Source organism: Nocardia vinacea NBRC 16497, from assembly GCF_000308835.1.
Classification (GTDB): Bacteria; Actinomycetota; Actinomycetes; order Mycobacteriales; family Mycobacteriaceae; genus Nocardia; species Nocardia vinacea.
In genome coordinates, this window is record NZ_BAGN01000180.1 from 1 (window position 1) to 57,671 (window position 57,671).

The window sequence follows — 57,671 nt, forward strand, 5'->3', positions numbered from 1 at the left end:
CGCATGTCCACAGCTCTCGCGCCTCCCCGGCCACCGTTGCCCGGCCACCGCTGATCCGGTGGCTCGCCGTCGTCGCGGTAATGCTCGGCATCTTCTCGATCGTGACCACCGAGATTCTGCCGATCGGCCTGCTGACCTCGATCGGAGCCGATTTCACGATCTCCGACGGCTTGGCGGGGCTGATGATGACCCTGCCCGGCCTGCTGGCCGCGATCGCCGCGCCCCTGGTGACCGTCGCCGCCGCGCGGATCGATCGCCGACTGTTGCTGTGCGGATGCACGTTATTGCTGGTGTTCGCCAATGCGGTGGCCGCGCTCGCACCGGAGTTCTGGGTGGTGCTGGCCGCCCGCGTGCTGATCGGGATCACCATCGGCGGTTACTGGTCGATCGCGGCCGGACTGGCCGGCCGATTGGTGCCCCCGGAGTCGGTGCACCGGGCGACCGCGGTGATCTTCTCCTCCGTTCCGCTCGGCTCGGTGCTCGGCGTGCCCGCGGGCACCTTCGTCGGCGATGTCGCGGGCTGGCGGGCAGCGTTCGTGGTCTTGGGCCTGCTGTCCGCCGTGGTGCTGGTATTGCTCGCGGTCGCACTGCCCGCGCTGCCCGCCGAGCAGGCCCTTCGCCTGACCACGCTGCGCATCGGTCTGCGCGGTACTGGCATCCGAATCGCTTTGCTGGCAACGTTTTTCGTGGTGATCGCGCAGTTCGGCACCTACACCTACGTCACGCCGTTCCTGGAGCAGGTCACCGAGGTGAGTGCGGGCACGATCACGCTGTTGCTGCTGATCTACGGTGTGGCGGGCATTGCCGGGAACTTCCTCGGCGGCACCCTGCTCGGCCGTCCCCGTCTCGCGCTCGGCTTCGCGGCGAGTGCGATCGCGACCGCGATGCTGCTGCTGCCGTCGCTGGGGCGCTGGGAGTTAGGTGCGATCGCGCTGCTCATCGTGTGGGGTATCGGATACGGCGGTGTGCCGGTGGTGCTGCAGACCTGGTTCGCCGACGCGCTGCCCGATGCGCCCGAGGTGGCATCGGTGCTGTTCACCGCCTCGTTCCAGGCGACCTTCTGTGTCGGTGCGCTGGTCGGCGGAGTGATCGTGGATCGGACGTCGCCCGGGACGGTGCTGCTCTGCGGCGGTGCGACCGTACTGCTCGTATTGCTCATTACCTCCGGAGTAATCGACGCGCGCCGGGTGCGTCGGGCAGGCTGACTTCATGATCGATGAGGTGGGCACCAAGCTCTTTCACCAGTCCATGCCGTTCACCGAGCGCCTCGGAGTCGAGGTGCTCGAACACGGCACCGAATTGGTGCGCAGTCGGATCGCCTGGGACGAATCGCTGTGCACGCTGGGCGGAGTGCTGCACGGCGGGGTGCTGATGTCGCTGGCCGATGGGACCGCCGCGGTGTGCGCGTTCCTGAATCTGCCCGAGGGCAAGCAGGGCACGACGACCGTCGAATCCAAGACGAATTTCCTGCGGGCCGTGCGTTCCGGCTATGCGACCGCGACGGCGCGACCGCTGCACGCGGGACGGTCGTTCATCGTGGTGGAGACCGAAATCCGTGACGACGCGGACAAGCTGGTCGCCAAGGTGACCCAGACCCAAGCCGTCCTCTGATCCCTCACTTCACCAATGTGAACTGCATGACATCGATGTGCCCGCTGCGGAAGTACCGGGCACATCCGGTGAGGTATTTCAAATATCTGGCGTAGACCTCCTCCGAGGCGATCCGCACCGCCTCGTTGTGATGGTCCGCCAGCGCGTGCGCCCACTGATCCAGCGTGCGTGCGTAATGCAGGCGCAGCGGCTGGATCCGTTCGGTGCCGAATCCGGCCTGCCCGGCCAGGCGGGTGACCTCGGCGGGCTGGGGCAGCTGCCCGCCGGGGAAGATCTCGCGCTTGATGAAGATGTGGAAAAGCGCGGCCTCCCTGGTCACCGGAATATTCATGCGACGCAGGTCGTTGAGAGAGTGGCCGATGATCGTATGCAGCAGCATCCGCCCATCGGGCGGGAGCATGCGGTAGCAGCGCTCGAAAAATGCCGGGTACCGCTCGCGGCGGAAATGTTCGAACGCACCGATGCTGACGATCCGGTCCACACCCCCGTCGAACTCCTCCCAGCCCTGCAACTGAATCTCGACGCCCGCCACACCGCGCCGATCGATCTCCGAGCGGACGTGCTCGTACTGATTGCGGCTCAAGGTGAGGCCGACGGCCTTCACGCCGTAACGCTCGACCGCACGGAACATCGTTGCGCCCCAACCGCATCCGATATCGAGCAGGGTCATCCCGGGCCGCAGATCCAGTTTGCCGAGCGCGAGATCGATCTTGGCGAGTTGGGCCTGTTCGAGGGTCATATCGTCGCGCTCGAAGTAGGCGCAACTGTAGGTCATCGACGGGTCGAGGAATAGCCGGTAGAAATCGTCGGAGACGTCGTAGTGCGATTGGACTTGCTGGTAGAACGGTTCGAGTTCAGCCATTGCAGCTCCTGCCTTCGGTCGGTCCTGGCCGGATATGGACTGATACGAGACACGCCGCCGAGCCGTTCGCACGAGCGGCTACCGATATGAAAACGTGGCCTGCTCCGTTCGCTGTGACCGAGCTGTGACCATTGCACGACAGCCGTTGGACGATGTATCCTCGGGCCTGTCCTTGTGGATGTTGGTATCTCGGCCGATCAGAGCCGAACTCCCGCAAGATCTCTCAACTTCCCGACCACGATGGTGGTCCACCTCGCTCCCGGAGCCCACAGGGATATTCACCGCAGCGAGCCCAATCGCCGCTGCCTCACACGGCCGTTCGCCGTACCCCATGCAAAGGAAAAACCATGAAAGACAACACATTTCCCGTATCACAAGACGGGGACGCGGCGGCCGAGACCGCTCAGCACCCCGTACGATCCGTCAGCGGCATCCTCGATATCGCCGACAACCGCGCCGCCACCCTCCGGGTCGACGGCTACCTCCCCGGCCCGCGTGACGCGCACGTGCCGCCCCGATTCATCCGCGAATTCGGTTTGCGCCGTGGTGATTTCATTATCGGCACCGCCGAACCCGGACGCAGCGGCAAGCTCGACCCGCTGGTCCGCATCGAATCGGTCAATGGACAGGATACCAACCGTGTCGCTACCCGACCCAACTTCGAGAGCCTCGTCCCCATCTACCCCAACCAGCGGCTGCGCCTCGAGACCGAACCGCATGCCATGACCACTCGGGTCACCGATCTGGTCATGCCCATCGGCAAGGGGCAGCGCGCACTCGTCGTCGCACCGCCCAAGGCAGGCAAAACCTCTGTGCTGCAAGCGATCGCGCACGGTATCGCGAAGAACCACCCGGAGTGCGAACTGATGCTCGTACTGGTCGGCGAGCGTCCCGAGGAGGTTACCGATCTGGCCAGGTCGGTACCCGCCGACATCGCCGCCGCCACCTTCGACCAAACCCCACGCGAGCAGATCGCATTGGCCGAACTCGCCATCGAACGTGCCAAACGCCTGGCCGAAATGGGCCGGGATGTCGTCGTACTGCTCGACTCGCTGACCCGTCTCGCCCGTGCGTACAACAACGCCGCCCCGTCCTCCGGGCGGGTACTCTCCGGTGGCGTCGATGCCGCCGCGCTCGCGCCGCCGAAGAAATTCCTCGGCGCCGCACGCAATTTCGAGAACGGCGGCTCGCTCACCATTATCGCCACCGCCCTGGTGGAGACCGGTTCGCTGGCCGACACCGTAATCTTCGAGGAGTACAAGGGCACCGGCAACGCCGAGCTGAAACTGGACCGCGCGACGGCGAGCCGCCGGATCTTCCCTGCCGTCGATATCGCGCAGTCCAGCACTCGCAAGGACGAATTGCTGCTCACCCCGGCCGAATTGGCGGCCACCCAGCTGTTGCGCCGCACCCTCGCCGCGGTGGACGGTCAGCAGTCCACCGACCTGCTGCTGGAGGGCCTGCGCCAGGCTCCGACCAATGCGGAATTCCTGGCTCAAATCGGCGCCAAGCGGCACTGATCCGCTTGACACGTCTCCATTAAGGCTCCTTTAAGGCCCTGTCAAGCTCTCCGAGGAATATTTATTACAGCCCGATCGGGCCTGTCTTCGGAGGGGGAGACAGGGCCGGTCGGGCTCTCGTCGTATTCGGTTCGGGCTCAGCCCAATTCGGTGGTGAACAGCTCGGCGGTGCGCCGCCACGAATCCTGGGCGGCGGCTTCGTCGTACGGTTCCCGGCCGGGGAAGAAGAAGGCGTGCTTCGCGCCCGGGTAGACCACCGATTCGTGCCGCACACCGGCCTGATTCAAGGCCGCCTCGACTTGTTCGCGTTGTTCGGCATCGATGACGTGATCGAGTTCGGCGAAGAACAGCAGCAGCCGCACATCACCCTTGGCAATGGTTTCGGTCGCGGCCAGCAGCGGCTCCGGCCTGCTCAGCGCGGTGCCCGCCGTGGTCAGCCAGCCGGGGTAGAAAATGGCCGCGGCATCCAGGTCCAATCGGGTGGCTGCGAAGTAGGCCAGATGGCCGCCGAGGCTGAAGCCGAGCACACCGGTCTTATCGGTGGCACCGCCGTGCTCGCGGGCATAGGCGATGGCGGCCCGGAAGTCGGCCTCGACACCGTCGCGGGTGAGCTCACCGAGCAGACCGAAGGCACGCGTCCGGTTCTCATCGGTCTCGGCCAGACCCGCAGCCGTCTCCGGACCCGAGCGGTGATAGACGTTCACCACGAAAGCCACATAGCCGAGCTCGGCGACCCGATCGACGATCCGCCGCGCATCCTCGGTGAGTCCCCACAACTCGGCGCCGACCAAGACGGCCGGAAATGTGCTGTCGCCCTCCGGGCGCGCCAGATAGCCGGTCAGCGATGAGCCGTCCACATCGAGGTCGAACTGCCGAGAAACGATCTTGTAGGTCATGGAAAACAGCCTATGGCCGTACGTGGTGTGCGGCACCTGGTGCAAACTTCAACGCACCGCCGTCTTCGGCCAGACGTGGGCGAGGCCAAGCAGGTGCCGGAGTTCGGCATCGAAATCGTGCGCGGTCATGGGCAGTCGTGGACCGGATCCGGACCGCGGACCTCGTGCCCGTTGGAGGATACCGGCGCGGACGCCCACGCTATTGCGCTGTGACGACCGCAGGTCATGCCAGAGCAACTGCCACGTGTCGGTGTCGAAATCGTGGGCTATTCGCGGTAAGGCCGGTGCACGCACCGGTCTGTCTTCGGCGGAGCTGCAGTGGACGCTCGGGGGGTATACAACAGTACTGGCATACCGAATTCGGTATGCCAGCAGCATGTTTCGCGGATCAGCCGAGCAGGACGAGTGCGGCCGCGCCGAGGAAGATGAACTGCACCACGGTGCGCAGCGGCAGCGGCATGGTCTTGATGCCGATATCCGCCCGTGCCGCACGGATATTCGCCGGGAACATCACGATCAGCAGCAGGATCAGGCCCGCGGCAGCCAGTTTGGCGACGGGCGGGATCAAAAGACCTATTGCGCCGCCGATTTCGAGCAAGCCGGTGAAGGTCACCCAGCCCGCCGGATTGGGCAGCCGCGGCGGCACCATGGCGATCAGTGCGCCGCGCTTGGGCTCGACGAAGTGCGCGCTCGAGGTGAGGGCGAACATCGCGGCCAGTCCGAGTGCGGCGGCGTGCGGCCAGGAGTCGAGCCAACCGAGGTTGCCGAGCCAGCCGATGAACCGAGCGAGTCCGGCGATGACGATGAGTACAACCAGCGGTGCCATCAGAGTCTCCTGTGGGGTCGAGCACCAATCTTGACAGTGGCTAGATTAGGCCTGAGCGGGAAACTTGTCAATGACTAGATTTTGGGCGACCATCGAGACATGGCGAAGAGCGGCTATCACCACGGCGATCTGCGGGCCACCATCCTGGCCGCGGCCGCCGATCAGATCGCGACCGACGGTGTCGACGCGGTATCCCTGCGCGGGCTGGCCCGCCGGGCCGATGTCTCGCACGCGGCCCCCGCGCACCACTTCGGTGATCGCGCGGGACTATTGACCGCACTTGCCATCGAAGGTTTCGACCTGCTCGCCGAGCAGTTGGCCGCGGCCGGACCGGAATTCCGCGAGGTCGCGGTCGCCTACACGCGCTTCGCCCGCGAACATCCCGGCCATTTCGATGTGATGTTCCGGCGCGAACTCCTGCACGCCGACGACGAGCGCCTGGTCGCCGCCCGCACCGCGGCGGGTGCGGCGCTGCGCTCCGGAGTCTCGGTCATGCAGCCCGACAACACCGTTGAGCAGCAACAAGCCACCCGCCTCGCCGCCTGGTCGCTGGTCCACGGCTTCGCGGCCCTATGGCGCGAAGGGGCACTACAGGATTCGACGCTCGGTGACAGCTCCGATCCGGAGACCCTGGCCCGCCGGATGGTCGCCACCGTCCACTTCGAATGACCACGGCCCGTTTGCCTTTGGCCGTAAATTCTCTGGCATGGATATCCACGCCTACCCCACCGAGGCGAGCACCCCGGTAGATCTCGCCGAGGCACAACGCCTTGCCGACCACTACCTGTCCACCGATGACGGCATCAGTAACCTGCTCACCGAATTCGACGCGGGGTTCACCGTCGTCGCCATCTTCCCGCCCCCACCGGGAATCGACCCGCACAAACCCCCACTACCCCCGACCATCGGCGGTTCGGTCTGCGTCATCGACAAACCCACCGGCGCCATCTCCTACTGGCCCACCTACCCCACCCCCGTGATCGCCGAACAGTACACGCAGGCAATGCAATCCGGCCGCCTGATCATCGAGGATGGTTGGCCGGAAGACGACTGAGGTGTACCCCGAGCCGGGTCGGGTACCGCACTTCTCCGAAGACCCGACGATCGAGCGGTTTGTCCCGCGGATCGCGGTGACCGGAAGCTCGCTCGGCTTCAGTGGGATTCGGCTGGGGAGGACACGGCCGCGGGCTAGGTGAGGTGGGTGGTGATAGTGGTGTGGTCGGCTTCGGTGGCTGGAAGTTGTAGGACCAGAAGGAGATCTGGGTTTTCTACCAGGCGGAGTTGGAATAGTTCGAGGTTCATGGGGCCTGCTTCGGGGTGGTCGATCGCGATGGTGGCGGCACGGAAGTCCTGGACCGGATATTCCGACCACCAGGTGCGGAATTCGGGGCTGACTTCGGTCAGGGCGGCGACGATGGCGGTGAGGCGGGGGTCGTCGGGGCGGCGGCCGACGAGGGCGCGGAATTGGCTCAGGACTGCGCGGGCCGCTGGTTCCCAGTTGCGCATGGCGGCGCGGTTCCCCTTGTGGGTGAACATCATCCAGAGCATGTTGCGGCGGTCCGGGTCGAGTTCGGCGGGGTCGACGCGCAGGCGGGTGTAGGCCTGGTTCCAGACCACGAAATCGAAGTGGCCGTCGTGGATTACCGCGGGGCTGGGCATCATCGAATCGACCAGACGTTGAAGACGGGACATGGCCGCGCCGGGCTGGGCCGCGGCGACCGGATCGGCGAGACCGGCCAGGCGACGCAGGTGGCGGTGTTGTCCGGCATCGAGTCGCAACACCCTGGCCAGCGCGTCGACCACCTGCGGGCTCGCCGCGATCTTGCGCCCCTGCTCGAGCCAGGTGTACCAAGTGAGACTTACCCCGGCCAACTCAGCAACCTCTTCGCGACGCAGGCCCGGGGTGCGCCGCCGCCCCGGGATCAGATCCCCAGGCAGACCGACATCGGTGGGCTGCAACCGGGAGCGGTGCGCCTTGAGAAAGTCGGCGAGTTCGGCGCGATGCTTGTCGGTCATCGAGATCCCTTGTGGGTTGTACGTTTGCCGAGTTGGACACTCGGAGTGTCCAACCGACATCTCACCCCCGCCACCCGAGCCAATTCTCGCGGCGCAGGCCAGGCGACTCGGCACACTCTCCACCCTGGTCGCTGAGCTCGGTCCAGCCTTGTCACCGAACTCGGCAGCCGCGCCCCACTCCTGGAGCCTTGCGCCGCAGATGCCTGCCGAAGTCGCGTCGCTGGATGTGCGGAGAATCCAGTCGATCCCGCGAAATCTGTTGTGCCGCAGGCGTGATGACGGGCGGTGCGCTAACGCGCGCCGCCCGAGGTGGGGAACCGAACCGCTGCCGCGAGCACCCCCATGCACTCTCGCCTAGTCAGTGCCCGGCGGTGAGGGTGTCTCCGTACAGCTTGGACACATGAAGCCTGATCACCAGTCGCTTGTCCTCGACCATGTTCGCCAGGAAAGTCGCTTCGTCCTCGGGGTTGTCGAATTCGGGGAACATCGAGAGCATTTCGCGGCCGGTGGCATCTCCGGGAGTAGTGCTGACGGGGGAGATTTCGGCCGCGCCCTCGGCGACCGCGAAAGTGAGCTGGTCAGCGCTGCTCACATAGAGCGCGGCACGCGGATCCCGGGTGAGCTGGCGTACTTTGACGCGATCGGCTGTCGAACCGATCGAGATCATGCGTGTGGCCGAATCCCATCTGTAGGCAACCGTCGACAGATGCGGGTGCCCGTCACGCTTGATCGTACCCAGCGCCCCCAGCCGATTAGCGCCGAGAAAACGCTCCAACCTCTCTGCGGAGAGTCGTGTCGGCGGCGCTCCGCGGCCTGGCTCGTACGAGGTTTCATGGTTGTCGGTCACGGGCTGTCCTCCGCTGTCATGGTGCACTATTTGTAACTAAGTGCATGATCTGTCACCAGCACGTTCAGCGGAAGGAGGCACTTTCATGTCCCAGGGGCACATTGATGTTCCAGCGCAGGTGGAGGCAATCGGTGTTGGCGAAGCTGAGGGCTCATCCATCGACAAGGCGTGTTCGGTGCTGGAAGTGCTCAACCGGATCAGCGGCAAATGGGCTATCGGCGTCTTACTGCTGACCACGCAGCGTCCGATGCGCTTCACGCATCTCGAGCGCGAAATCAAGGGTGTCAGTCGCCGAATGTTGACGCTGACCCTCCGCAACCTCGAGCGCGACGGTCTATTGGTCCGGACGGTCTATCCAACAGTGCCGCCCAGGACCGAATACGAAGCGACACCGATGGCCCGAGAGCTCTATGAGACGCTGCTGGTGTTGACGGGCTGGGCCGATCGTCACCGACACGAGATCGATTCGGCGCGTCGGGTTTACGACGAGCAGTCGACATCCCGGGCAACGTCAACAGGATCACCATGATCAAACGCCGGATGTTGACAGCATCAAACCTGCACTCCGCCAACGAATCCCACCTGACTCCGCATGTGGGTAGCAGTATCGGTAACAGGACCGCGCCGCCGCCCGTCTCTAGCGTCGAGTGCAACAGGAGATCGAGAAACGATCACCCAGCACAAGGAGTTTGGCATGACGGGCAGAAAAGGACCGGTTCTCGTGATCGGCGCGACCGGACAGCAAGGCCGAGCGACCATGGCGCAGCTACTCGAACGCGGTTGGGAAGTACACGCATTCGTGCGCGATCTGGAGTCCCCCGCGGCGCACGCATTGCGCGGAAGCGGTGCCAATCTCATCGAAGGCGATCTCGACGACATCGCGTCGGTGCGGGCGGCCATGGACGGCGCCTACGGCGCCTTCCTGATGCTGACCATGATGACCGGCGCGCACATCACCGCCGAGGGTATTGCGGCCGAAGAGCGGCGGGGCAAGGCGGTGGCCGAGATCGCCGCGGCGTCTGGCATCGAGCATTTGGTGTACAGCTCACTGAAGGGTGCGGGCGCGAATTCAGGGGTCGAGTACTACGCGGCCAAGGAAGCGATCGAGGCGCACATCGAATCGCTGGACCTTCCGGCCACGGTATTGCGTCCGGTCTTCTTCATGGACAATTTCAACTCGTACAACCGCCCGGTGCTCGACGCGGACGGGCTCGTATTGAATCTCGCTGTGCGAGCGGATATTCCGGTATCACTGATCTCGGTTCACGATATCGGCGGCTTCGCCGCCATCGCCTTCGACCGGCCCGCGGACTTCCTCGGCCGCACGGTCCCCATCGCAGGCGACCGGCTGACTCCGCCCCAGATCGCCGAAACCTTCGGCCGCACAGCAGGATTACCCGCCCGCAGCTTCCAGGTGCCGATCGAACAGGTCCGCGCATTCGACGAGCAGGTGGCGAAGATGTTCAGCTACTTCAACGAGCGGCCCGACGAACCGCTGGATCTCGCGGCGCTGCGGGCGGAGCATCCGAAGCTGATGGACCTGGCAACCTGGCTGCGCGAAACAAACTGGAAGCCCTGAAATCCACCGCGCGCATCGCGCCCGTGCCCCACTATCGACCGAGAATGTATTGGTGGCGGCAAACATCGCCCCTCCACCATCACATTCTCGTCCGATGCTTTCGATAGTTATCCGCCGACCGTTCAGTCATCCGCGACCCGCGCTGCGGGCCTATGAGATGTCGGCCAGGTCGAGAACGGAGTTGGGGTAGGTGATGCCATCAGGGATGGGGGCGTCGGCCTGGTTCATCAGAAGGTCGCATTTGCGGCGGGCGATGACCCACGATCCGTTCTGCTGAATCAATCGGTCACGGTAGAGCGTTCGTGACCGATTGATGAGTTTCGGTCGATCGCGCATCGTCCACTCGACGAATCCGTAACAGGTCCCCCAGATACCGTCGGCGTCCGCACCGACGACGTGATTGGTCATCGTGTGCTGGATCCAGGTGCAGTCGTCGTGGAACGGCACGAAGAACTCCAACCAGTGGTCGATCCCCGAGAACGGCATGCCCGGGTACTCCGCAACGACGTCGGGGGTGAACAGCGCCCGAAAGAGATCCCAGTCGCGCGTGTCGATCGCACGCGCGTATCCGTTCTGCAATCGCATCGCTTCGATCGCGATATCGGCCAGCTCGCTGCTCGTCATCTCAGCCTCTCCTGGTGCTCCGCTTGTTCCAGCGAGCAAACAGTATACCCATTTTTACTCTTTGGAGACTATTCAGCAGTTTGCGGACTTCAGCCAAGCCAGCGAACACTGCACGCCCCGGAACGGACCGGATCCGCCCTCGCGCTGGATGTCCGAGTGGTCGCCCGAACAAGATCAGGTGGAATCCATGGCGGCATCGCCCGAGACACCCCCGCCCCCAGTTCCACCTGATCTTGTTTCCTACCCCCGCCATATCATTACACTCTTATTGATAAGATTACGGTCCGAGATAGAGACGTTCACACGGAAGCCTCGGGTAGCCGCTGGTGTCGCAGAGGTCGACGGTGACGGCGTCGATGTAATGCTGTGTCTGGTGCTCGCGTACGAAGATCAGCGCTGCGGCGAGGCAGGCGGCGAAGTCGAATCGGGCACCGTGCAGGAATACACTCAGATGCACATCGGGCTCTTCTGGGAGCGGAGATATGTGCTCGCTCATGGGTTCTCGTTGTCGACAACGCTGACCGGCACGATATCGATTGCGTCCTCTTCGTCGCTGCGGTCGTAGTCCGCGCACCAACCGTCTTCATCTACCTCGATGATCCCGTCGGCGGTGTGGCGGAGTATGACGCTGTCGACCGGGGCGAGTGCCAACTTCTCTGGCGTGTGTTCGTGGAAGACCGCGAGCAACGCGGCAACCGACGGCGCGATCTCGGTCCTACGTTGCCGTTCAACCTCACTCATGGCGCACAACTCCGATACCGCGGGCCTCGAAGTCGGCACGGTCGTCGACGACCCGCACACCGGCCCACGGGCACGGCTGCGGATTCGGCATGACCGGCGAATGGTCATCGAGGCGGCCGTCGACAAGAGGGACCATGCCCGCGCACAGCTGTGATGGACATGCCACCGACACCAACTCCCCCGTCTTGCGGCTGAACATTCCGATCCCGCACATGGACAGCTTTATCCATGGGCCACAAGCACATTCAGGCATGCGCCGCCCTCCGTTGGATAGGCTGACCGGCACAAGCGCGGATCGCGTCGATCACGACGAGACCGGAAGGCCGGAATGTGCATCGAGGCGGCTCGACCCAGCGCCGGAACTCGACACATTGATCTGTTGGCGAGGGAAGCGCGACGGTTCCTCCGGTCCGTACCACGGAGACATTGAGCCGGAACATCTCCGCGAACAAGCGCACGTCATCGGGTATGTCCGGTCTGATGAGAAAGCTCCAGCGACCCGAGCGCGGATGCGACAGAATCGGACCGATATCCGAATCACGCTGCTGCATATGGAATTTGACCGCTTGTCCGAGATGCGCGGGCATGATCAGCGCCCAGACATGCTCGGCTTTCATAATGATTCGGCCGAGGTGGGGTGGGTCGATCGTCGCGGGCAGATCACACACCCGCCGATAGAAGTGACAGCGGGAAACGGGGGTATCACCAAAAGCTTTGTGGTCCATCGCTTTTAGACCTCGGCTTGGTTGAAGTGGCTTGGGTACGCCCGGCCCCTTGAAACCCTGGGGAGTAGGAAGTTCTCTCCGGGCGCGTATTCAGGACACCACTCGACGCGCCGAAGCTCTACGGTCCAGAGGGAACTTTCCAACGAAAACCAGCAAAGTTCCACATTGGCTGTCAGTCTGGTTCCAAACACAACCGGATTCTTGGAGGGGCAAGACAGATGGCTACAGGTTCGACGCTGCCGAGGCGTTTGCTTGGGCGCGAGCTTCATGATCTGCGGGAGAACGCTGGTATCACCATGGACGTGGCCAAAGCGGCCATCTCCGTTGGCAAGCAAACGATTTGGCGGATGGAGACCGGGCAACCCGTGCGCCTGCGACTCATCGATATCGAAAGGCTGTGCCAGGTCTACGGGGCAACCGAGGAGAAGACCCAAGTGCTGCTCGGACTGACCGAGGAAGCGCAGGGCAAAGGATGGTGGCACGCCTACGGCGATGCCATCCCGAAGCACTTCGATCTCTTCGTCGGACTCGAACAGGCGGCTAATCGGCTGACCACGTATCAGTCAGCTCTGATCCCTGGTCTCTTGCAAACACCCGAATATCGCCGTGCGGTGCTCTGGACGGAGTTCCCCAACGTCGAAACAGCGGAGATCGAGCGGCGGGTGGAGCTGTGGTCCCGGCGGCAAGCTCGGATCACAGATGATGAGAATCCAATCAAGTTGGATGTCATCGTGGACGAGTTGCCGTTGCGTAGACCGATTGGGGGACCTGCGGTAATGGCGGCTCAACTCCAGCATCTTGCCGAAGTCAGCCGGTTGGACAATGTGTCGGTTCGAGTCGTTCCAGCTTCAGTGGGCACGCACATGGGGCTGCTGATCGGTACGTTCGTCCTGCTCGAATTCCCGAAACATCCGACAGCCCACCTCACTGAACCGCCGATCGTGTACGTCCAGGGGTATACCGGTGCGCTGTATCTCGAGAAACCCGAGGAAGTACAGCAGTACCGAGACGCATACACTCGGCTACAGCGTTCGGCATTGGATGAGGCCGCCAGCCGACGCCTCATTCTCGAGATTGCAGAGGAGTTGACCCGGTGAGTATTGATCTATCGGGGGCACGGTGGTTCAAGAGCAGTCGCAGCAGCGGCAGTCAGGACTGTGTAGAGGTCGCCTTTCTCGATGGCAATGTCGTCGGGGTCCGGGACTCCAAGAATCCAGCTGGCCCAGCACTGGTCTTCACTCCTGCTGAGTGGGACGCATTCACTGCTGGTGTGAACAACGGCGAGTTCGATCGTGGGCGTTGACCTTTCCGGGGCGAAGTGGTTCAAGAGTAGCCACAGTGGCGGGGGCCAGGATTGCGTAGAGGTGGCACATCTGGACAGGGGCATGGTCGGCGTACGGGACTCCAAGAACCCGACTGGTCCCGCGCTGGTGTTCACTCCTGGCGAGTGGGAGGCACTCACCGCTGGCGTCAACGATGGCGAGTTCGATCGGCCCTAGCCGCTATGCTCGATAACATGAAGGCCCTCTAACCGAACTCCCGGTCGAGGGCCTTCTTGCTGTCTGCATGAGTGAAATCGGCTGCACGCGTGGCGATATCGAGGACGCCGCGTAGCCACGGGGTGTAGGAGTCGGGTGCCGCGGAGATATCTTCGAGCAACTCGGCGGGGTCGGCCCAGAGGCATTCGGAGACCTCGGGCGGATCGGGGCGGGGCAGGTCGTCGGATGTGACGCCGATCAGCACGTGGTCCCATTCGTGCTCCACCTGATTGCCGCGTGGGTCGGCGGCGCGGTAGCGGTAGATGCCCACCTCGGTCAACTCCGTGACCGCTAGGTTCAACTCCTCCATCAGCCGGATCGATGCCGCTGCCAGCACGTCCTGGTCCGGGGGCGGGATGGCCGCAGCAAGTATTCGAAAGTCGTTGCGGAAAGCGGGTTTTGACTGCGGCGCGACGTTGCAGCAAGATCCGTCCGGACGCGTCGTACAGCAATACCGAGAAGGCGCGGTGCAGTTGACCGGGCGCGCGGTGTGCCTCGGCCACGGAACGTGCTCCGATTGCGCGGCCGTGCTCATCGACCAGTTCGACGAGCAGAGTCTCACGATCGGTGCGAATCTCTGTGGTCATAATGATCGTGGCTCCATGGTCGCTCACCGTAGGCAGAACACGGCGGCCGCGGGCACGACGGCCGCCCAGGCAACGAGCGCGACCATGTATACGAACAGTTTCGCCTGCGATCGGACGAGCGGCATGGCATCGTCCAGCGGCTTGCCCCAGGTGCCGAGCTGGGTCCGGCCCAGGTAGCCGATAACGATCGACACGCCAACGGCATACACGATCAATGTCCAGGTGAATCCCGCCATGGCGACGACGGATCCGGCCACGAGTGCGGCGCCGACGGTGACCCGCGTCATCGACTCGAACAGCGAGACGCGCAGACCGAGCGCGACCACCGAGGTGCGGAATCCGTGCTCGGTGTCTTCCGGAATGTCTTCGGCGGTGTTCGCGACGAAAACTCCGGTGGTCGTCAGACCCAAGCCGAGAATGGCGATGAGCGCGGGGATTTCGATCGGTCGGTCGTACAGCCGGAGCACGACCACGCCCGGAAAGACCATGGTCATGAGGTAGGTCCAGGGGATCTGCCAGAATCCGGCGGCTTTGAAATGCCAAGGTGGCAGCGAATATTCGAGCAGCAACAGGGTTCCGACCGGAATGATCAGCAGCAGATCGAGATGCCAGGTCGCCACGGCGAGGTAGACGGCCGCGACACCGATGCCCGCGGTGGTGAGGTAGATCTGCCAGGCCACGAATCGCACGCCGAGATCTCGAACCATGCGGGAGAACTTGGATTTGTATTCGACGTCCACCCAGCGATCGGCCAGGCAGTTGGCGACGTGCAAGAGTTGAATTGCGGCGGCCAGCATTACCGCGGCCACGATCATCGGCGCCGACCAGATCTCGGCTCCGGTGTGCGCGCTGAACAGGACATCGGCCACCATGACCGCACCGGACATCGGCGCGATTTCGGGGCGGGTCAGCCACAGCGCGTAGTTGATCTTCGTGCGCAGCGGCAGCGGACGCCCCTCCTCGCCGGGGCCCGCGGTGAAGATGCGGCGTAACTGTGCACGCAACGAGGCTTCCCCGCCGCTGACTGTGGTGGACATCAGGTCTGCTCCTGCTGCGCATGTCGACGTGCTCGGGCGATACTGCGGCGGAAGAACGGCCGGGACAGGTCCTCCGGGAGATTGGCCCATCGCATGAAGAAGGCGGTCAGCGGATCCACCGTGATGTGATGGCGGCCGCGCTCCAGGCCGCGCACCGCCGCTTCGCCGACCTTCTCGGCGGGCATCGGCTTGATCGAACCGGTAATGGCCTTGGTCTCGGCCGGTTTGCGCAGGTTCTCCCTGGCCAGTCCGGGAGTGTCGGTGTCGGCCGGGTACAGCACGGACACCGTCACTCCGGCCGGCTCGACTTCGTAGCGCAGGCACAGCCCGAGCTGGCGGACGCTCGCCTTGGTCGGCCCGTAGCTCGAATATCCGGGGATGCCGAGGAAGGCCGCCGTCGAACTGGTCAGCAGGACACGCCCTTCGCCACGTTCGACCATGCCGGGCAGTACACATCGAACGGCATTGACCGAGCCGAGATAGTTCGCATCGCTCTGGATGCCGAATTCATCGCTGTCGATATCGAGGAACAGTCCCGGCAGGGTGAGCCCCGCGCAGCAGGCGATCACCGCGCAGGCGCCGTTGCGTTCCTCCAGTTCCTTCATGGCGACCGCCAGCCCTGTTCGGTCGGTGACATCGGCGGTGCGCCAGTCGGCCCCGATCCGCTCGGCGGTGGCGCGCAGCGGCGCCTCCCGCCGAGCGATGACCGAGACGCGCGCGCCGCGCATGGCGAACGCGGCGGCCACGGCGGCTCCGATGCCATCGGAGCCGCCGGTGACGATTACATGCTTATCCGTCCAGCGCACAGTCATTTTCAGTTCCCGCCAGGTACGGCGAGCTCACCGAGACGGTCGCGCCAGGCGTGATAACTGGTGGCCGTGCCGTCTTCCGGTATGCCGACGAAGGCCTTATCGATCAAGGCCGCGGCCTCGTCGATGGTGCGGCCGGTGTAGGTCCGCACCGCGACCTCGGTATGCGGGGTGGCGCTGTCGGCCTGCTGCCGGATCTTCGCGACCATGGTCGATCCCGCCGCCAACTGCTGGTGGAACTGCGGCACCAGGGATCGGATCGCTTCCAGGTCGGCGACTTCCACACCACCAGCGAAGGTAGTCGCGATGCCGATGCCGTTCCACAGGTCGGCATGCCTGCTCGGGTCGAACTCCGCGATCCGCGACGCGACACCGTCGACCGAGCCGCCGCCGATGAACCAGAGTGCGCGCCCGATGCCCTGATCAGCAGCCCGTTTCAACGGTGCGGTATCCCCCATCCAGGACGGGTACCGCTCGTCGACGTGCTGGCGGTCGATGTATTTCTCGGTTCGGAAGAAGGCGTTGTAGAAGCCGTATCCGTCGATAGCGAGCCAGCGGTACACCGGATGCTTCGGAAAGACCTTCTTCCAAATCGGTTTCGGAATCTTGCCCATCGCCAGACCGACGCCGACATACATGGTCAGGTCGTGTTTGGCCGCGGGTCCGGTGAACAGGTCCGCGGCGCGATGGCTGAACGGGGTGATCGAGTCGACGGCCGCGAGACCCGTTGCGGCGCCTTCGAATGCGAAGCCCTGGTACTGCTCGGGCAGCTGTTGGATCTGCTCGATCAGCTCCGCGTTGTTCTTACTGCATACGGCGACGTGGATGCTGGTGGACAGGTGGGTGGCGACCCGCTCCAGTTCGGCGGCGGTCGCCGGGCTCGGTGGCGCGAAGCCGGGCCGTTTCAGCGGTTCCTGCTCGATATTCGTGCCGAGCAGGGTGGAGCGAAGTGGTCCGATCAGTGATGGCATACGACCTCGATTCTGTTGCGGTGGTGTTGGTTTCGGCTATCAGGACCGCGCCGGTTCCTTCTCCGGTTCGACTTCCGCCGGATCGCCAGGCTCGACTGCCACCGGATCGCCCGAGTCAACTACCACCGGCTCACCCGACTCAACCGCCGCCGATTCATTCGACTCGACCGCCACCGGATCGCCGGACTCAACCGCCGCTGGATCGCCCGGCTCAACCGCCACCGATTCGCCAGGCTCAACTACCACCGCCTCACCCGACTCAACCGCCACCGGCTCTCCCGACTCGACTGCCACCGGATCGCCAGGCTCGACCACCGCCGGATCGCCGGACTCAACTGCCACCAGCTCTCCGGACTCAACCGCCACCAGCTCTCCCGGCTCGGCTACCACCGGCTCGCCCGACTCAGATGTCGCCTCCTGGACGTCCACCACCACGACGGTCGCGCGATCGGCCAGCCACTCTCGAATATTCCGGCTCCACCAGAACATTCCGCGACTCGCGCAGACGATCACCAGCGCGAAGAACAAGCCGAACGAGACGTGCAGGGCCATCAGCACGCCGTACAGCAGACCGACCGAGGCACCGAAGATGATCTGATCGCGCTTGGCGAACGGTGTCGTCGCCGGGTCGGTGATCATGTAGTTGGTGTAGAGCACGAAGGCGATACCGGTCATCGGCAGCAGTGCGGCGATGATCGAGATATTGCTGTCCAGCAGGCCGCGCACCACCGCCTGCAGTACGTATGCACCCAGCCAGGCCATGATCAGCGGTGTCTTCTTGGTCAGCTTGGCGTTGAGCATGGTGCCCGCGCCGAGCAGACCGAGCACGATCAGCGCGTCGGCCGGACCCGAGACGTTCTCGACGAAGTGATACGGACCGACCACGGCGATCGTCGGGAAGACCAGCAGCGCGACCACGATCCCGAAGTTCGACGGGTTCATGAAGTGCTTGACCTTGCCGTTGACCTTGGCCCGCAGCACCCATTTCGTGCCGACCGCGACCGTGATGCCGAACATGATCGGCAGGAATTGGTCTGCCGCGTACATCAGGAAGTTGAAGGCCACACCGGTGATATGCGCCGGCAGCAGGAACACGATCAGACCGCGAAGTCCGTTGCCCCGGTATCCCACCGGGCGGCGATAGGCCCATGCCGCCAGCGTTTCCAGGATCAACTCCACCGCGTACGCGGTGCCCGCACTGAGGAACGGCCACAGCCATGGCTGCTCGAATCCGAGCCACAGGAAGCCCAGAATATTGAAGAACGTCAGCGAGGCCGCGAAGTTGCGCAGCGCGAGATAGCGCGGATCACGTCCTTCGATATTGACGCCCAACCACTTTCGCCGCCAGGCCTGCGCCGGTGTCGGCTCGGGCGCGGGTGCGGAGCCGTTGGTACTTTCGACGACGGCTGTTCCGTTCGAATGTGTGCCGTTTCCTTGGACACTCACTGGTGCACCTCCCGGGCATCGGAGTCGAGAACGAGGGTGTGTTGCCCCGGTTGCAGCTGCAGCTGCTGGGTGTGCACGGCGCCACGGTTATCGCGCCACGCGAGTTGTACCGACAGCGCGGTAGCGGAATCGATATCGCCGAGTCCGACGTGGATATCGGTGGACCGCTTACCGGCGTGCCCACTGCCGCCATCGACCTGTGCCACATGGGTTTTGCCGTCCGGCATCGTCACGGTGACTTCGGCGCCGAGAGCCGGAGACCCGAGTACCGGCTTGCCTGCGACCGATGTCTCACCGGCGGCAGCGGTAGTCGGTGGGGTCAACAATCGCAGGCCGAGGTACTGCCCGGGATGCGGTGCGTCGTTGCGGTAGAAGACCGGCGCTTCCCACTGCCTGGCGACCGCGAAGCTGAGGTTGCCGGTTCCGGTCGAGTCACCGACCGCGATGCCGCGGGTGGGTGTCGCCGCGAAGGTGTCCAGGGCGGGTGAGATATTGGTGAACTTGCCGCTGTCGTCCTGGGCGAAGAAACCGATCCGGTTATTGCCCGCCAGGTCGGATTCCTCGGTGAACTTCGGCCAGGCCCACGGGTACTTGCTGAAGTCGTCGTTCATCGTGGCCATTTCCTGCACCTGCGGCCAGCGCGTGCTCGAACCCTTGAACATGCCGTTGGTCTGCACGATCTGCGGTCGGCCGCTGTTGTCGAAGTCGGCGACCTTGGTATCCCAGCACCAGCCGTCCCAGGCGATGCCCTTCTCCACGGCCCGGTTCCGGAACGGGGCAATACCCGACTCCAGTTGCGCCGCAGCTTGTTTCGGATCGGCTGCGGTGTTGTAGAAGGCGAGGTTGGCTTCGACGATGCCCCACCGCTGCGCGATATTGCTGACGAACAGATCGGGCATGCCGTCGCCGTCGAGATCGGCGAAGTCCGCGCCCATCCCCTTGAACGAATCATGGCCGAGCACAAAGGACTTCGGATCGGTCGGGCCGCGCTCACCTTCGGCCAGGCCGAAGCTGATGTGTCCCGGTGTCGACTTGTTCACGAACAGGCGATCCGGGCCCATATCGTTGGCGACATACAGCTCGGGCAGTTGGTCGCCGGTGAGGTCCTGGGTCGCCGATGCCAGCGTCCAGCCGTTCGCCTTCCCCTCCGGGAGCGCATCGACCACCTCGCGGTACACCGCGGTCGGCTCGGCGCCGCCGGTGCTCCGCTGGAAGGTGAGGATGCGGTCGGTCCCGGCATTGGTCGCTTTGGAGAACGATTCGTTCAGGGTCAGGCTGTGCTGACCGTCCGGACCGATGAAATCGCTGTCCGGGAAATAGTTTCCGAGGTAGATGTCCGGGTTGCCGTCACCGTCGAAGTCGGCGACGGAGGCGGCCAGGGTGAACCAGCGCGCGCCCTGATAGCTGCCGTCCTCGGTAGCGGGCGGCTCCACCATTTCCACCGGCCGGAATGCCTTGTTGTCCAGATGCTTGGCACCCGCGCGCGGCAGGTACAGGATCGGGGCGCGGCCGCCGTAGTACACCATCAGACCGATGCGGCCCGAATGGTCGAAATCGCCTGGGACGCAGCCGGTCGGGGCCATCCGGTCGTCGGTCGGCAGCGGGGCCGGATCGAGTACGAACGCCGCGTAGCGGCTGGTGTCGCTGTCCGGTGTGGGCGTCACGATCACCGTATCGGATCGGGAATCGACCAGGCACAGATCATCGGCGCGGCCGTTGCCGTCGATATCGTTGATCGCCGCCGCGGAGTTGACCGAGGACATCCAGGCGACGACGTGCTCGTACCGTGGCTCGATATGCCGGATCTTGTGCTCGGGCAAGCCGGGTGGCAGCGCGATCGGCATCTCGGTGAAATGGAACCGGCTCGCCAGCGGACTGTTCGGATCGGTCTCGACCGGGGCGATCATGGCCGAGTGGGCCGGTACGAACAGCACCGCCATCAGCGTAAGTGATGCCAACGGCACCAACGCTTTTCGCAACAGAGAAGAACTGACCGGCAATTTCACGAGTGGTGACTCTCTTCCGTGGTGAGACCGTCGAACACGGCACGCAGGGTGTCCAACGCATGATCGAGCTGCGCCTCGGTATGACGGCAGTTGATGAAGAACCGCAAGCGCGCCTCGCCCTCGGGGACCACCGGATGCCCGATGGCATTGGCCATCACATTGCGCTCCAGCAGTTCCATCGAGGCGCGCACCGCGGGTTCGTTCGCGCCGGTGATGATCGGGGTAATGGGTGTGGCCTGGCCATTACCGGTGTCGAAGCCGAGTTCGCGGGCCCGGCGGTGGAAGTACTCGGCGTTGTGCCGCAGTGCCGCGACGCGTTGCGGCTCGTCGTGCAGCACGGCCAGACCCTCCAGTGCGGCCGCCGCCGCGGACGGCGCGGGTGAGGCCGTGTACATGCTCAGGCCAGCGGCGGAGTATTTGAACCCTTCGACGAGTTCGCGATTGGCCGCCAGGTATCCGCCGACGCTGCCGAGCGCCTTCGACAGCGTGCCCATCCAGACATCGACGGCATCGCCGGGCAGATCGAACAGCTCGCGCGCGCCGAGCCCGCGCGCGCCGAGGACACCGAACGAATGCGCCTCGTCGATCATGATCGAGCAGTCGTATTTTCTTGCCACTTCGATGATTTCGGGCAGCCGGACCACATCGCCGTCCATGCTGTACACACCCTCGATCAGCACGAGGGCCCGATCGAAGCTGCGCCGCGACATCGCCAGAATCGCGTCCAGCGATTCGGGATCGTTGTGCCGGAAGGTGACTCGTTTGCAGCCCGCCCATTCGGTGCCGGAGACGATGCTGTTGTGGATCAGCGAGTCGCAGACCGCGATATCGCGCTTCCCGAGCAGGAAGGCGACCGCCGCCGCATTGGTGAGGAAGCCGCTGGCCGTCACGATGGCAGCCTCGGTGTCGTAGATTCGCGCGAGCTCGCGTTCCAACTCGCCGTAGAGCGGTAACTCCCCAGCGACCATCCGAACCGCGGCCGCGGACGTCCCGTAGCGGCCGATCGCGGCAATGGCGGCGGCATGCACGCGCGGCTCGGCGGCCAGGTCCAGATAGCCGAAACTGCTGAAGTTCAGCATGTCCCGGTCCGCGAAGCTGGTCACCGCCCCGCTGATGCCGTCGTGCGGCAGGTAGTAGGGATTGAGCACACCGGCCTCGCGCGTCCAGGCATCGAAGGCGGTGAATTTCTCGTTGGCCTCGAGCACACCCGGATGATCGCGGAAGGAGGTCTGCAGGCTCGGGCCGCGAGCGGCCCGCACATCGGCCGCACCGCGTTCGGGTCCCGGCGCCGTCGTGGTGCCTGCACGATTGGTGCCGGCACCATTGCCCGCATCGTGCTTGGCTATCAGGGCACGGGCGAGCGCACGGGGATCGATGCTCTCAGTTGTCATGCAGTAGTCCTCACGCTGCTGTCATTGGTGGTACCTGCTTCTTCGTGCGCGATTTGAGCGGCGATCTTGACGCCGAGGCCCGCGAGCGAGAGTCCGGCCCCGATCGAGAGGACCGACATCTTGACGCCGAGGCTTTTCACGACGCGCGCACCGAATTCCATGGCCATCAGCGAATCCAGCCCCAGCTCCATGGTCGGAGTCGCCAGATCCACGGTGTCCGCGTCGACGCCGAGTACGACCGCGAGTTGTTCGGCGAGCAGGCAGGCGACCACCTCGCCGCGGAATTCCGGATCGAGCGCCAGGATTTCGGCGCGCAGTGCGCTCGTGCCCGCCGCGCCGCCACCCGCGGCAGTGACCAGTTCGACGAACCGCGGCGCGCGCGCCGACGAGCGGTGCGCGAGTGCCCACTGCGCCCAGTCGATGTCGAGCAGGGCGAGCTGGGTGATGTCGAAGCGCAGACATTCCCGCAGCAGCAAGGTCGCGAAATCCATATCCAGCGAGCCGTATCCGGTCATCTCGGCATAGCGGGACACCGCGCGGGAGTCGGCCATACCGCCGTCGCCGCGCATGAATCCCCAATCCACCGACAGTGCGGGCCTGCCCTGTGCGCGTCGCGCCCAGGCGAGTGCGTCGAGCGCGGAATTGGCTGACGCATAACCCAATTGGGGTGAGAGCCCGGCGATCCCGCTGGCCGAGGAGTACAGCACGAACAGATCGAGCTCGACGCCCGCGGCGGTGGTGGCCCGATCGAGATTGGTCGCGCCGATCACCTTCGGATCGAAGATCTCGCGCAGCGACTCGGCAGTGACCTCGGGAATCTCGGTGTTGTTGACCACGCCCGCGGCATGGATGACACCGCGCAGCGGCGCACCACCGGCCTGGATGCGCGCGACGAGATCGGCGACCGCGTCGTAGTCGGCGACATCGACGCGCTCCTCGCGTACGTCGACACCCTCGTTCGCGAACCGCGCCAACTGTTCTCGCGCCGCATCGGTGGACGCGCCACTGCGACCGACAAGCACCAGGTGACGGACTCCGGCACGCACCAGCTGACGTGCGGTGGCCAGACCGAAGGCCCCGAACCCGCCGGTCACCAGATAGCTTGCGGCGGGATCGAATTCGAATTCGCCCGGGATGTGGCGTACCGCCGGATGTGCTTCGCGCAGATCGAGCACGACCCGGCCGATCTGGGCCGAGCGCGCCACCGTTTCGAATGCCGAGGTCAGCTGGTCGAGTGCGAACGGCGTGTTCGGCAATGCGGTGTACTCGCCGTGGTACATCGCGTTCACCACCCGCCGGGCCGCCCGGCGGACCTGCGCGGGTCGCCGGGCCAGGATGCGGTCGATGTCGACGGCGAAGAATGCCAGATTCCGGTCGAAGGGACGCAGGTCGATGGTGCCCGAGCCGTAGATGTCGGCCTTGCCGATATCCACGATGCGGCCGAATTCGCCCGCGACCCGGAAGTTCTGCTGCAGGATCTCGCCGGGCGCGGAACTGTAGACGACATCGACGCCGGCACCGTCGGTCAAGCGCAGCACCTCGTCGACGAAGCCGATGGACCGGGAACCGAGCACCTCGTGTGCGCCGAGCGCCCGCACCTGGGCGCGCCGCTGCTCGGTACCGGCGGTGGCGATCACTCGCGCCCCCATCCGCAGTGCGACCTGAACGGCGGCCATACCCATACCGCCCGCCGCGCCGTGGATCAGCACGGTTTCGCCCGGCTGCACCCGCGCCAGTTCGCCGAGCCCGATTTCGGCGGTGAACAGCGGCATTACCGAGGTGCAGTGCAGCGGATCGAAGGTACCGGGCGGGAAGATATCCATCCGGGTGGTCGCGCCGGTGTCGGGCCGGATCGTCACATAGCGCTGCACGATTCCTGGTGCCACGACCGAAATCTCGTCTCCCGGTGCGATATCGGTGATATTGCTGCCGACCCGGGTCACGACGCCATAACCGTCCATGCCGATCTCGGTGCCGAAAAACGTTCCGTCCAGCTCCTTTTCGGTGAGCACACCCAGCACCTTGAGGGTGTCCTTGTAGTTCAGGCCGACCGCCTGCATTCGGATCTCGACCTCGTCCGGTCCCGGCGCGACCCGATCGCAAGTGCGCAGTGCGAGTTCCGGCAGCAGACGCGAGCGTGGGATATCGAGCCGGAAGGACTGTTCGGGATCGATGAGCGGCCGTGGCACATCCCATCCGGCCAGCCGATCGGTGAGGGTCTGTCGCCAACGGATCGTCCAGCGCGCGCTCGCACGCAGCGCCACCTCGTCGATGGTGGTGTCGGTGTAGATCTGCTCGAGGATGTCGGCCGCCGCGGAGGCGGGTTCGGTATCCACCAGCCGCCACTGTCCGGCCGGAAGTTCGTTGAGCAGTTCCCGGCGCGCGCCGGTCAGCACCGAATGCTCGAGCCGGGCGAACCGGTCGATCGGCAGGCACAACGCATGTTCGGTGACCACGACGGCGTGAACCACGAGGGGCAGCTCATCGGACAGCAGGGCCTTGATCGCCTGGGCGACCTGTGCGAGCCCGTACACATTGCGCATGCCGTCGAGTTCGGACCCGGCGACGGCGACGACCCGCAGGCGCTCGACCTCGGGCCGGGAATGCGCGGTGCGCAGCAGATCGAGCAGCTGTTCGCTGTCGGCCGCCGAGGCATGCTCGCCCACCGTCACCACTTCGGCCCGGATCCGCACATTGGCGATTTCCTTGGCCCGCTGGGAGATTTCCGCGCCGAGGTTGACCACGAGCAGGAACTCCTCGGCACCGGGCAGGTCATGCATCGCCGGTTCCGCGGAGTCCGTCACGATCTCCCACACCGGCTCGTAGAACAGCCCGTCGAGCTGTTCGGAGAGCGCCGACTGCGGTGTGAGAGTGCGGAACCGCACCCCCGACATGGCCAGTGCGACGTCGCCGCTCGCGGACGCGATGCGGATATCGGCGCGCAGCGGATTACCGGGTACACGGGTGAGGACCACGAACGGATCGACCGGAATCGGTCCACTCCAACGGATCCCGGCGATCGCGGCAGGCACGACCACCTCGGCATCTGTTCCGGAATTCGCCTGTGTCGCAGCCGTTCTCGCGTACAGCGCGGCAAAGCACTGTAGGGCTGAATCGACTATCGCCGGGTGGGCGAGATGCCGCTGCCCGCTCGTCGCAGACGAATCGAGCTGTGCGACGACGCTATCCGTCCCCACCCAGACCCGGCTCAGCAGCCGGAAGGCCGGGCCGTAGCGGAGTCCGTACTCGGCCATGCTCTCGTAGAGCTCCTCGACCGCGACCTCCACCGAGTCCGCGGGCGGCGCGATGGCGACGGTGGTGGCGTCGACGTCCGCCTCGATGAGACGGCCGTGGGCATTGAGTGTCCACCCCCCACCATCTGCGGGCCGGGACTGGATGGTGAACCGGCGGGTGCTCTCCTCCACGCCGATCCGCACTACCGGCACATCGTGCTCGTCGACGACCAGCGGGCTGATGAATTCGACGGATTCGAGCCCGAACGATTCCCGGCCGGTGCGTCGCGCGATGGCGCTCATGGCGGCATCCAGGTAGGCCGCACCCGGCAGCACCACGGCACCGGCCACGACGTGATCGCGCAGCCACGGCAGATTCGAAACCGACAGTTGGACTTCCCATTCCGTGGCCACCGAGGCAGTGCGATCGCCGAGCATCGCATATCCGTTCGGGGTGCCGATCCGATCCAGCTCCGTTTCCGGCTCCTGGGTCCACACGAACCGCCGCTGCCACGGATAGTGCGGCAGGTCGACGTGCCCGGCACCCGGATCGATCGCACCGGGCAGGCGGTCACCGTCCAGTGCGCCCGCCCGGTACAACTCGCCGATCGCGGTCAGGATGTTCTCGCCGTCGTCGCCGCCGCGCGTCAGCGTGCTGATGGCGGCACCGGTAATACCTTGTTGCACAAGGATTTCCCGAATACTGCCGCTCAACACAGGGTGCGGGCCGACTTCCAGGAAGACCCGATGTCCGGCATCGAGCAGTTCACCGATCGCGTCCGCGAACCGGACCTGATCGCGGACATTGCGGGCCCAGTACTGCGGACCCCAATCCTGTTGCGTCGCTTGCGTACCGGTGACCGTCGAGTAGGCGGGAACGGTGGTACCCCTCGGTGCGAGCGTCGCCAGTGCGGTGCGCAGATCATCGAGGATCGAATCCATCAGATGGCTGTGGTAGGGGACTTCGACACGCAGCGCCTTGGCGAAAACGCCTTCGGCGGTGAGATATTCGCCGAGGTCCGCCAGTACCTGACTGTCCCCGGCCAAGGTGACCGCCGACGGGCTGTTCACCGCGGCAACGCACACAGCGTCGAGGTCCGACAGCAATTCACGCGCCTCGGCCTCGGTCAGCCCGACCGCCAGCATGCCACCGGTCCCCGCCGTGGTGGCCTGCAAGCGGGACCGGTGATAACTGACCGTGACGGCCTCGGTCAGCGATAGCGCACCGGATATGTACGCCGCGGTCACCTCGCCGACGCTGTGTCCCACCGTGACGGCGGGTCGAATGCCGAACTCGGCGAGTTCCGCCGTCAGCGCGGCCTGGAGCAGGAAGTTGGCCGGCTGTGCGATCTCGGTTAGCGCGATCCGGGAGTCCGCCTCGTCGCGGCCCATCTGCTCGAGGATCGACCAGCCGGCGAGTTCGGTGAATTCCCTATCGATTTCGCGCGCCAGTTCGGCTCCTGGGCCTTCGCCCGCGAGCAGGGCACGGCCCATAGCCCACCACTGCGGCCCCATACCGCTGAAGACGAAAACCGGGTCGGTGTGGCCCTCCGCGATGGCACGGGCGGGCGGTTGACCACCGCCAGCGGCGAATTCCGCCAGTTGGGAACGCAATTCGCCGGAATTGCGGCAGCGGAAGGCGGTTCGCAACGGGTGATGGGCGCGGCGCACCCAGGCCGCCTCGGTCAGGGTGTCGAGCGGTTCGGTGTCGGCCGCAGCCAACAGCCCTGCGGCGAGTGTGCGCAGCGCCGATTCGCTGCGCGCCGATAGCGGCAAGATCGGCAGCCGCACTGCCGTTGTGCCAGAACGGGTTTCGACTGCGGCAGGCGCAGGGCCGATGAGCGCATGCGCGTTGGTGCCGCCGTAGCCGAAGCTGTTGACCGCCACCAGCGGCCGGACCAGCGGTTCGGCCGCCATCGGCACCCGCAGCCGCAGTTCGTCGAACGGGATCTCGGGATTGAGCTGATCCAGCCGGGCCTGCGGCGCGATCGTCCGATGATGAACGGTCAACGCCGCCTTGATGACTCCGGCGACGCCCGCCGCCGCCTCGGTGTGACCGATATTGTTCTTGACCGACCCGACCGGCAGCGGCTCGGTCCGGCCGTCGATTGCGCCGTACACCTTGCCGAGGGCCGTCATCTCCGCCGGATCGCCGACCGGTGTCCCGGTGCCGTGCGCCTCGACATAGCCGATCTCATGCGGTGCGATGCCCGCGCTGGTGTGCACGCGCCGGGCAAGTTCTTCCTGTGCAACGGGATTCGGGACCGGAATGGCCAAGGTGCGGCCGTCCTGATTCACGCCGCTGCCGCGGACCACCGCATAGATGCGGTCACCGTCGCGTACCGCGGCTTCGAGCGGCTTGAGGATCACCACACCCGCACCCTCGCCACGGCCGTAGCCGTCGGCGGCGGCGTCGAACGATTTGCAGCGACCGTCCACGGACAGGAATCGGCCCTTGCACATGGAGATGAAGGTTTCCGGCTGCAGCATCGCATTGGCGCCGCCGACGATGGCGGAGTCGCATTCGCCGAGCGCCAGTGATCGGACGGCCTGATGCAGTGCCACCAGCGACGACGAGCAGGCGGTGTCGATGGTCATGGCCGGGCCGTGCAGGTCGAGCAGGAAGGCGATGCGCGCCGAGAGCAGGGTGTGCGACGAGCTCGTCGGGGTGTGGCTGTTGATCGCGGAGCGGACCACGTTGCGGCCCACCGCATTGTCGTTCATGAAACCGCCGACGAAGACGCCGATATCGCGACCCGCGATTCGTCCGGCCATTCCGCTATCGTCGAGCGCCTCCCACGCGACCTCGAGCAGCAACCGCTGCTGCGGGTCCATGATCGAGGCCTCGCGCTGGGAGATACCGAAGAAGTCGGCATCGAACTCCCACAGCGACTGGGTCAGGAATCCGCCACTGCGGGTGTACATCCGGCCGGGCGCGTCCGGATCCGGATCGTAGAACTTGTCGAGGCTCCAGCGGTCCGGCGGCACCTCGACGATGCCGTCACCCTTGCGAATCAGGAAATCCCAAAAGGCGCCCGGCCCGTCGATTCCACCCGGAAATCGACAGCCGATGCCGACGATTGCTGCATCGGACATTGCGCAGTCCTCGATTTCTACCCTGAGCATTGAACGGTAGGCAGCATACTTTCGATATTCGATCGGCAGCACAAAATGGCTGAAACCTGTTGCAACGAGCACCGATCGGGTCCACATAGTGGAATTACAGCGTTATCTGACAAGCCATGACATTGTTATCGCCGGGGCTGACAGTGTTATACGTCGGCGCACCTCACAGCGGACTCCAAGAATAACAATGTCATGGGTTCGAATAACAATGTAATTCGAACCCATGACATTGTTATCCAAGTACGGTGTCGGCCATGAACTCTGGTGAATTCGCCCTCGACCCGGCCGCCGAGCCCATCGAGGACACCGACTGGCTGCGCGAGTTCGTCGAGCGCTACATCGCCGGTTGGAACACCGGCGACGGCGACGCGGTAGCTGCCTGCGTCACCGAGGACACTCGCTGGCTCGACCCGTCCGAGGGCGAACCGATCATCGGCCGAGCCGGGGTCGCGAAGTTCGTCCACGACACCAAGCGGGCATTTCCAGATGTCAGTTACACCACGGTCTTCGAGCCGGTCGTCACCTCGGACGCGCTGGCGGCGATCGTGCCGTGGCGGATGACGGGCACCCACCTCGGCATGATCGATCCGCCCGGATTCGCCGGCACCAACAAGAAGTTCGATCTGTTCGTCGTCGACATCTGGCAGTTCCGCTCCGGACTCATCTGGCGCAGCAAGGCCACCTGGGATCTGAACGAACTACTGCTGCAACTCGAATTGCTGCCCAAGCGCAACGGTTTCGCCGAGCGAGCCATGGCCCGCGCCCAGCGCCTCGCGGTCAAACTCCGTGGCTGATCACGTGTGCGGGCCGGTCAGCGCGGTGACCTGTTCGAGGGCACGCGCCACCGACCGCTCGATCGTCGTGCGTTCGGCGCCCATACCGATCAGGATGTTCACGATCGAAGGCAACAGCACCTCCGACACCCCCTGGTCGCCGTACAGGCCGGCCATATCCAACTGGATGAACCCGTACAGCCCGGTCCAGAACTGTGCCGCGGCCGAGCGCTCATTCGTGCTGTGCAACAGATTCGCCGCCAGCGCCCGCCGGGTCGCGCGCACCACGAAATCGAAGCTCTCCGCGAAGTTCTCGAAGTCGGAATCGCTGCCATCGGCCAGCACATTGCCGCGGTGCACCTTCACCTCGGCCTTCGGCGACTCGGTGGCGAACATCAGCCGGAACAATTCGGGTTTGCGCACCGCCTCATCCCGAAAGATGAAGCCGAGCACCAGGATTTCGGCGATCGGATCGTCGCTGACCTCGCATTCGGCCAGCCGCGCGACCAATTGCGCGAAGCCTTCCGAGCCGACCGCCTGGATCAAGCCCGGCATACCGCTGAAGTTGGAGTAGATCGCCATGGTCGAGACCCCGCATATCCGCGCCACGCGACGCACGGTCAACGAGGCGAGTCCTTCCGTCGAGATGAGTTGAACTGTGGCCGCTATCAGGCGATCGCGCATCGAGCCGGTTGGTGCGGGCTCCAACGCTGTTGCAGTGTCGATCATTACCTCACCTAGCAGTGCTCGTCCTTGCTATGCCGCCGCGACGCCCAATTCCTCGGCGGTGATCTCTTCCAATGGCTTGCGCCGGGTTTCGACGATGAACCCGACGGCCACTACCGCCGCGATCGCGATCGGCGCCGCACTGATCAGCGCGGTCACGGTGATCGATGGCGTGGCCACGGCGAGCACCACCAGCGCGATGACCAGCACACCGCCCGCCTTGGTCATGGCCGCCGCGACACCGCTGCCGCGCGACCTGATCCGGGTCGGGTAGATCTCCGCGCCATAGGCGACGATGACCGCGACCACCGAGCTCGAACCCCAGATCGGCACCACGAGAAGGGCATACAGCAGCGTGGTGTTGCCGGCGACGTGGTCACCGAGGATTACGAAACCGCCGAGGGCGACGGCGAGCAGCGTGCTGAGCGTGATCAGCGTCCATTTGGTCGAGCGGTGGTAGCAGTAGGCGACCAGGAAGTTCAGCGGAAAACCGATCAGCGCGGAGTCACGCAGGATCTTGTCGGCGGTGACGCCGGTGAATCCAAGGCTGCGCAGATTCGTCGGCAGCCATAGCTGGAAGCCGTAGGTGACCAGTCCGACCCCGAGTCCCAAAAGCGCCAGCACGATGGTCATTCCGGCGAAGGGACGGCGCAGCAGCTGACCGAACCCACCCTGCAGATCATCCTCGGCAGCGGTTTGCGGCTGCTCGACCTCGATGACCTCGGCATTGTATGTGCGCAGCACCTCTTCGGCCGCACGGTGCCTGCCGGTGGCGATCAGAAACCGCGGCGACTCCGGAATCCAGCGGACCAGCAGCACCAGCAGCAGTCCGGTGGGCAAGCCGATCAGCCACATGCTGCGCCAGCCGTAGGTCTCGCCGATCGTCGAGGACAGCCAGCTGGTGATGACGTAGGCCCCCGCGATATCGCCGCCGATCAGCACCAGCAGCCAACCGCGGTGGCGCGCCGGAATGGTCTCCGAGAGCAGCGTGAAGGCGATCGGCAGCATCCCGCCCGCGCTCAGGCCCATGATGAAGCACATCGCGACATTCAGCTCGAAGCTCGGCATGGCGCCGCAGATCGCGGTTCCCACGAAGAAGATTCCGGCCAGCAGGATCGCCGCCTTGCGGCCGATGCGGTCACCGAGCCAACCCCACAGGAACGACCCCAGCACCGTGCCGGTGATACCGGACAGCGGCAGCAGCGCCACCGGTAGCGCGTCCAGATGCGGGCTCGCCGGGGTGCGCAGGTGGTACTCGGCGCCGACACCAGGAACGACGAAGGCCAGGGTCGTCGGCTTCATCACGTCGATGGTGATCGCGGCGGCCATGATCAACAGCAGCACCACGTGCACGCGATTGAGCGGCGCGTCGTCGAGTGCCCGCACCCGCAGCCCGGCCACCGTGTCGTGCACAGCGCGCTGCGGGAACAGGCCATAAGTGGTGACGCCCAAACCGATCACGATCAGGATCATCCCGGTGATCATGGCGCCGTCCATGGGCATGCCCGCCAACCGATAGCCCATGTCTCGGGCCATGAGATACATCGGAAGGTGCAGGGCGGTGCCGAGCACCGTCAACACCAGACCGAACCAGAAAGCTCCCGTACGCCGACGGTTGACCGGACCCTCCGGTCGAGGCGCGATATCGACGGCATTCACATGCATCACCGGACCCTCATCAGCCCCCACACACCAGTTACCGATCGGTATTACACACGAGTTCCGTGCCGGTGTGGGCTTTTTAATCTGTTCGGTATCAACAAGTTTCGGGGCGCGGCGGACTTACCTATGAGAATGGTTACGACCACGGCCGGCTGGGTAACCTGCTGCGCCGATATCGTAAGCCGATTCCCACCGATGGGAATATGGTCGATTTTGTCTATTATTCGACGCGCAAGTGCCTGATGGATTCGCCACCCTTTGTGTGGTGCAGGCGGCCGAAGCGACTCTCGAGGAGGTTGGCCATGGCGTCGGCGGCGCCGGTATAAGCCTCTTCGACCGTAGCCGCGCGGTGGGTTACGGCGACCGGAGGCTGACCGGATATCCGGGCCTCCAGTACGCACTGCTTATCGTCCGGACCGCCTTTATCGGCGTTCAGATCGGTCAGATGAACTTCCAGTCGAGTGAGCTGCTCATCGAATCGGTCGAGTGTCGAGGAGAGTGTCGATTCCACGCGCTCGGCCAGCGATGCGCCGCCGTGGATATTGCTGCCGGTGTTGACCTGAATCTGCACGAGCGTCTCCAATCCGATAGGTGTCTGCCCACGGTTACCGACTCGCGAAGCGCGAACTCAGCAATCCGCCGGCAATGCCGACATTACTCGCACAGGTGTGCGCTCAGCAGATTCCCAGGTTCAGACCGTCTGCGCCGCCGCGACCGGTGGCGTCAGTTGCTGCGCATCGGGAACGACAGTGCCGCGCAACGAGGTTCCCGCGGTCTCGCGCAGGAACGACCAGGCGACGAGTCCGATCAGGCTGGCGCCCACCATATACGCGGCCGGGAACAGCGACCAGCCGGTCGATTCGATCGCCGCCTCGTTGACGAGCGGTGCGGTGCCGCCGAATGCCGCGGTGGAGATGTTGTAGCCGAGGGCGAAACCCGCATAGCGCACATGCGTCGGGAAGATGGCCGGGAAGGTCGAGCTGATCGTCGCCAACTGGGGGACGTACAGCAGGCCGAGCACGATGAATCCAGTGATGGCCCAACCGGTTCCCTGCCCCATCAGCCAGTACATGGGCAGCGCGAGTATCGCGAGTCCGACCAGCGAGACCAGCCAGAGCGGGCGGCGGCCCACCCGGTCGGACAGCCTGCCGAAGAACGGCAGCACGATCATCATCACCAACTGCCCGATCAGCATCATCGCGGTGGTGGTCGATTCGCCGACGCCGATGGTGTTCTGCAGGTAGGTCGGCTGATAGGTGAGCAGGGTGTAGTTCACCACGTTCAGGGCGACCACCAGACCGATCAGCGTCAGGGTTTCGCGGCGGTAGGTGGTCAGCACCTCCCACACGCCGCCCGGCGGGTGCGGTTGATCGGCCACCTCGGTGAACACGGGCGACTCGTTCAGATGCGAGCGCAGGTACCAGCCGATCAGGCCGAGCGGCACCGCGAACAGGAACGGCACGCGCCACCCCCAGTCGTGCATCGCATCCGAACCGAAGATGAGCTGACACAGCAGCACGACCGCTGAGCCGCCGACGAACCCGCCGAGGGTGCCGAATTCCAGGAAGCTGCCGAGGAATCCACGCTTGCGGTCATTGGCGCATTCGGCCAGATATGTTGCGGCACCGCCATATTCGCCGCCGGTCGAGAAGCCTTGCACGACACGTAGGGCGATGAGCAGAACCGGCGCGAACCAACCGATCTGGGCATGGGTCGGGATCAGGCCGATACATCCGGTAGCAGCGGCCATCAAAAGAATTGTGGTGGCCAGCACCACTTTTCGGCCGAGCCGGTCGCCGAGCGGTCCCCAGACCATGCCGCCGAGCGGGCGCAGCAGGAAGGAGATGGCGAACCCGAGCATGGTGCCGAGGGTGCCGAGTTCGCCCGGGAAGAACGCGTCGGTGAGATAGGTGGCGGTCGCGGCGTAGACGCCGTAGTCGAACCATTCGGTGGCATTGCCCATCGCGGAGGCGGCGACCGATCGGCGTAGCGTGTTCTTCTCCGATTCGCGATCCGTCACCTGCGCCTCCTCAACAGCCCCGGTCACGGGCCTCGATTCGTTCGACCGGCCCGATCCGGTTTTCCGAGTGCGGGCACGGAATTAACCGGTACCCAGGTTCCAAACCGGGCAAACAAGCGGCGGGCTCGCCGGGCCGGTGACGGGCCCGCCGCCACCTGCGGCATCTCGGACAAATGTGAGCATGGTCACACTTGCGTTTTTGGGCGACGAATGCTGTTCGTTATCAGCCGTCCTGGCGGCCGGATACCGGGCGCGATCGCCGCCTGAACGAGATGCCGCGAACACAGCCACGGACAGCCATGCGAACCAGTCGCCGAATCGCGCGTAGACCGTTTTGTCCGAGTCCAGGGGGATCGTGGCGAGCACCGATCGGGTCACTGTGACATCGGTCCGCGCCGACGCCAGGATGTGACCGCGAGAATCGCTGGCCACGAGTTCGCCGAGTTGGGGTGCGCGCGCAATGCCGACACCGGATTCGACGCCGCGCATGACGGCCATGCGGCTGTGCAACCAGCGATCGTTGATGAAGTCCAGAGCCGGGACCAGCAGTAATGTTGCCCCGCGGTTGCGGTTCTCGCGCACCAGATCCGGACCGTCCAGGTCGAAACACACTGCGAGCGACCAAGGTTCGCCCGGGATGCGCTGCCAGCCGGTACCCGGCTCGAGGTCGTCCTCCAGACCCGGAATCAAGCGGTGCTTGGCGTATTCGACGCCCGACGGGTAGGCGATGGCGGCGTTGACACTGATTCCGCCGGTGGTTTTCACGAGTCCCGCGACGACATGGATACCGCGCCGCGTGGCGACCTCGGTGAGCGGACCAGACAGTGCCGTCAGCGTCGATTCATCTGCGGTCCAAGCCTTTTCGGGGAGCACAACTACCTGTGCGCCCTGATCCGCGAGCCGATCGATCTCGCGCACCGCACGCGCGACCATATCGCGACCGTCTGCCGAATGCACCGGAACATATTCCGGCGGCGTGGAAACCGCGAGGAGCCCGACGCGCACGGTATCCCGCTCCGGCGCAACGGCCAAGCGCCACCAGCCGAATGCACCTAGCGCAACGAGCAGCAGGGTGGTCGCGCTTGCGAAACGAAGCCGTTGCGCGCCAGTGACTTCGGGTGCCGTAAGTACAGCGATGGTCGCGGGCACCAGCATGATGAGGAAGCTTATTCCCCACGGACCGGTCAACGCCGCTGTCTGAATCAGCGGTAGTAGTTCGAATTGGGTGTAGGCAATGCTCCACCACGCACCGAACTGCCCCGCGAGCGATACCGAGAACTCGAATGCGACCCAACCGGTCGGCAGCGCAAGCACCGCCGAACCCGCACGGCCACGCAGCAACAGTGCACGCGTCATCACCACCAATCCGCCGAATACCGTGGCGGTTCCGCCTAGCAGCAGCAACGTGACGAGTACAGGTTGCTCGATCGTGTCGATGAAGTACGACCAATACCGCAATCCGCTCCCACACCATGCCAGGAATCCCGCGAGGAACGCCGTGACAGCATTGACGCGCGGAGCTATCAGCAGCGCCGGCAGTGGTGCGAGAAATACCAAGCCGGGCAACGGATGTAGGCCGGTGCCGAAATACCACAGCAGTGCCGACACCACGATGGCCGCCAGGACCGAGTAACGCTTCATCGAGAGCTCCACATTCGATCGGATGCTCTTCGATGCTCCCGCCGCTCACCCCTCCTCCACATCGCCCGCAAGAGCGAACCCCACCTCACTCCCAGGACCCGCATACCCACAAAGAATGCGGTGGTTCAGTCGCAGCCGGGGATTATCAGGCCGGATTCGTAGGCGAAGACTACGGCTTGGGCGCGGTCGCGGAGGGTCAGTTTGGTGAGGACGGAGCTGATGTGGGATTTCACGGTGTGTTCGCTGAGGACGAGGGTGGCGGCCAGTTCGGCGTTGGAGAGGCCGCGGGCTAGGTGGCGGAGGATTTCTCGTTCGCGGTCGGTGAGGGTTTCGAGTTGACGGGTGAGGTCCGGGCGGGGGTGGCCGCGGTGAGCGAGGTCGGCGATGAGGCGGCGGGTGACGGTTGGGGCGAGGAGTGCGTCGCCTGCTGCGATTACGCGTACGGCTTCGACCAGTTGTTCGCGGCGTATGTCTTTCAGTAGGAATCCGCTGGCACCGGCGCGCAGGGCGGCGTAGACGTATTCGTCCAGGTGGAACATGGTCAGTACCAGCACTTTTGCACTGGTCTCGGCGCAGATTCGGGCGGTTGCGGTGACGCCGTCCATGCGCGGCATGCGCACGTCCATGACCACGACGTCCGGTTGGAGTTCGAGGGCCTGCTCGACGGCCTCGAGTCCATCGGCGGCCTCACCGATCACGGTGATGTCGGGCTGGGCATCCAGGATCAGCCGGAAACCAGCACGGAACAGGTCCTGGTCATCGACGACGAGCACGCGCATGCTCAATTCCCCTGTGCGATAGGAAGTTCGGCGGTGACTTCGAAGCCCCCGGTAAGACTTGCCGAACGCCCATACCGCAGCCGCCCACCCGCGCTGGTAACGCGCTCTCGCATCCCGATCAAGCCATGCCCCAGCGCGGAACCGATGCCACCACCAACCGCGCCTGCCGGACCATCATCGGAGACCCGCACCATCAGCCGATCCTCGAACCACCGCAACGACACTCGCACATCGGTGGCTCCCGCATGCTTCATCGTATTCGTCAACGCTTCCTGCACCACCCGATACGCCGTGACTCCGATATCACCGGAAACCACACGGCGCTCACCGAATTCGTCGAACGACACAACCAGCCCACTGCGCCGCGACATCGCCACCAGATCAGGAATTGCCTCGACGCCGGGCTGGTGCGGCGGATCATCGGTGCCGCGCAAAGGACCGAGACTGCGCCGAAGCTGTTGCACCGCTTCGCGACCCGTATCGGCGATGCCAGCGAAGGTGGCATCGGCGCGCGCCGGATCCGTATGGGTCAGCAGCGGCCCGGTCTCGGCCTGGACGATCATCAGCCCGACCGAATGGCCGACGATATCGTGCATATCCCGAGCGATGCGCAGTCGTTCCCGAACGACCGCGGCACCTCGCTCCTCCTCGAGCCGCCGCGCCCGCTCCTGCAACATCTCGATCTGCAGCCGCCGCGCCCGCACACCGGTGCCGAGTGCCCACGCCGTGACGAACAACATGGCCGCATAACCATAGGAATCCGGACTCTCGTTCGGAATGACCAGGGAGATCAGGATCCCGATACTCACACTGGTCAGCGCAACCCGCCGCGGCCGAGTCGGGCTGTAGGCCGCGATCGTGTACACGCAGATGATGGTTCCGTACGGCAATGCGGGCATGGCGTGCAAACAGGCCAGCACGGTGATCGCGGGCCCGACCACGAGCAATACGAGAATCGGCGCGCGCCGCCGCCACAGCACCGGCACGGACGCGAGCACACAGCAGCCGACCACCCACCACGGCGCGCGCATCACGATCGCGGGCCCGACGCTGGCCACCGTGACCGCGACGGCGAGCACGATATCGACCGCACCTGACGGCAACGCGCGCACCCGCCTCGACGACCAGGACGCGGTCCGAGCAAGCACACCGGGAGAACTCATAGCGAATCCAGTTTCTCCCGCACCCGAACCAACCCGCCTCCCTCGCCCGAATGACCCGACACTCATCCTCGCGAGTGAGGCGTTCATTGCCCAGGTGTGCGATCTCACGGCGCGAGCATGGTCGCGACGCTGTTCGTGACATCCTTCGCCAACGCGGCATTCACCGGCGCGTGGTGGCTGAGCAGTCGGTACCACATGGCGCCGAAGACGAAATCGACGACGAGATCCAGCGGGACGGCCGGGGTCAGTTTTCGGGCGTCGACACCACGCTGGAGCAGTGCGCGCAGTGTCGCTCGTCGCGGGCCGATCACGGTGTCCTGCAATCGTTCGGACAGGGCCGGATCGCGCTGCGCGTCCGCCATCAGACCGACCAGCGCCTGACCCGTCACTTTCTGCGCGAGGTCGAAGGTGGCCGTCAGCAGGCGCTCGACAGCGACGAGCACATCCACCGATTCGTCCGAAACCCGCAGTGCCGCATGTTCTTCGGCCAAACCGATCAACGCCTCGATCAGAATCGCGGCCTTATCCGGCCACCAGCGGTAGACCGTCTGCCGCCCGACGCCCGCACCATCCGCGATGGCCTTGATGGTCAGGTCTTGGTAGCCATCCCGCTCGCAGAGCTCGAGCGCCGTGTGCAGGATCGCGCGCCTGGCGTCCTCGCTGCGGGGTCGACCGCGGGTTCCTGTCATGCGGGTCACTTTACAAGACACTGTGCCTCGAATATATTAACGAGGCACGGTGGTTCGAAAATCATCGTGTTTCGAACTTCAGGAGGATCTTGTGAGCAAAGTCGTCATCGTTGGTGGAACCTCTGGAATCGGCCTGGCGACCGCTCGCCGACTCGCCGCGAACGGTGCGGAGGTCGTCATCGCCGGACGCAACGAAGAACGACTCGCCGCCGCAGTGGCCGAGCTCGGCCCGCAGGTCACCGGCAAGGTCGTGGATGCGCGCGCCGAAAATGAACTGGCACAACTATTTTCGGAAGTCGGGCCGGTCGACCATGTGGTGGTCACCGTGACCGGACCGTCCGGCACCACCCCGTTCCGCGAACTCGGCCTCGACCAACTGCAGGCCCACGTCTCCGGCAAACTGCTGCCGCACGTCGCCACCATTCAGGCGGCGCTGCCCCATCTCGCGCAGGACGGGTCGATCACGTTGGTCTCCGCCGCATCCGCGGGCGGCGCCATGCCGACAACCGCCGCACTGGCCGCCGTCAATGCCGGTGTCGAAGCCATCGTTCCCGTACTCGCGGTCGAACTCGCACCCGTGCGTGTGAACGCCGTATCCCCTGGTGTGATCGACACCGAATGGTGGAGCTTCCTCCCCGAGGACGCCCGTGCCGAGGTGTTCGCCGGAATCGCGGCGCAGACCCCGGTCGGCCGGATCGGCAGCGCGGACGATATCGCCAAGGCCATCGAATTCCTCACCGACAACACCTTCACCACCGGTGTGGTGGTACGCGTGGACGGCGGCGCTCGCCTCGGCTCCCCCAAATGACCCACCTCGCCCGGCTTTTTGTCACAAGGGGTGACGAAAAGCCGGGTGTGGTGGATCAGTACGCGATGAACAGAATTTCGTCCCGGGAATAGTCGTGCCCCGGGTGGTTCTCGGCCAGATGCGCCTTGGTCTTCTCGACCAGGTCGTCCTCATCCGTCCCGACGATCTGTTCGCCGCAGGGGCAGTTCAGATTTCGCTTCATCAGCGGTCCTTCCTTCTCCCCCGTCAGTCTAAGCAGGCGCCGCCGGACCAGACGGATCTGGTGGGCTTCACCGCGCTCCGCGACGCGTTGTGCCGGCGCGCCGAGCCTGGACATAATCCGGCAGTCCCGGACTCCGGCATTGGGCTCGAAAGAGCGCAGAATGGGAGCAGGAGGTCATGATGCAACTGCTAAAGGGCCTGCTCGGCGTGGTGTTGGGGATCGTGACAGCCGTGCTCGGCACGGTAGTCGGGATCCTCGCGGCCGTGGTCTGGCTTGTCGGCGCGGTGCTCTGCGTGACGCTGATCCTCATTCCGCTGGGGCTCCCTGTCATGCGGCTCGGCCGTCGCCTGTTCACGCTCGCCGGTCAGCTGATGCACCTTCCCTGAAGGCCGTCCTGGGCTCTTCGACGTCGGGACGCGCCGCCGACTTTCCGCGTGCGGCGACGGGCATCGGCGTGCCATCGAGTCAGCGACCCTGTCATGCGCCTGCGGCGCCGGTCGGTGCTTCGGGTTGCTTCGGGGACCCAGCCACGTAGAAGTAGGCGTAGCGCCGCACTGAGTCCGGCGCTACGCGTGCTCAGTTTCCTTGATCCGGCTGGGGATAGGAACCGGGTGCGCTGCCGTCACTTCGGCTGAATACCGGGCGGAAATCGGCACCACCGGTGTCGGTTTGGACGGACGGCTCGGTTGTCAGGGCGTCGTGACTGAACAGCCCGGGCGAAAGCCCATCTTCCGTACTCATCTCACGAGCCTCCCTCTGATCGGCGTATGGCGAACCCTGGCTTGCTGCGCAGCGGTCCGCCCGAATCAACCGTACCTTTACAACGGTGTGACGTATGCGCCGGAGATGCCACCGTCCACCAGGAACTGCGATGCGGTGATGAACGAGGAGTCGTCACTGGCCAGAAATGCGACGGCCGCGGCGATCTCCTCCGGCTCGGCGAAGCGTCCGACGGGGATGTGTACCAGGCGGCGCGCGGCGCGTTCGGGGTCCTTCGCGAACAGCTCCTGCAGCAATGGCGTGTTCACCGGTCCGGGACACAGCGCGTTGACCCGAATCCCATTGCGCGCGAACTGCACTCCGAGTTCACGGCTCATCGCAAGCACACCGCCCTTGGATGCGGTGTAGGAGATCTGCGAGGTCGCCGCACCCATGACCGCGACGAACGACGCGGTATTGATCACCGAGCCCTTACCCCGCTCCAGCATGTGATTGATGGCGTACTTGCTGCACAGATACACCGAGGTCAGATTGACCTCCTGTACCCGACGCCAGGCGTCGATGCCGGTGGTCAGAATCGAATCGTCTTCCGGCGGTGAGATTCCGGCATTGTTGAAGGCGATATCGAGTCCGCCATAGGTGTCGACGGCGGTCTGGAACATGGCCTCGACCTGGGCCTCGTCGGTGACGTCCACCTTCACGAACAGCCCGCCCACTTCGCTGGCCGCGGCCTCTCCCGCGGCGGCATCGATATCGGCGACGACGAGCTTGGCACCCTCCGCCGCGAACCGGCGAACGGTGGCGAGGCCGATACCGCTCCCGCCGCCGGTGACGACGGCGACTCGATCCTGTAAGCGCTGCAACACATCTCCTTAATTAGGTGGCGATGAAGACGTTCTTGGTCTCGGTAAAGGCAAGTGCCGCATCGGGTCCGAGTTCGCGCCCGAGCCCGGACTGTTTGAATCCGCCGAACGGCGTCCAATACCGCACCGAGGAGTGCGAATTCACCGACAGATTCCCGGCTTCCACACCGCGAGACACCCGCAGCGCCCGGCCCACATCATTGGTCCAGATGGAGCCGGACAGACCGTATTCGGTGTCATTGGCAATGCGAACGGCATCGGCCTCGTCCTCGAATGGAACAACCGCGACCACCGGCCCGAACACCTCCTCGGTGAGCACCCGATCCGATGGCGCGTCGGGCAGCACAACCGTTGGCGGATACCAGAATCCGGGTCCGTCGGGCTGGGTACCGGTGAATGCCACCTTGGTCGACGGCTCGACGAACGAGGCCACCCGAGCACGATGCGCGGCCGAAATCAGCGGCCCCATTTCGGTGGACTCCGCCGCCGGATCACCCACCCGAACCCCACGCACCGCCGGTTCCAGCAATTCCAGGAATCGGTCGAACACACTGCGCTGCACTAGAATTCGCGACCGCGCACAGCAATCCTGCCCGGCATTGTCGAAAACACCATAGGGCGCGGTCGCCGCAGCACGCTCCAGATCGGCATCGGCGAAAACGATATTCGCGCTCTTACCGCCCAATTCGAGCGTCACCCGCTTCACCTGGCGCGCACATCCGGCCATGATCTCCTTGCCCACCTCGGTGGACCCGGTGAATACCACCTTCCGCACGGCGGGATGGGTCACGAACCGCTGCCCCACCACCGACCCCTTGCCGGGCAGCACCTGGAAAACCCCTTCCGGCACACCGGCTTCGAGCGCGAGCTCACCCAATCGGATCGCGGTGAGCGGTGTGAGCTCGGCAGGTTTGAGCACCACCGTATTCCCGGCGGCCAGTGCGGGCCCGAATCCCCATGCCGCGATCGGCATCGGGAAGTTCCACGGCACGATCACACCGACCACGCCGAGCGGTTCATGGAAGGTGATGTCGACCCCGCCCGCGACCGGAATCTGGTTGCCCAGCAGACGTTCCGGAATCCCGGCGGCGAAATGCAGCACATCGCGGACGTTGCCCGCCTCCCAGCGCGCATTGCCGATGGTGTGCCCGGCATTGGCGACCTCGAGCTGGGCCAGCTGCTCGAGATTCGCGTCGACGGCCTCGGCGAACCGCCGCAGCAATCGAGCCCGATCCCCCGGCGCGACCGCGCGCCAATCGACCCCGGCCCGCTGCGCCCGTTCGATGGCCGCATCGGTCTCGGCCGCGCTCACCAGTTCGAGTGTCGTGACGACCTGCTCGGTCGCCGGGTTGACCACCTGCGTTGTCGTCACGAATTCCGTTCCTTTCGATAGCTGGCCGCCGCCTGGACCAGTGCTCGCATCAATCGCGTATCGGTCGCATCCGCCTCCGGATGCCACTGCACACCCACCAGGAACGAACCGTCCGGCGCCTCCGCCGCCTCGATCGTGCCGTCCGACGCGTATGCGGTCGCGACCAGGCCATCGGCCAGGATGGCGACGGCCTGGTGATGGTGGCAATTCACCTTCACCTCCGGTCCGGCGATCGTGGCGACCAGGCTGTCCGGCACCGTCGTGATCCGGTTCGGGTGGAAGCCGCCCGGCGTACCCGAATGGTCGTCGTGGCCGAGCAGATCCGGCAGATGCTGGATCAGGGTGCCGCCGAACGCGACATTGACCAGTTGCAGGCCGCGACAGATCGCGAGGATCGGCAGACCGGCGGCGCGTGCCAGAGCCAACAGCTCGAATTCGGAATCGTCCCGGTCGGCGCGGAGTGGGCCGAGGGCCGCATCCGGCGGCGCGCCGTAGCGCGCCGGATCGATATCGGCGCCGCCGGTCAGCACCAACCCGTCGAGCCGATCCACCAGCTCCGCGCGCGCCACGCCGGTGGGCGGCAGCAGCACCGGTATGCCGCCCGCGCGCTCCACCAACTGCAGGTAGTTGTGTGGAAGCACCGCACTCGGCACATCCCAGGCGCCGAATCGAGCCTGTTCCAGGTAGGTCGGCAGGCCGATGACCGGACGGATCTGCTCAGAGCCGCTCGAAACCACGGATTCGCTCCCAATCGGTGACGGCGGCGTCGAAGGCGTCCAGCTCGACCTGTGCCGCATTCCGATAATGGTCCACCACGTCGTCGCCGAACGCTGTCCGTGCCACCTTGCTCTCGCCGAACAATTTCGCCGCTTCCCGCAGCGTACGCGGCACCCGCGGGCGCTGTGACCGGTAGGCATTGCCGTGGAACTCCGGCTCGAGCGGGAGCGCATGCTCGATACCGTGCAATCCGGCGGCAATAGTCGCGGCGACGGCCAGATACGGATTCACATCGCCGCCCGGGATCCGGTTCTCCATCCGCAGCGATAAATCCTCGCCCACCACGCGCAGCGAACAAGTCCGGTTGTCGCGTCCCCAGGCCAGTGCGGTCGGGGCGAAACTCCCTGCCACGAATCGCTTGTAGGAGTTGATATTCGGCGCGAGCAGATAGGTGAACTCGCGCAGGCAATCCAGTTGCCCGGCGAGGAAATGGCGCATGAGCGCGGAGGTGCCGTGCGGGCCGTCACCCGCGAATACCGCCGCACCTGATTCGGCACGCAGACTTATGTGAATATGGCACGAATTACCTTCGCGCTCATTGTATTTCGCCATGAAGCTGAGACTGCGGCCCTCCTGAGCGGCGATCTCCTTGGCGCCATTCTTGTAGATGCTGTGGTTGTCGCAGGTCACCAGCGCCTCGTCATAGCGGAATGCGATTTCGTGCTGACCCGGATTGCATTCACCCTTGGCCGATTCGACATACAATCCCGCACCGGCCATTTCATTGCGAATGCGACGCAGCAGCGGCTCGATGCGTGCGGTCCCGAGCATCGAATAGTCGACGTTGTACTGGTTGGCGGGCCGCAGATCGCGATAGCCGGAATTCCACGCTTCCTCGTAGCTGTCATCGAAGACCAGGAACTCGAGTTCGGTCCCGACATAAGCCCGCAGCCCACGTTCGGCCAACCGTGCCAATTGCGCCCGCAATATCTGCCGCGGCGAAACCGTCACCGGCTGATGTGCGGGTTCCACGTGCTCCACATCACACAGCACCAGCGCCGTTCCCGGCTGCCACGGCACCAGCCGCAGGGTGCTCAGATCCGGCCGCAATACGAAGTCGCCATAGCCGGTTTCCCAGGAGGAGATCGCATACCCGTCGACCGTGGCCATATCGACATCCACCGCGAGCAGATAGTTGCACGCCTCCGTCGCGTGCCCGATCACCTCGTCCAGGAAAAACCTTGCCGCACAACGCTTTCCTTGTAAGCGGCCCTGCATATCGGTCATTGCCACCAGCACCGTGTCGATCTCCCCCGCCTCGACGAGCGCCCGCAACTGCACCAGCTCCAGCATCCCCGTACGCATCGATAACCCCTCTCGGCAGCAACTTGGCCAACGCTAGAGCAAAAGGGTCGAGCGCGTGTCCCGACACACAAAACCCAATGGTCGGTTGGTGTTGAATGGCCTGGTGGACGACCCGACCTCCGATCCGTCACACCATCCGGTGCCGACGCCGCCGCGGCGGCGCGCCCTGCTGCTCGGGTCGGCGCAAACGGGTTGGCGGTGGCCGGTGGCGGCGCGGTCCGCGCTGGCATTCGGGTTGCCCGCGCTGATCGTGCTCGCGACGGGGCATCAGCAGCAGGCAATGATCGTCGCGCTGGGTGCGTTCGCTGTGCTCTACGGCGAGGCGCGCGCCTACCGAATGCGTTGGCGGATAGTGCTGATCGCGGGGGCGGGCTTTCTCACGGCGGCGGCGCTCGGTGCCGTGATCGGCGATCTGTGGCACGCGACGGCCGGAATCATCGGTGTGGCGGCACTTTCCGTTGTGGCGCTGGTCGCGAGCTATGTCATGGTCGCGACGCGGGCCGGACCGCCGGGCATGTTCTTCTTCGTGCTGGTATGCGCGGTAGCGACGCGGATGGCCGCCACCGGTATTTCGGTACCGGTCATCGTGGGATATACCGCGCTCGGTGTGCTGAGTTCGGTGCTGGTTTCGATGAGTCCGATATTGCGCGATGCGCGTGCGCCGGAAAAGGCGGCGATGGCATCGGCCTTGCGTGCCGTCGATACTTATGTCGAATACCGGAAGAATGGGCAACCGTCCGCCGCCGAGCGGCACGCGGCGGGTGCGGCGCTGCATTCGGCGTGGGCCACGGTTCATGATGCGGGTCTGCCTGCCCGCGAACCGGATTCGGAGATCGTCCGGACGCTGCTGGCCGCACATCGCCAGTTCATCGGGATATCGGACTCCGCACCGGATGTGCTCGACGCGCCGGTGCCGATGACCCGCCCGACTGTCGGTCAGCGACTGCGACGGTCGCTGACGATCCGCTCGCATGCGGCGACCACGGCACTGCGCACGCTGGCCGCCGCGGTGATCGCGGGTGGCCTCAGTGTGCTGTTGGGCCTCGGCCGGCCGGACTGGGCCGTGATCACCGCCGTCCTGGTGCTGAATCTGGGGCCGGATCGCATTGTCGGCACCGTGCGCGCATTGCATCGCGTCGGGGGCACGGTCGTCGGGCTGATCGTGTTCGCGGCGCTGCACGCATTCGCGCCGTCGGGCGTCGTCCTCGTGCTCGTGCTCATGGCTCTGATGTTCCTGACGGATCTGTTCGTAGTGCGCAATTACGGGATCGCCGTCGTCTTCATTACGCCATTGGCGCTGCTGATCGGTGGCGCGCTCGGTGGGCCGATACTGGTTCCCATCCGCGATCGGCTGATCGAGACGCTGGTCGGTGCGCTGGTCGCGGTTGCGGCAATGTGGGTGATCGTGCCGCGCGCGCACCGGCACGACCTGCGGTGGAACGAATCCAGGGTGCTGCGAGTGGCCGCGGACCTGGTCGAGATCCTGCGCACGAGGCCACCAGCCGATCCGGCCGCCATGCGGTTGCGTCGCGATTTGCAGTTCGAACTCGTCGGCAATCACCTCAGCGGTGTCGCGGCATATCGCGACGAACCGGTGTGGACGCGTGCACAATGGCCTCGACATGCCGAGATCGGGCGGATCGGATACGACCTGCTCGCGCAATGTTGGCTGACGCCACCGAAACAATTGCTCACCGATCCCAACAGCCTGGCCGGACAGATCGCCCGGATAGACGCATCGCACTGAACCGATCGACACGTCCAGTTCGTCGTAACCGGCTCAGGACAGCGCCGAGGCGGCGTCTCTACTCACCGAGCACACCGGCGCTTCCGTCGCCGGTGCCACCATGTCGAATTTCGTCGGATCGGCAACTGCCCGTGAGTGGTTGGGCGAGCAGGTCGGGCCGACCCCAAACGGCTCAAATGGAACGACCTACCCCTATCCACCCCTATCGACAGTCATGCGCGATGGCTACTACTACGGCGCAGCATCATTGGGCCGAATTCGGTACGTGCGAGCTGATCTGCACGTTCGATCGAGCACGCGCGGCCATCGGGTGCGTTCGCACACATCGGGCAACTCGCCGAAGCCACCCCGAGAACGGATTTCGGCCATGGCATCGATGGCAAGGTGATCCCACATGAAGACGATCCTGATTACGGGGGCCACCTCGGGCATCGGTCTCGAAGCCGCGCAACAGCTCGCCGCAGGGGGCAATCGGCTGGTGTTGGTCGGCCGGAATCCGCAGAAGCTTGCCGACAGTGCGGAATTGGTGCTGGCCGCGGGGGCGGGAGCGGTCGATACGCTGGAATGCGATATCGCATCGCAGTCGTCGGTGCGCCAACTCGCCAAAGCGGTCGAAGCCGACTACGACCGCATCGATGTACTTGCCAATAATGCGGGCGGCTATCACCAGACGCGCACCGAAACCGAGGACGGTATCGAGGCGACTTTCGCCACCAACCATCTCGGCGGATTCCTGCTCACCGAACTGCTCATCGATCTGCTGGTCCAGAGCGCCCCCGCGCGCATTCTGTTCACCTCCTCGGTGATGCACTACGGCGCGACCCTCGATTTCGACGATCTCGGGTTCCGCGAAGGCTATTCGGGCGAAAAGGCGTACAGCCGATCCAAATTGGCCAATGTGCTCTACGCGCGCGCACTGGCCGATCGGCTGGCGGGCACCGGCGTGACGGTCAATGCCTTCCATCCCGGCGCGGTCTCGACCGGCATCTGGAATTCGCTGCCATGGTTCGGGCAACCGATCGTCGCGCTCGGCAAACGCCTGTTCTTCATCACCGCGGCCGAGGGTGCCGCCGCACTCACCTTCCTCGCGACGGATCCGAGCGTCGCCGAGGTGACCGGTGCCTATTTCCGCAAGACCCGCGAGCGCGAACCGTCGAGGCTGGCCCGCGACGATGCGCGGGGCCGCCAATTGTGCGCGGTGAGCGCAAGTTTGGTCGGGCTGCCCGAATAGGGCGTCCACGACGACAGCGCCGTCGAAACTCCTGGCAACACAGGGAAAAATGCGATACAGAAAGCAGGGGTAATGCTGCGCACACGTTTCGAGTCCATCGGCTCGTACACACCATCCACCGTCCGTTCCACCGAGGAGATCATCGCCGGACTGGCGGTGCCGAGATCCCTTGACCTGGAACGGATTACCGGTATCAAGAATCGGCGCGTCTACGACTCCAGCGATGAGGGCTACGAATCCTCCTTCGATCTGGCCCTGCGCGCCATCGAGGACTGCCTGGCGCACTCCGATTACGCCCCCGACGAGATCGACGTGGTCGTCTCGGCCTCCATCACCCGCACTCGCGGGAAGGAAATCTTCTGCTACGCACCGTCTTTCGCGGTCATGCTGGGCAAGGAGATCGGCACGACGAAGGCCCGCCATTTCGATGTCTCGAATGCCTGTGCGGGCATGCTCACCGGGGTGCTGGTACTGGATCGCATGATCAAGGCCGGTGTGGTCCGCAATGGGCTGGTGGTCAGCGGCGAGCAGATCACCCCGATCGCCGAGACCGCGGCGCGGGAGATCAGCAAGCCCTACGACCCGCAGTTCGCGGCACTGACAGTCGGCGATGCGGCGGTCGCGGTGATGCTGGACGATCGCGGTGACGATGACGACGAAATCCACTACGTCGAACTCTTGACCGCCGCCGACGGCGCCGAACACTGCATCGGCATGCCCAGCGACCAGGCCCCCGGAATCGCGCTATACACCGATAACCGCGCGATGCAGACCGAGGGCCGCTACATGCAGGCCATCCACCGCATTTCCACCTTCTTCGAGGAGACCGGGCGCACCTGGGAGAGCGAGAAGTTCGACTACTGGATCCACCACCAATTCAGCGCGCCCGCCATCGAGTACATCTCACACCTCACCGAACAACACTTCGGCACCCCGATGCCGCAGGCCCTCAATGTGCTGCACGATTTCGGCAATACCGCGTCGACCTCACATTTCGTGGTCCTGCACGAATATCTCGCGCAGCAGAAGATCCCCAAGGGCTCCAAGGTGCTGATGATTCCGGCGGCATCCGGCCTCGTCTCCGGACACCTCGCCGCCACTATCTCCCGTCTGGAGGCCTGAACCATGCCGACAACCATCCTCGCGGCCACCATCAATGCCGATCTCGATACCGGCAGCTATTTCGAACTGGCGACGCGCGCGGCCACCGCCTGCCTCGAGCAGGCGGGCGTTGCCCCGGAGCAGGTCGGAATGCTGATCAATGCCGGGGTCTTCCGCGATCAGAACATCTCCGAACCCGCGGTGTCGGCGCTGATCCAGAAGCGCGTCGGCATCTGCCTCGAGTACGCCCCCGGCCGGGTGCCCGCATTCTCCTTCGACCTGATGAACGGCGGGACCGGACTACTACACGCGATCGCGACCGCCGAATGCTTCCTGGCCAGTGGCGAAATATCGAATGCGCTGCTGGTCGCCGGTGATACGCACCCGTCGACCGAGCGTCATGTCGACGGCTTCCCCTACAGCACCAGTGCGGCGGCGATCCTGCTCGGAACATCCGGCACCGCAGGCGGATTCGGCGGGCTGCATACCACCGATACCGCCGGGCCCGCCGATCCGACCGCATGGGTCGCGATGGGCGAGGCCGGTGCGAACGGCCGCTCGGCCATGAGCACCCGGGCCGGTGCCGACGATCTGGTCGACTTGGCCGCGGTGGCCGTGCGCGACTGCCTGACCGCCGAAGGACTCGACGTCGCCGATTTCACCGAGGGCCGCGCGGTGCTGCTCGCACCCACCTGGACCCTCGCCTTCCGTGCCCGCCTCGCGGCGGCGCTCGGATTGACACCGGAATCGGTCGTCGGCGTGGATCCCTCGGTGGACAATCCGTACTCCGCGGCCCCGGTGCACGCGTACGTGAGCGCACGCGACAGCGGCGCTCTCGACGCGGCACGCGCGGTGCTTTTCCTGGCCGCCGACGATACCTCGGCCGCCTGTCTGGCCTACCACCAGCACGCATTCGCGCACGCCGGGAGTCAATGACACGAAAGGCATTGAAACACCTCATATTACGTAGGTGTCATCAGTTGTCGTGACAGGATCGGGCGGGCGAATTAACCTGTGTTCACCGGCTGGATCATCGGGCGCGTTGACGCGTCCTTCCCGCTGCGACGATGCCGCATCCTCAGCGCACTCGAGCTGCTCGTTTTCGATGGTGCTCTCCCTCAGTCGGGCTCACCACCTCGACGAAGGGCTCAGAGTATGTGTCAGCCTGTCCCGCCACGCAGCGACAACCCAGTGCATCGCGACCACTGGGCCGACTTCGCCAAATCCCGGGTCGGTCAGGCCATGGCCGTGCTCGGCACCGCGAGCACGGTCGGCCTGGTCGCCGAGCTGCTGGAGGTGGACGAGGCCGCGGTGCGGGCCGTCGTCCGACAACTCGCCGAAACCGCGCGTTTCGAACATCCGGAGGTCGGTGAGCGGATCCTGCGCAACACCCCCGACCAGGTCCGGCAGAAGTTGCACATCCGGGCCGCGGAACTGCTGCACCATCGGGGTTTTCCGGCGAGCACCGTCGCCGACCACCTGGTCGACGCCGGTGCCGCCGGCTACCCGTGGGCCGTCGACGTACTGCGCACCGCTGCCGAGGATGCGATAACCGATGACCAGATCGAACCGGCGGTCGATCGGCTGGAGTTGGCCTATCGCGCCACTCGGGACGCGGGCGAGCGGGCCACCATCGCGATCCGGCTGGTCTGCCTGGAATGGCGGATCAACCCGTCGACCCGCTCGCGCCAGTTCACCCGGTTGAAGGCGGCACTGCGCGCGGGTCGGGTGCCGCACCACGAAATGCCCGCCGCCATCATGTATCTGCTGTGGCACGGGCAGGTGCAGCAAGCCGATCACGCACTCGGCCAGCTCAACAGCGGCGAACCGGATGAGGCGACGCCGGAGATCGACTTCCTGCGCGCCTGGCTGCGGTACTCCTATCCCCCACACGTCCAACGTCATCCGCGACTGTTCGCGGCCCCGGCCCGGCCGCCCAAGGTGCGCATCGACCAGCATTCACCGCATCGCCACGGCGCAGATCTGCTCACCGGCCTGTTCACTCATCCGCTCGACGAGATCGCCACGCTCGCACAGCGTTTGCTCACCAGTCATCGCCTCACCTCGACCACGATCGAAACCCTGGTCGCGGCGGTGCATTGCCTCATCTACAGCAATCGGCTCGATACCGCGGCGGCCTGGTGCGAATCGCTGCTCGCCGAGGCCGATGCCCGCCGCGCCCCGACCTGGCAGTCGATCTTCGCCGGGCTGCGCGCGGAAACCATGCTGCGCAAGGGCAATATTCGAGATGCGATCAGCGACGCGGCGCTGGCCCTCAATTACGTACCCGCCGAACACCTCGGCCTCTGGACCGGCACGCCGATCGCCACAATGGTGCACGCGCTGACCATCGCCGGTCGGCATGCCGAGGCCGCGGCCCAACTCGAAAGGCCGTTGCCCCGAACGATTTTCGAATCGCGCTTCGGCCTGCCGTATCTGCAGGCGCAGGGCCACCATCACCTCGCCGTCGGCCGCGCCGACGAGGCATTGCGCAGTTTCCGCCGCTGCGGCTATCTCATGGACCGGTGGAATATGGACTTCCCCTGGCTGGTGCCGTGGCGCAATGACATTGCCGCCGCCCATCTCGCACTCGGCGAGCACCGGCAGGCACAGGAATTCGCGACCAGACATCTCGAATTGCTCGGCACCGCCGACCGGCACCGCTCCGGCGGCGTCGCACTCCGGTTGCTCGCCACCACCAGCGATCGCTATCAAGCTTTCCGCTTGCTGCGTGAGTCGGCCGCCATCGCCCGCACCGGCGGTGACGATGTCGAATTGGCCACCGCACTCGGCGAACTCGGCAAGGCACACCGCAGCGTCGGCGATCACGAGCGATCTCGCACACTGATCCGCGACGCGGCGCGTATCGCCGAAACCTGCGGCGCCGAGGTGCTGCTGCACGATCTACTCGACGGCAAACCCCAAACCGCGACGCAGCCGACCCAACCCATGCCCGCACTGCACCGGATTCCGGGTGGGCTCGCGACGCTGAGCCCCGCCGAACGCCGGGTGGCGGAGCTGGCGGCCCGCGGCAAGGCCAATCGCGAGATCGCCGACAAACTCGCCATCACCACCAGCACCGTCGAACAACATCTCACCCGCGTCTATCGCAAACTCGGGGTGGCCCGGCGCAGCGAACTGTACTTCGTCCTACCGATCGGTCCGGCTGATACTGCGGTCTCGGCCACCGGATAGCCGCCTACGATGCCGCCACGAGGGCGTACCGGTCTCGCCTGGACTCCGCCTTCGCGACGATCACCGGTGCGAGCAGACCGGCGGCCAGCAGGATCAGTCCCGCGACATACCAGCCCGCGACGCCGATCCCGATGCACAACCAGGTCAGCAAGGCCGGACCGAGCGCATCGGCCAATCGGAGTCCGGTACCGAATACGCCCAGATACTCACCGATGGCCGCTGGCGGCGCCAAGGTATTCGAGACCTCGAAACCCCCTGCCGTCTGCCACAATTCACCGACGCTCAAGACCGCCGCACCGCTGGCGAGGGTAAGCACCGCGAGCCAGCCGGACTGGCCTTCGGCCGCCGCCAGCACGATGCAGGCCAGCAGGAATGCCCACCCGGCGCGCCGCAGCGCGGCACCGCCCGCGCGGGCGGTATCGATGCTGCGGCTCGCGCGGACCTGGAAGAACACCACGATGAAGATATTGAGCATGTCGATCGCGGCGATCGACCACCGCGGCGCCGTCGTCGCACCGATGATCCACAGCGGAATCGCGACCGACTGAATCCGGTACTGCAGCGACAGCACCCCATCCAATACGGTGAGCGCCAGATACGGCCGATCACGCAGCACCGCCCAGCGCTGTCCTGGCGCGCCGGACTCCACCGACACCGGCCCCAAGGCCGGCAGCCGCTCGACCATGAGGGCGGCCCCGGCAGCACAACCAGCGCCGATGACGATGGCCGCGTGATAGAAGTTCGCCGAATCCCATTGCACGGCAACCGCGGATAGGCCGATGCCGATAGCAATGCCCACATTCAGAATCGAACGGATGTAAGCGCGGAATTCATTGGCCCGATCGGTGACGACGCGGGTGATGATCGTCGAGATCATCAGCTGCACACAGGTCTGCGCGGCCGCCGTGGCCGGAATGACGACCAGATACCACGCGAATTCACCGACCGTGAGAAAGCCGAGGGTGCCGCAGGCCGCAAGGATCAGACTGACCCGCAGCACACCCAGCGGGCCGCGTCGATCCGACAGCTTTCCCGCCAGTATCGAGACGGCGATGGATACGGCCCCGGCGACGCTCAGGCCGATGCCGACCTGCATCGGCGGGATGTGCACGATCCGGGTGAAGTAGAGAACGACGGTGGACAGATAGATTCCGCTGAAGACGGCGGATGCCGCCGCGATCAGCGTCAGCACACGCTGCGGGCCGACCGGCGGCAGGGCAACCGAGAGCCGTGACACGATCCGTTCCCGCGACTCAGGCGATGGCCCGGTCGGCGGCCGGATCGTATGCCACGCAATCCATCCGGAATCCGGCCGCGGTGCGTCGCAGTGAGTCGATGACCTCTACCGTGGAGTTGCCCCGGAAACGGAAGGCGGCACCGATATCGGCATAGCCGAAGGTCTGGGTGATGGTCGTCCCCGGCTGTGGGACCGAGACATGGTACGGCGCATGCTGCTGCGGTACGTGGAGCTGGACGTCCACCACGGTGCACGGTGGGGTCACCGGCGGGTGGATCAGCAACTCACCGACTACCGATTCATCACTGAGCGGATCGGCGTCGGGAATCCGGCCCAGTTGGATATCGACCGCCGCACCGAGCAGGTCGTAGCCGTGCACCTCCCGCCACATATGTGTGGTTTCGCCACCCGTGGCCCGCGCGGCCACTTCGAGGAACTGGATGCGCGGCGCGGCACTGTCGCGACCGAGGAAGAATTCGAGGTGGAAAACCGTCGGCACGTCGGCGCTGAGCGCGGTGAGCACAGCCTCGACGAAGCCCGCCAGCGGCTCGAGCAATTCCGGATCGTCGAGCTCGACGTAACCGAGAGTTGTGCCACCATTGGCGAATTCGAGGCAGTTGCCGAGATACTGTGAAGCCCGCCACGGACCGAGCTCACTGCCGGTCCACACGCCGTCGACGGCACCGACCTCGTCCGGGCAGAAACGTTGTACGAGAAAAGGTTCCACACTCAGGTCGGGCAATGCCGCGCAATCATCTATGGAATTCAGCCGGATGACGTCCTTGCTCCCGGCACCGAGACGGGGTTTGACGATGAGCGGAAAGCCGTGCGCCGCGGCGAAGTCCATGATCGATTCGACATCGCCGACGTGGGTGAAGGCCGGAGTCGGCACGCCCGCGGTGGCGACCGTCGCCCCCATCACCAGTTTGTCGCGAAATGGGAGCACATAGTCCGGACTGTCACCCGCGATACCGAATTCCCTCCGCAACTGGGCCGCGGTCAGCAAATCGAATTCGTGCAACGCGACAATGCGGTCCGGTGTTCCAAATCGAGCCGCGAGCGCGTGCACGGCATCCAGCGCGTTCACCATATCGTCGAGCAATTCGACGGCGGCGGCCGCATGCCGCGGAATTCCGTCGATCAGATCCTTCGCGCAAACGTAGGTGACGACATTGGCATTGTGGTCGATATGCTCCAGGTAGGGGACATCGACACCGCGCACTCTATGAATCACGGTTACATGTGGGGGCACTGGTTCCTCCGCTGACAACTGTCTCACCAGATCCATTGAGGACCCGTACCGTCGGGAGTGGATCGTTCTCTCCGACAACGGAATTGTGCGCCGTACCCATCGGCGGCGCCTGTCTGGAGACGGCTATTTAAAATCCCTTAACAGAGAGCTCGTCGCGCGTCACGGTCCGGCTCGGTCGGCGCGGTTACCGATCTATCGGCAATCCGCGGGCTACATTCGATCTCACTCGTCCGAGTTCTGGACAATTCCGCTGGACGAAGGAAGTGAGTGGGTCGCCGTGGTAATGAAAGAGGGATCACCGACCAGTGGCGAAGCATTGGTCGAATTGGATGTCTTTCCGCCGGAGCAACACCGCCGCTGGACCGTTCTGCTGCGGCTGCTGTTGGCCATACCCCAGCTGATCGTGCTCTGGTTCCTGAGCATCGCCGCTTTCGTGGTGATCGTCTGCGGCTGGTTCGGTGCACTGGTGCTCGGCCGATTGCCCGACTGGTGCGGTGAGTTCCTGCGCGGATATTACGGCTACACCGTGCGGGTGCACGGCTATGCCATGCTGCTGGTCGACGACTACCCGCCGTTCGCCTGGACCGCACCGGACTATCCGATCCGCCTGCTGTTCCCCGCGCCCACGCCGTTGAACCGGCTCGCCGTGCTGTTCCGGCTCATCCTGGCCTTCCCGATCCTGGTGCTGTCGAGCTGGTTCACCACCGGATGGGGGATCATCTCGTTCATTCTGTGGCTGATCGTCCTGATCACCGGCCGGATGCCGGGAGCGATCTTCGAGGCCACCTCGGCGGTGCTGCGCATCGAAATGCGGGTGTCCGCCTACGCGTACCTACTGACCCCGACGTACCTGACGGGAGTTTTCGGCGATAGGCAGACGGCCCCATCCGGTCCGATATACACCGGCGATTCGATCGCGGGTGCTCGAGTGACGGGCGGGCCCGAACCTGCTCGGTCGCCGACTCGCCCGCTTGTGCTCTCGAGCGGCGGCCGGACGCTGCTGATCGTCATGCTCGTCGTCGGCATTCTCGGCAGCCTCGCCCAAACCTCCATGGGCTGGGGCAATGACGATGACGACGACATGGACGCGATCTCCAGTTCACAGCTCGCCCGGCGGGTCGCCATCGACTTCACCGACGACACCGGGCATACCCCGCAGAACGTACATTGCCCCAACTCCCTCGACGCCTATTTCGGCGCGACGGAGGTCTGCACGGTCACCTACGACGGCGTCGAATTCCGGGCTCTGGTCACCGTCGACGCGATCACCGACGGTGCGGCGCACTTCCGCACCGTCATCGAGCACTGAAAAGCTAACTCTGCCTGCGGGCCCGGGCCCGGCGCTTGCCCTCGTGCATCGCTTGGACCCGGGCCACCGGGATGGTGTGGCCCTCCTCGACGAGATCGGCGGGCAAGGCCTGCGGCGCGGGCATTTCCTGCACCCACGGATCCCGATCGCCCAGCTGCTTCGATGCGGTGCGCACGGTGAAGTCGCCCGGACTGATATCTGCGAGCTGAGCCCATTCGATCGGGAAGGACACCGGCACCCCCGGACGCACGCGCGGGCTGTAGGCTGCGACGACTGTCGCGCCGCCCGCGCGCGTCGAATCCAGGAAGACCTTGCCGGCGCGGTCCTCGCGGATGAATGCGGTGGTGGCCAGATCCGGATCGATGCGTTCGGCCCTGGCCGCGATCGCCCGGGTGGCGGCGGCGACATCCTCGATCGGGATACGCGGCTCGATCGGCACGAAGACGTGCACCCCCTTTGCGCCGCTGGTTTTCACCGCTCCCGCGAGTCCGTCATCGGCGAGCGCCTGCCTGATCAGTTCGGCGGCGAGTACGACCTGCCGGAAGGGGCCACCCTCGGGGGGATCGAGATCCAGGATCAGGTGGGTCGGGCCCGCGCTGTGATCGGCCAGCAGCAGGGTCGGGTGATATTCGACCGCACGCTGATTGCCGAACCACAGCAAGGTGCGCACGTCATCGCAGAGGGCGTAGGTCACTTCGCGTTTGGAGGTTTCGGCCCACATCGTCACCCGAGGCACCCAGTCCGGGGTGTACTTCGGCAGATTCTTCTGCATGAACGGTTCCTGGCCAGGCCGGATGCGCACCACCGAGAGCGGACGGTCGCGCAGTTGTCCGACCAGCCGATCACCGATGAATTCGAGATAGTCGATCAGATCGCGCTTCGTCGCGTCGGCACCGTCGAACAGTGGTGCGTCGAGATTGGTCAGCTTTACACCCGCACGGACCTCTTCGCCGGTCATCGGCCAACCATGCACCGCCGAACCGCGCATGGTCAACCATCCCTACATGAGCTTGCGCATGAAGTAGGTGAATTCGAGTGCGCTGGTGCGAGCCGTCTCGTCGATATTGGTGCCGCCGCCGTGCCCGCCCTCGGTGGCCTCGTAGAACAGATAGGGGTCACCGAATTCGGCGAGCCGGGCAGCGAATTTGCGGGCGTGCTGCGGGCCGACCCGATCGTCCTTGGTGGTGGTCCAGACGAAGGGCTCCGGATATCGCACGCCCGGACGCAGATTCCGGTACGGCGATATGGATTCGAGGAAGGCGCGTTGTACCGGATCGGCGACGGTGCCGTATTCGCCCACCCACGAAGCACCCGCGGCGATCTGCTCGTAGCGGACCATATCGAGCAGCGGTATCTCGATAGCCACCGCTTGCCACAGCTCCGGATGCTGGACCAGCTCGACCCCCATCAGCAGGCCACCGTTCGAACCGCCCTGGATGCCGAGATGGCTCGGGGCGGTGATTTTCCGGTCGATCACATCCCGGCCGACGGCGGCGAAATCGTCGAAGGCGCGCTGGCGATTGGTGGTCAGTGCGGCCTCGTGCCAAGCCGGTCCGAATTCACCGCCGCCGCGAATGTTCGCCAGCACGAACACACCCCCACGATCCAGCCAGAGCCTGCCCATCAGGCCGTTGTAGTTCGGCGTCATGGACGAGCCGAAACCGCCGTAGGCGTACATGATCGTGGGGTTGGTGCCGTCGAACTTCATATCGGCGGCATGTACGACGAAATAGGGCACCCTGGTGCCGTCGGGCGAGGTCGCCTTCTGCTGTTCGACCACGTAGCGGGACGAATCGAATTGTCGCGGACTGGTTTTCACGGGCATGACCGATCCGGTGACGGTATCGAGCCGCCACAGCGTGGCCGGGTCGAGGAACGAGGTGACCGTCAGATAGGCGAGCGAACCGGCCGAATCGGCATCCACCGCGTCGATGGTCGCGTTGTCCGGCAACGGAACCGGTGATCCTGACCAGGAGCCGTCCGGTTGCGGTGTATAGACGGTGGCGCGTCCCTTCACGTCGTCGAGCGAGGTCACGACGATCCGGTCACGTGTTGTCAGCACAGATTCCAGTGTTTGCGACGCGCTCGGGACATAGACCGGCCGCGCACGCAGCCGCGTCGGGTCCGCGGTGAGTTCATCGGCGTCGAGCGAAACCAGTGATCCGGCGGTGAATGTCGCACCGTCCGTCGTCCAGTCCTGTCGCAGCGACACCAGAATTCGATTGCCGGCGAAGCCCTGAACATCCGATTTCGGCGGCAGTGCCACCCGCACAAGGCCGGGTTCGGCAACCAGACTGACCTCGTTCTCCCAGAACGACGGACTGCGCCGCACCAGACTCAACCGCCGACCATTGCCATTGTCCAGCAACATCGGCGTGGTAGCCAGATCGGCCTTATTGCCGCGCGCGAGTTCGACTGCGTCGGTGAGAGATCGGCCGCGACGCCACTGTTTGACGACATAGGGATAGCCGGAGGTGGTCGTCTCCCCGGGCTGCCATTCCCGCGAGACCAGCAGGGTGTTCTCGTCGACCCAGGCCGCATTCTGTTTACCACGCGGCAGCACGAAACCGTCCGGCACGAATCGGCTGGTGTTGCGGTCGAATTCGCGCACCGTCACCGCGTCCTCGCCGCCCTCGGACAGGCTGACGAGGCAGCGCTTGCGGGTGACGGGGTCGCAGTCGACACCCTTCCATACCCAATTCTTGGAT

53 protein-coding genes and 1 pseudogene (1 of these 54 running past the window's edge) are annotated in these 57,671 nt (G+C 65.0%); 19 read left to right on the top strand and 35 right to left on the bottom strand.

Annotated elements, in window-relative coordinates; all coding sequences use genetic code 11:
* Both ON44_RS24120 and ON44_RS24125 read left to right on the top strand, forming a co-directional pair.
* Positions 1-1,205 (top strand): MFS transporter (locus ON44_RS24120; RefSeq protein ID WP_373283202.1); only part of this gene is annotated, 1,205 nt, incomplete at its 5' end.
* A gap of 4 nt (positions 1,206-1,209) precedes the next feature.
* Positions 1,210-1,611 (top strand): PaaI family thioesterase, encoded by a 402-nt coding sequence (locus ON44_RS24125; protein ID WP_040693984.1) that lies wholly within the window; start codon positions 1,210-1,212, stop codon positions 1,609-1,611.
* 4 nt (positions 1,612-1,615) lie between these two features.
* On the opposite strand, the gene ON44_RS24130 is transcribed toward ON44_RS24125, so the two are convergent.
* Positions 1,616-2,473: a cyclopropane mycolic acid synthase family methyltransferase gene (locus ON44_RS24130; protein WP_040693985.1), complete on the bottom strand. Its 858-nt coding sequence runs from the start codon at positions 2,471-2,473 to the stop codon at positions 1,616-1,618.
* Between the two features lie 413 nt (positions 2,474-2,886).
* Between ON44_RS24130 and ON44_RS24135 the strand changes: the two are divergent.
* Positions 2,887-3,993, top strand: a pseudogene (locus ON44_RS24135) (transcription termination factor Rho, short form); the annotation flags it as partial.
* Positions 3,994-4,130: 137 nt separating this feature from the next.
* On the opposite strand, the gene ON44_RS24140 reads toward ON44_RS24135, so the two are convergent.
* Both ON44_RS24140 and ON44_RS24145 read right to left on the bottom strand, forming a co-directional pair.
* Positions 4,131-4,889, bottom strand: a complete 759-nt coding sequence (locus tag ON44_RS24140) for a dienelactone hydrolase family protein (RefSeq protein WP_040693987.1) — start codon at positions 4,887-4,889, stop codon at positions 4,131-4,133.
* Between the two features lie 388 nt (positions 4,890-5,277).
* Complete coding sequence (locus ON44_RS24145; protein WP_040693989.1) at positions 5,278-5,715, bottom strand: DoxX family protein; 438 nt, start codon at positions 5,713-5,715, stop codon at positions 5,278-5,280.
* A 99-nt stretch (positions 5,716-5,814) separates the two neighbouring features.
* Between ON44_RS24145 and ON44_RS24150 the strand changes: the two genes are divergently transcribed.
* Complete coding sequence (locus ON44_RS24150; protein WP_040693991.1) at positions 5,815-6,384, top strand: TetR/AcrR family transcriptional regulator; 570 nt, start codon at positions 5,815-5,817, stop codon at positions 6,382-6,384.
* A gap of 37 nt (positions 6,385-6,421) precedes the next feature.
* Positions 6,422-6,769, top strand: a complete 348-nt coding sequence (locus tag ON44_RS24155; RefSeq protein WP_040693993.1) for an SUKH-4 family immunity protein — start codon at positions 6,422-6,424, stop codon at positions 6,767-6,769.
* A gap of 134 nt (positions 6,770-6,903) precedes the next feature.
* On the opposite strand, the gene ON44_RS24160 is transcribed toward ON44_RS24155, so the two are convergent.
* Both ON44_RS24160 and ON44_RS24165 read right to left on the bottom strand, forming a co-directional pair.
* Positions 6,904-7,731: a helix-turn-helix transcriptional regulator gene (locus ON44_RS24160; protein WP_040693996.1), complete on the bottom strand. Its 828-nt coding sequence runs from the start codon at positions 7,729-7,731 to the stop codon at positions 6,904-6,906.
* Between the two features lie 358 nt (positions 7,732-8,089).
* On the bottom strand, positions 8,090-8,578 hold the full coding sequence (locus tag ON44_RS24165) for a TIGR03618 family F420-dependent PPOX class oxidoreductase (protein ID WP_040693997.1): 489 nt from the start codon (positions 8,576-8,578) through the stop codon (positions 8,090-8,092).
* An 85-nt stretch (positions 8,579-8,663) separates the two neighbouring features.
* On the opposite strand from ON44_RS24165, the gene ON44_RS24170 reads away from it, so the two are divergent.
* The gene (locus ON44_RS24170) at positions 8,664-9,107 is read left to right on the top strand and encodes a winged helix-turn-helix transcriptional regulator (RefSeq protein WP_040694000.1); all 444 of its coding nucleotides are present in this window, start codon (positions 8,664-8,666) and stop codon (positions 9,105-9,107) included.
* Between the two features lie 165 nt (positions 9,108-9,272).
* Positions 9,273-10,157 (top strand): NmrA/HSCARG family protein, encoded by an 885-nt coding sequence (locus tag ON44_RS24175; RefSeq protein ID WP_051182386.1) that lies wholly within the window; start codon positions 9,273-9,275, stop codon positions 10,155-10,157.
* Between the two features lie 150 nt (positions 10,158-10,307).
* On the opposite strand, the gene ON44_RS24180 is transcribed toward ON44_RS24175, so the two are convergent.
* The 4 genes from ON44_RS24180 to ON44_RS50425 form a co-directional block, all read right to left on the bottom strand.
* Positions 10,308-10,781, bottom strand: a complete 474-nt coding sequence (locus tag ON44_RS24180) for a nuclear transport factor 2 family protein (protein ID WP_040694002.1) — start codon at positions 10,779-10,781, stop codon at positions 10,308-10,310.
* 277 nt (positions 10,782-11,058) lie between these two features.
* Positions 11,059-11,277 (bottom strand): hypothetical protein, encoded by a 219-nt coding sequence (locus ON44_RS24185; RefSeq protein WP_040694004.1) that lies wholly within the window; start codon positions 11,275-11,277, stop codon positions 11,059-11,061.
* A complete protein-coding gene (locus tag ON44_RS24190) occupies positions 11,274-11,522 on the bottom strand; it encodes a hypothetical protein (protein ID WP_040694006.1) in 249 nt (82 codons plus the stop codon). The genes ON44_RS24185 and ON44_RS24190 overlap by 4 nt, the downstream gene beginning before the upstream one ends.
* Positions 11,515-11,775, bottom strand: coding sequence for a hypothetical protein (locus ON44_RS50425; RefSeq protein ID WP_157187278.1), 261 nt, complete (start codon positions 11,773-11,775; stop codon positions 11,515-11,517). The genes ON44_RS24190 and ON44_RS50425 overlap by 8 nt, the downstream gene beginning before the upstream one ends.
* A 690-nt stretch (positions 11,776-12,465) precedes the next feature.
* Here ON44_RS50425 and ON44_RS24200 point away from each other — a divergent pair.
* From ON44_RS24200 to ON44_RS24205, 3 genes are read left to right on the top strand one after another with little or no spacing between them, the layout of a single operon-like run.
* A complete protein-coding gene (locus ON44_RS24200; protein ID WP_040694011.1) occupies positions 12,466-13,344 on the top strand; it encodes a helix-turn-helix domain-containing protein in 879 nt (292 codons plus the stop codon).
* Entirely contained in the window at positions 13,341-13,550 is a 210-nt protein-coding gene (locus ON44_RS48530) for a DUF397 domain-containing protein (RefSeq protein ID WP_083898106.1), read from the top strand. Before ON44_RS24200 ends, ON44_RS48530 begins: the two co-directional genes overlap by 4 nt.
* A complete protein-coding gene (locus tag ON44_RS24205) occupies positions 13,540-13,746 on the top strand; it encodes a DUF397 domain-containing protein (RefSeq protein ID WP_040694013.1) in 207 nt (68 codons plus the stop codon). Before ON44_RS48530 ends, ON44_RS24205 begins: the two co-directional genes overlap by 11 nt.
* Positions 13,747-13,774: 28 nt before the next feature.
* On the opposite strand, the gene ON44_RS52770 is transcribed toward ON44_RS24205, so the two are convergent.
* From ON44_RS52770 to ON44_RS24245, 8 genes are all read right to left on the bottom strand, one after another.
* Entirely contained in the window at positions 13,775-14,122 is a 348-nt protein-coding gene (locus ON44_RS52770) for an NUDIX domain-containing protein (RefSeq protein WP_245567310.1), read from the bottom strand.
* A 273-nt stretch (positions 14,123-14,395) separates the two neighbouring features.
* The gene (locus tag ON44_RS24215) at positions 14,396-15,409 is read right to left on the bottom strand and encodes a UbiA prenyltransferase family protein (RefSeq protein WP_040694014.1); all 1,014 of its coding nucleotides are present in this window, start codon (positions 15,407-15,409) and stop codon (positions 14,396-14,398) included.
* Complete coding sequence (locus ON44_RS24220; protein WP_051182387.1) at positions 15,409-16,221, bottom strand: SDR family oxidoreductase; 813 nt, start codon at positions 16,219-16,221, stop codon at positions 15,409-15,411. The genes ON44_RS24215 and ON44_RS24220 overlap by 1 nt, the downstream gene beginning before the upstream one ends.
* Before the next feature lie 2 nt (positions 16,222-16,223).
* A complete protein-coding gene (locus tag ON44_RS24225; protein ID WP_051182388.1) occupies positions 16,224-17,189 on the bottom strand; it encodes a DUF1702 family protein in 966 nt (321 codons plus the stop codon).
* Between the two features lie 39 nt (positions 17,190-17,228).
* Positions 17,229-18,635, bottom strand: coding sequence for a hypothetical protein (locus tag ON44_RS47030; RefSeq protein ID WP_051182389.1), 1,407 nt, complete (start codon positions 18,633-18,635; stop codon positions 17,229-17,231).
* On the bottom strand, positions 18,632-20,569 hold the full coding sequence (locus ON44_RS24235; RefSeq protein WP_169338093.1) for a CRTAC1 family protein: 1,938 nt from the start codon (positions 20,567-20,569) through the stop codon (positions 18,632-18,634). The genes ON44_RS47030 and ON44_RS24235 overlap by 4 nt, the downstream gene beginning before the upstream one ends.
* 68 nt (positions 20,570-20,637) lie before the next feature.
* Positions 20,638-22,032, bottom strand: coding sequence for an aminotransferase class I/II-fold pyridoxal phosphate-dependent enzyme (locus ON44_RS24240; RefSeq protein WP_040694016.1), 1,395 nt, complete (start codon positions 22,030-22,032; stop codon positions 20,638-20,640).
* Positions 22,029-28,361 (bottom strand): type I polyketide synthase, encoded by a 6,333-nt coding sequence (locus ON44_RS24245; protein WP_040694101.1) that lies wholly within the window; start codon positions 28,359-28,361, stop codon positions 22,029-22,031. The genes ON44_RS24240 and ON44_RS24245 overlap by 4 nt, the downstream gene beginning before the upstream one ends.
* Before the next feature lie 284 nt (positions 28,362-28,645).
* Between ON44_RS24245 and ON44_RS24250 the strand changes: the two genes are divergently transcribed.
* Entirely contained in the window at positions 28,646-29,185 is a 540-nt protein-coding gene (locus ON44_RS24250) for an ester cyclase (protein ID WP_040694018.1), read from the top strand.
* On the opposite strand, the gene ON44_RS24255 is transcribed toward ON44_RS24250, so the two are convergent.
* From ON44_RS24255 to ON44_RS24290, 8 genes are all read right to left on the bottom strand, one after another.
* The gene (locus tag ON44_RS24255) at positions 29,186-29,893 is read right to left on the bottom strand and encodes a TetR/AcrR family transcriptional regulator (RefSeq protein ID WP_083898107.1); all 708 of its coding nucleotides are present in this window, start codon (positions 29,891-29,893) and stop codon (positions 29,186-29,188) included.
* A 27-nt stretch (positions 29,894-29,920) separates the two neighbouring features.
* Positions 29,921-31,555: an MFS transporter gene (locus ON44_RS24260; RefSeq protein WP_051182391.1), complete on the bottom strand. Its 1,635-nt coding sequence runs from the start codon at positions 31,553-31,555 to the stop codon at positions 29,921-29,923.
* Positions 31,556-31,772: 217 nt separating this feature from the next.
* The gene (locus ON44_RS24265; RefSeq protein ID WP_040694107.1) at positions 31,773-32,123 is read right to left on the bottom strand and encodes an HPF/RaiA family ribosome-associated protein; all 351 of its coding nucleotides are present in this window, start codon (positions 32,121-32,123) and stop codon (positions 31,773-31,775) included.
* A gap of 120 nt (positions 32,124-32,243) precedes the next feature.
* Positions 32,244-33,515 carry an MFS transporter gene (locus tag ON44_RS24270; protein WP_083898114.1) on the bottom strand — a complete coding sequence of 424 codons (1,272 nt, stop codon included), beginning with the start codon at positions 33,513-33,515 and terminating at the stop codon, positions 32,244-32,246.
* Positions 33,516-33,653: 138 nt separating this feature from the next.
* Positions 33,654-35,213, bottom strand: coding sequence for a nitrilase-related carbon-nitrogen hydrolase (locus ON44_RS24275; RefSeq protein WP_157187281.1), 1,560 nt, complete (start codon positions 35,211-35,213; stop codon positions 33,654-33,656).
* Between the two features lie 125 nt (positions 35,214-35,338).
* Positions 35,339-35,992 carry a response regulator gene (locus tag ON44_RS24280; RefSeq protein ID WP_040694023.1) on the bottom strand — a complete coding sequence of 218 codons (654 nt, stop codon included), beginning with the start codon at positions 35,990-35,992 and terminating at the stop codon, positions 35,339-35,341.
* A 2-nt stretch (positions 35,993-35,994) separates the two neighbouring features.
* A complete protein-coding gene (locus ON44_RS24285; RefSeq protein ID WP_040694024.1) occupies positions 35,995-37,155 on the bottom strand; it encodes a sensor histidine kinase in 1,161 nt (386 codons plus the stop codon).
* A gap of 104 nt (positions 37,156-37,259) precedes the next feature.
* Positions 37,260-37,844, bottom strand: coding sequence for a TetR/AcrR family transcriptional regulator (locus tag ON44_RS24290; RefSeq protein ID WP_040694026.1), 585 nt, complete (start codon positions 37,842-37,844; stop codon positions 37,260-37,262).
* Between the two features lie 91 nt (positions 37,845-37,935).
* Here ON44_RS24290 and ON44_RS24295 point away from each other — a divergent pair, with 91 nt between their 5' ends.
* On the top strand, positions 37,936-38,652 hold the full coding sequence (locus ON44_RS24295) for an SDR family oxidoreductase (protein WP_040694027.1): 717 nt from the start codon (positions 37,936-37,938) through the stop codon (positions 38,650-38,652).
* 55 nt (positions 38,653-38,707) lie between these two features.
* Here ON44_RS24295 and ON44_RS54070 read toward each other — a convergent pair whose 3' ends face one another.
* On the bottom strand, positions 38,708-38,968 hold the full coding sequence (locus tag ON44_RS54070) for a hypothetical protein (protein ID WP_040694028.1): 261 nt from the start codon (positions 38,966-38,968) through the stop codon (positions 38,708-38,710).
* 65 nt (positions 38,969-39,033) lie between these two features.
* On the opposite strand from ON44_RS54070, the gene ON44_RS24305 reads away from it, so the two are divergent.
* The gene (locus ON44_RS24305) at positions 39,034-39,240 is read left to right on the top strand and encodes a hypothetical protein (RefSeq protein WP_040694112.1); all 207 of its coding nucleotides are present in this window, start codon (positions 39,034-39,036) and stop codon (positions 39,238-39,240) included.
* A gap of 190 nt (positions 39,241-39,430) precedes the next feature.
* On the opposite strand, the gene ON44_RS50430 is transcribed toward ON44_RS24305, so the two are convergent.
* From ON44_RS50430 to ON44_RS24325, 5 genes are all read right to left on the bottom strand, one after another.
* The gene (locus tag ON44_RS50430; protein WP_157187282.1) at positions 39,431-39,595 is read right to left on the bottom strand and encodes a hypothetical protein; all 165 of its coding nucleotides are present in this window, start codon (positions 39,593-39,595) and stop codon (positions 39,431-39,433) included.
* Positions 39,596-39,672: 77 nt separating this feature from the next.
* Positions 39,673-40,440: a 3-oxoacyl-ACP reductase gene (locus tag ON44_RS24310; RefSeq protein WP_040694030.1), complete on the bottom strand. Its 768-nt coding sequence runs from the start codon at positions 40,438-40,440 to the stop codon at positions 39,673-39,675.
* A 10-nt stretch (positions 40,441-40,450) separates the two neighbouring features.
* A complete protein-coding gene (locus ON44_RS24315; protein ID WP_040694031.1) occupies positions 40,451-41,809 on the bottom strand; it encodes an aldehyde dehydrogenase family protein in 1,359 nt (452 codons plus the stop codon).
* Positions 41,806-42,546, bottom strand: coding sequence for a gamma-glutamyl-gamma-aminobutyrate hydrolase family protein (locus ON44_RS24320; protein ID WP_040694033.1), 741 nt, complete (start codon positions 42,544-42,546; stop codon positions 41,806-41,808). The genes ON44_RS24315 and ON44_RS24320 overlap by 4 nt, the downstream gene beginning before the upstream one ends.
* Positions 42,527-43,891: a glutamine synthetase family protein gene (locus ON44_RS24325; protein ID WP_245567311.1), complete on the bottom strand. Its 1,365-nt coding sequence runs from the start codon at positions 43,889-43,891 to the stop codon at positions 42,527-42,529. The genes ON44_RS24320 and ON44_RS24325 overlap by 20 nt, the downstream gene beginning before the upstream one ends.
* A 103-nt stretch (positions 43,892-43,994) precedes the next feature.
* On the opposite strand from ON44_RS24325, the gene ON44_RS24330 reads away from it, so the two are divergent.
* The 5 genes from ON44_RS24330 (at position 43,995) to ON44_RS24350 (ending at position 51,165) form a co-directional block, all read left to right on the top strand.
* Positions 43,995-45,638, top strand: a complete 1,644-nt coding sequence (locus ON44_RS24330) for an FUSC family protein (RefSeq protein ID WP_040694118.1) — start codon at positions 43,995-43,997, stop codon at positions 45,636-45,638.
* Between the two features lie 394 nt (positions 45,639-46,032).
* Positions 46,033-46,869 (top strand): SDR family NAD(P)-dependent oxidoreductase, encoded by an 837-nt coding sequence (locus tag ON44_RS24335; RefSeq protein ID WP_040694037.1) that lies wholly within the window; start codon positions 46,033-46,035, stop codon positions 46,867-46,869.
* Between the two features lie 72 nt (positions 46,870-46,941).
* On the top strand, positions 46,942-47,991 hold the full coding sequence (locus ON44_RS24340; protein ID WP_040694038.1) for a 3-oxoacyl-ACP synthase III family protein: 1,050 nt from the start codon (positions 46,942-46,944) through the stop codon (positions 47,989-47,991).
* Positions 47,992-47,994: 3 nt separating this feature from the next.
* A complete protein-coding gene (locus ON44_RS24345; protein ID WP_040694039.1) occupies positions 47,995-48,906 on the top strand; it encodes a beta-ketoacyl-[acyl-carrier-protein] synthase family protein in 912 nt (303 codons plus the stop codon).
* Between the two features lie 255 nt (positions 48,907-49,161).
* Positions 49,162-51,165, top strand: a complete 2,004-nt coding sequence (locus tag ON44_RS24350) for a LuxR C-terminal-related transcriptional regulator (protein ID WP_040694040.1) — start codon at positions 49,162-49,164, stop codon at positions 51,163-51,165.
* A 4-nt stretch (positions 51,166-51,169) separates the two neighbouring features.
* Here ON44_RS24350 and ON44_RS24355 read toward each other — a convergent pair whose 3' ends face one another.
* Together ON44_RS24355 and ON44_RS24360 are read right to left on the bottom strand one after the other, a co-directional pair.
* On the bottom strand, positions 51,170-52,402 hold the full coding sequence (locus ON44_RS24355) for an MFS transporter (RefSeq protein WP_040694043.1): 1,233 nt from the start codon (positions 52,400-52,402) through the stop codon (positions 51,170-51,172).
* Positions 52,403-52,418: 16 nt separating this feature from the next.
* On the bottom strand, positions 52,419-53,636 hold the full coding sequence (locus ON44_RS24360; protein ID WP_218007629.1) for an ATP-grasp domain-containing protein: 1,218 nt from the start codon (positions 53,634-53,636) through the stop codon (positions 52,419-52,421).
* A 301-nt stretch (positions 53,637-53,937) separates the two neighbouring features.
* Between ON44_RS24360 and ON44_RS24365 the strand changes: the two genes are divergently transcribed.
* Entirely contained in the window at positions 53,938-54,963 is a 1,026-nt protein-coding gene (locus tag ON44_RS24365) for a DUF4389 domain-containing protein (RefSeq protein ID WP_063721620.1), read from the top strand.
* Between the two features lie 4 nt (positions 54,964-54,967).
* Here ON44_RS24365 and ON44_RS24370 read toward each other — a convergent pair whose 3' ends face one another.
* Both ON44_RS24370 and ON44_RS24375 read right to left on the bottom strand, forming a co-directional pair.
* Entirely contained in the window at positions 54,968-55,921 is a 954-nt protein-coding gene (locus ON44_RS24370) for a DNA polymerase domain-containing protein (protein WP_040694125.1), read from the bottom strand.
* Between the two features lie 42 nt (positions 55,922-55,963).
* On the bottom strand, positions 55,964-57,671 hold the 3' portion of the coding sequence (locus ON44_RS24375; RefSeq protein ID WP_040694127.1) for a prolyl oligopeptidase family serine peptidase. 398 nt of this gene lie beyond the right edge of the window; the window shows 1,708 of its 2,106 coding nt (coding positions 399-2,106); the start codon falls outside the window, past its right edge — the gene reads right to left on this strand; the stop codon is at positions 55,964-55,966.

Bases quoted from the DNA above. Each gene is read 5' to 3' on its own strand.
- ON44_RS24130 (WP_040693985.1), bottom strand. From the start codon at position 2,473: ATGGCTGAACTCGAACCGTTCTACCAGCAAGTCCAATCGCACTACGAC.
- ON44_RS24215 (WP_040694014.1), bottom strand. From the start codon at position 15,409: ATGTCCACCACAGTCAGCGGCGGGGAAGCCTCGTTGCGTGCACAGTTA.
- ON44_RS24340 (WP_040694038.1), top strand. From the start codon at position 46,942: ATGCTGCGCACACGTTTCGAGTCCATCGGCTCGTACACACCATCCACC.
- ON44_RS24155 (WP_040693993.1), top strand. From the start codon at position 6,422: ATGGATATCCACGCCTACCCCACCGAGGCGAGCACCCCGGTAGATCTC.
- ON44_RS24325 (WP_245567311.1), bottom strand. From the start codon at position 43,891: ATGCGTACGGGGATGCTGGAGCTGGTGCAGTTGCGGGCGCTCGTCGAG.
- ON44_RS24285 (WP_040694024.1), bottom strand. From the start codon at position 37,155: ATGAGTTCTCCCGGTGTGCTTGCTCGGACCGCGTCCTGGTCGTCGAGG.
- ON44_RS24160 (WP_040693996.1), bottom strand. From the start codon at position 7,731: ATGACCGACAAGCATCGCGCCGAACTCGCCGACTTTCTCAAGGCGCAC.
- ON44_RS24270 (WP_083898114.1), bottom strand. From the start codon at position 33,515: ATGGGCAATGCCACCGAATGGTTCGACTACGGCGTCTACGCCGCGACC.
- ON44_RS24240 (WP_040694016.1), bottom strand. From the start codon at position 22,032: ATGACAACTGAGAGCATCGATCCCCGTGCGCTCGCCCGTGCCCTGATA.
- ON44_RS24175 (WP_051182386.1), top strand. From the start codon at position 9,273: ATGACGGGCAGAAAAGGACCGGTTCTCGTGATCGGCGCGACCGGACAG.
- ON44_RS24140 (WP_040693987.1), bottom strand. From the start codon at position 4,889: ATGACCTACAAGATCGTTTCTCGGCAGTTCGACCTCGATGTGGACGGC.
- ON44_RS24255 (WP_083898107.1), bottom strand. From the start codon at position 29,893: ATGATCGACACTGCAACAGCGTTGGAGCCCGCACCAACCGGCTCGATG.
- ON44_RS24260 (WP_051182391.1), bottom strand. From the start codon at position 31,555: ATGCATGTGAATGCCGTCGATATCGCGCCTCGACCGGAGGGTCCGGTC.
- ON44_RS24225 (WP_051182388.1), bottom strand. From the start codon at position 17,189: ATGCCATCACTGATCGGACCACTTCGCTCCACCCTGCTCGGCACGAAT.
- ON44_RS24190 (WP_040694006.1), bottom strand. From the start codon at position 11,522: ATGAGTGAGGTTGAACGGCAACGTAGGACCGAGATCGCGCCGTCGGTT.
- ON44_RS50430 (WP_157187282.1), bottom strand. From the start codon at position 39,595: ATGAGTACGGAAGATGGGCTTTCGCCCGGGCTGTTCAGTCACGACGCC.
- ON44_RS24150 (WP_040693991.1), top strand. From the start codon at position 5,815: ATGGCGAAGAGCGGCTATCACCACGGCGATCTGCGGGCCACCATCCTG.
- ON44_RS24370 (WP_040694125.1), bottom strand. From the start codon at position 55,921: ATGACCGGCGAAGAGGTCCGTGCGGGTGTAAAGCTGACCAATCTCGAC.
- ON44_RS54070 (WP_040694028.1), bottom strand. From the start codon at position 38,968: ATGTCCAGGCTCGGCGCGCCGGCACAACGCGTCGCGGAGCGCGGTGAA.
- ON44_RS50425 (WP_157187278.1), bottom strand. From the start codon at position 11,775: ATGCCTGAATGTGCTTGTGGCCCATGGATAAAGCTGTCCATGTGCGGG.
- ON44_RS24200 (WP_040694011.1), top strand. From the start codon at position 12,466: ATGGCTACAGGTTCGACGCTGCCGAGGCGTTTGCTTGGGCGCGAGCTT.
- ON44_RS24250 (WP_040694018.1), top strand. From the start codon at position 28,646: ATGAACTCTGGTGAATTCGCCCTCGACCCGGCCGCCGAGCCCATCGAG.
- ON44_RS24365 (WP_063721620.1), top strand. From the start codon at position 53,938: ATGAAAGAGGGATCACCGACCAGTGGCGAAGCATTGGTCGAATTGGAT.
- ON44_RS24305 (WP_040694112.1), top strand. From the start codon at position 39,034: ATGCAACTGCTAAAGGGCCTGCTCGGCGTGGTGTTGGGGATCGTGACA.
- ON44_RS24180 (WP_040694002.1), bottom strand. From the start codon at position 10,781: ATGACGAGCAGCGAGCTGGCCGATATCGCGATCGAAGCGATGCGATTG.
- ON44_RS24345 (WP_040694039.1), top strand. From the start codon at position 47,995: ATGCCGACAACCATCCTCGCGGCCACCATCAATGCCGATCTCGATACC.
- ON44_RS24220 (WP_051182387.1), bottom strand. From the start codon at position 16,221: ATGACTGTGCGCTGGACGGATAAGCATGTAATCGTCACCGGCGGCTCC.
- ON44_RS24170 (WP_040694000.1), top strand. From the start codon at position 8,664: ATGTCCCAGGGGCACATTGATGTTCCAGCGCAGGTGGAGGCAATCGGT.
- ON44_RS24290 (WP_040694026.1), bottom strand. From the start codon at position 37,844: ATGACAGGAACCCGCGGTCGACCCCGCAGCGAGGACGCCAGGCGCGCG.
- ON44_RS24125 (WP_040693984.1), top strand. From the start codon at position 1,210: ATGATCGATGAGGTGGGCACCAAGCTCTTTCACCAGTCCATGCCGTTC.
- ON44_RS24335 (WP_040694037.1), top strand. From the start codon at position 46,033: ATGAAGACGATCCTGATTACGGGGGCCACCTCGGGCATCGGTCTCGAA.
- ON44_RS24280 (WP_040694023.1), bottom strand. From the start codon at position 35,992: ATGCGCGTGCTCGTCGTCGATGACCAGGACCTGTTCCGTGCTGGTTTC.
- ON44_RS24245 (WP_040694101.1), bottom strand. From the start codon at position 28,361: ATGTCCGATGCAGCAATCGTCGGCATCGGCTGTCGATTTCCGGGTGGA.
- ON44_RS24145 (WP_040693989.1), bottom strand. From the start codon at position 5,715: ATGGCACCGCTGGTTGTACTCATCGTCATCGCCGGACTCGCTCGGTTC.
- ON44_RS24275 (WP_157187281.1), bottom strand. From the start codon at position 35,213: ATGAAGCGTTACTCGGTCCTGGCGGCCATCGTGGTGTCGGCACTGCTG.
- ON44_RS24185 (WP_040694004.1), bottom strand. From the start codon at position 11,277: ATGAGCGAGCACATATCTCCGCTCCCAGAAGAGCCCGATGTGCATCTG.